This is a genomic window from Tenacibaculum discolor, from assembly GCF_003664185.1.
GTDB lineage: Bacteria > Bacteroidota > Bacteroidia > Flavobacteriales > Flavobacteriaceae > Polaribacter > Polaribacter discolor.
The window spans coordinates 1-57,671 of record NZ_RCCS01000011.1 but is presented as its reverse complement, the minus strand read 5'-3'; the positions used below and the strand labels follow the sequence as shown (position 1 = coordinate 57,671).

Genomic DNA, 57,671 nt, shown 5'->3' with positions numbered 1-57,671 from the left:
AAAACTTCTCCAACTTGGTTCTATCGCATCAGGATTTTTTTGATATTGTTCATACAAATCACCTATAAAACCTGCATGTACTGCGTTTAAGAACGAAAACTTGTCCATATATTTTGTTATACTTTTCTATCTATAAGAATAATGGTGACAAAAGTACAACTTTTACGAAAAATACCATTCCTTTTTAGTCTAATTTTAAACTCTTTAACGAGTATTCGCTTTTTGTTAAATTTCAGTTAAAAGCATCTTTCCTGTAAAAAATAAATAACTGAAATTCAGAAACAAAAAAAAATACATATACTTTTTATTAAAAATAATTTGCAGATATAAAAAAAGCACTTAAATTTGCACTCGCATTTTAAGACAAGTATGTTTTAAATTCCTCCTTAGCTCAGTTGGTTAGAGCATCTGACTGTTAATCAGAGGGTCCTTGGTTCGAGCCCAAGAGGGGGAGCAAAGGCAACGTAGAAGCCGATAATTTCTACAACACATATATATTGTTCTATATGAACATTCCTCCTTAGCTCAGTTGGTTAGAGCATCTGACTGTTAATCAGAGGGTCCTTGGTTCGAGCCCAAGAGGGGGAGCAGAAAAGCAAAAGCCAATCTATAAATAGATTGGCTTTTTGTTTTAACTAAACTTAAAGTTCACGCAGCTGCCTTATCTACTTAAAAAATAAACTTGTCCGCTGTGTTCTCATATATTCAAAAATTAAAGAAACAATAGTTTTTAATGTTATTGAGCACTCCAACCCCCATCTAAAGCAAATGAGGTTCCTGTTATGGTTGAAGAACTGTCTTTTGCCAACAACAAAGCCATATCTGTAATTGTTTCCAACGAAACAAATTCTTTTACAGCTTGTTTTTTTAGCATTACTTTCTCTACAACTTCCTCTGCAGACATATTATGTGCTTTAGCTTGGTCTTTTATTTGACCTTCTACTAAAGGTGTTTTTACGTATCCTGGACAAATTGCATTACATGTTATGTTATATGGTGCTCCTTCTAAAGCCAACACTTTAGTCATACCTATTACACCATGTTTTGAAGCCACATACGCTGTTTTAAATTCGGATGCTCTTAAACCATGAACAGATGAGACATTAATTATTCTTCCAAAATTCTGATTTTTCATAAAGCTCCATGCTTTTTTGGAAGCATAGAAAGCAGCATTCATATTAATGGCGATGATATTTTCATACTTATTATTTGGAAAATCTTCTATTGGAGCAACATACTGTATTCCTGCATTGTTAACAAGTATATGCAACATTCCGAACTTCTTTATTGTTTGCTCAATTAATTTCTCAACCTCATCTGCAACGAGTAAATTTGCATTTGAAAAAGAAACTTCTACATTATACTTATCACCTACTTGTTTAGCTATGTTAGCTCCATTAGCCTCTAAACCATGAAACATAATACTATAACCTGCTTTGGCAAAACCTTCTGCAATACCTAAACCGATACCACTAGTACTACCTGTTATTAACGCTACTTTATTCATAGTTTAAAAAATTTTCGAGTACTTTATTAAATTCCTTTGGCTGATCTATAACTGTTCCGTGTCTTGAGTTTTTAATGACACTCAATTCTGCGTTAGGCATTCTTTTAACGTATTCTTCTTTAAACGAAACAGGAGTATAGTCCATATCGGAAGCTACAATTAGTGTTCTAGTTTTAATTTCTTTTAATTTATCTCCCAAGCCCCAATTCATTAGTGTAACAAATGAATTATAATACGCATCATAATCATTCTTCTTACATCGTTCTTCAAATTGATTTCTCATATCAACCTGAGCATCTTCAGGAAACATATTATATGCTATTTCTTTTGCTAAAGCGCTTAATCCTTTTGTTTTTAAAAACTCTGTTCTGTTATTCAATAGATCTTCTCCTATCTTTCCCATATTATTGAAATCTGGACCACTATTTACAATTACCAAGTTCTTTATTTTTTCAGGGCTATCGTACGCTAGTTGAAAGGCTACAGCTCCTCCCATAGAGAATCCTACAACGCTAGTTTTTTCTATTTTTAAAACATCTAACAACTGCTTAATATCCTCAGTCATAAATCTTACTCCATAATCCTTAGAAGGAATGGATGTTTTTCCATGCCCTCTAAGATCTACTACCACAACACGATATTTTTTTGAAAAGAAAGGAACTTGTGCATCCCAATCTGCCTGGGTAGAACCTAACCCATGAAGAAACAAAAGAACTTCGCCTTTCCCATATTCTTCATAATTAAGCTCTATTTTATTTACTTTTATTTTTGGCATACTCTATAGGCTTAATTGATTGGCTTTATTTTTTCTTAAACGCATTGAAATTATATTTCAACTCGAATGAAATTAACCTTCCTATTTCTGGTGAAGCAACAAACTCTCTTATACTCGCATCAAAAATATTACTAACATTAACCCCAACTGAAACGTTATCGTTTAGATTATATCCTAGGTTTGCATCTACAGTAAAGCCACCTAACGGACCATAGTTCCAAGTTCTTCCTACGCGAGCATTTTCAACAATTTCGTTTACACCATCTCCATCCAAATCTTGTGTTTTTGAGGCTACATTAATCCCTGAAAAGAAGTCATAATCTTGCACCCAACGACCAAAAAGAGCTCCGTATAGCTTCTTCCCTCCATAATGCAAGCCTAAGCTAAGTTTATTTTCTGGTGTATTAATAGGTAGTTCACTTTCTAAGACAACTCCATCCAAATTACCATCATTCCCTAGGTCATCTTTATCTAAACTTCTTCCGAAGTATGAGTAATTTAACGACGTTCTAATCGCATCAGTGAAATAATAATTCAAACCTAGATCAACCCCATAAGTATCTACATTTCCAAAATTACTATACGTTAATAAAAACGGTGAAGCACTAGCCCCTGCTGAAACCTCATCAATAGGTTGTTCCCCCATATGAGTTACGTAATTTCCATTAGCCGCATCAACTATATTACGTAACGGACTAATGAAATTTTCTGACATATTGTAGTAGGCACTAGCATCGATAAAAAACTTATCCGACAGCTTTCCATTAAATCCAAATTCAAAAGAATTAATAGTTTCTACTTCTAACTTATCTATTTTAGTACCGTCCGTTAATGTAAATCCTTCACCGTTTCCTAACACTAACCCCCCAAATAAATTCCCCTTTAAGTTTAATATTGAAGGTACAGCCATACCTCTACCATAGGTTAACCTAAACGTACCCGCATCAATAGTTTTTGTTATTGCTGCTTTTGGTAAAAAGTTGGTTCCGTATAAATCATGGTTATCCAATCTTACCCCTGCTAGAAATTTCCAACCTGAATCTAATTTATATTCAAATTGACCGTACACTCCTTTTTGGGCTATATCTATAGATCCCTCTTGATCCAACAAATAAGTCCCTTTAGAGTCAGCCATATCCAATTGATACTGCACTCCAGTTGTTAAGTAAAAATCACCCCAATTATTATTATACTGCGCCTCTGCATTAAACCTCTCTGAAGCATCTTTAAACAACGCTCCTCTTGGTATAGCTACCCCATATACAGGCACCCATTGTTCATACAATGCTCTACTCCAAGATTCTTCTTCAGAAAACCCATTTTCAATAAACGATACATAGTTTTGTGTACGTTGATTAATAGCGTAAGTATCATCCGTTTTACTCCACGTATAGTATGCATTAGCAAAGAAATTCTTAGACACATACTTCAGTTGAGCAATATCTAATGTCCAGTCTTTAATTTGGTTACGTCCTGCGTTGGTTACAGCTAAATTGGTGTTATTACTATGCCCATAATATGCTGTTATTTCAGAGCTTGTGTTAGGTCTAAAATATAGAGAAGCTCCATACTTTAAAGCATTAAAATCACGATCTAGGTTTTTCTCTCCATATGCTTTAGTTCCCACATAAACACTATCTACATACTCAAACTCTGTTCCTTGTGTACTTTCTAAATGAATTTTATATGCAAACTTATCACTTAACACCTGTGCGTGACGTAATCTTCCTGTAATTACATTTTGACTTCCTGCTCCAAATGCAATTGTTGTTCCTTCAGAAGTTCTTGGGTTTTTAGTTATTGTGCTTACTAAACCATTATGCGCATTTGGACCATATAATGTACCATTAGGACCTAATAAGATCTCAACACGCTCAACATCATCTTTGGTTACTGTTGAAAAAGAACCATAAGGCAACCCTGTAGCAATTAACATAGAAACCCTATCATCAGTCATTTGTAAGTTTTTTGAGTTAAAAGCCGAGTTAAATCCACGAATATTTATCCCTGTTCCTAAAACTCCGCTACGTACAAAGTCAACCCCTTTTTGTCTTGCTGCTAATTCTCCAATATTAAAACTTGGAAAGTCTTGAATATCTTTAGCATTAATAACACTAACTGTAGCTGGAACTTCTGTTCTTTTTTGCGGTTTTTTATTTGCAGTTAAGATGACTTCATCTAAAACACTACTTGCTTCTTTTAAAGAAACATTTAATTGTACTTTCTTCCCTTTTTCAACAGCAACTGTTTTTACTACACTTTCAAAGCCTACAAATGAAATAGACACATTATAAGTTCCTGTTTTTATATTTTCAATCGCAAATTTCCCATCAAAATCTGTATCAATTCCTTTATCTATACTTTTAATATATACTGTGGCGCCGCCTAAAGGAACTCCGTTAACATCTGTAATTACCCCTTCAATACTACCTGTACTTTGAGCTTTAACAGCCAAGGAAGTTATTAAGACTAAAAAGAAAAATAGTTTTTTCATAAGTTTAGATTGTTATTAAGTTTGTTTCTATCGCAATCTATTGGTAAATAAAGAATAAACTATTTTAAAAACAAAAACTACAAAGTGTGACTTTTTACTTTACTAAAGTTTTTTGTTTCGAAAACAAATAAAACCTCCTTTTTTAAAAGAGATTTATTCAATATGTGACTTTAGTTTAAAAAATGCTTCAGGTAAATTATCTGAGAGCTTATTTATCACCTTAAACATTAGTTGTTTTTGGTTGATTGTAGGTTGAATATTTTCTAAAGGCTTTTTTATTTCCTCTAGCAAACGACTCGAGTTTATCTTTCCTTCCATATATCTTGATAGTGAAATACTCCATGATATATTAGGAACGTAATTATTTTTCTTTTGACGTTCTTTCTCTTTTTCTATCAAGTTAAATTTTGAAGCTAATTTTAATACTTCTTCGTATTTTTCTTCTGTGACTAATACATTTATATAAGACGTAAAAAAGTGATGCCAACGATGTTTTAATACTTCATTTTTATGTTTTCTTAAAAATGTTCTTGCAGTAGCTTCTGCTTGTTTATACTTATGAAGTTCCGAAAGTACACGTACTTTATAAGAACAGTACCCTATTTTTTGATGATAGTTATGTATTTCTTTATACAAACTCTCATACTTATGAAGTAAATCGAAAGCTTCTTCTAGATTATTATTTCTTAGTAAGATAGCAACCAAGTTATTCAAATACATAAGTGTATCATTATTATTCTGTCGAATTGATAGGTATCCATAAAACTCTGCTTCTTTAAACTCATTTTGTTTAGAATGTAACAAAACCCTGCTAGCGTAATAATTAGAAAGTAAACGTCTGGAATACATTTTACCCTGACTGAAGTACCCATCAATTTGATCAAAGAGCAACTTTAACTTATCATTCTCGTTGTAATTTGTATACATAAAAGCTAGTAAAACAAAGGCTTGATAACGATTTTTACCATCAATAGACTCATCTTTAAACACCTGTAAAAGCCATTTTTCTAAATGCTTTGTTTCAATATTATTTAGTGTATACTGATTGGTAATATCTGTAGTTGCTTCATACAGTTTTTCATGTATTTCTTTTGAGGTTTTATAATTTGTTTCGTATTCTTTTAAGAAGTTTGCCACAATTTTATGGTCTTTATAACGCATTCGAACTAAGAGGTAAGATTTATACTCCTTAGCTAATGTGTATAAGCTTTGAAAATTATACTCTATTGTTTTATATGTTACTATATATTGAAGGAATTCTTTTTCTTCTTGAGATGTAATTGCATCGGTTAAAATTTTCTTTTTTAAAGACATTAACCAATCTATTGTCACATCAACATCTATGCTTGCTAACTTTTTCTGTGTCCAATTTTTTATATATGAATACTTACGTTTATCAATAGAAGTATCAAAGGCTATAGTCTTATTTTTAGATAGTGCATTTTTAACTATCAGATTACTTATTTCTTGTTTTTCTTTGCCTTTAAATTGATAAGCTGTTTGAAGATATTTCGCCTCATTCGGCAAAATTGTTTTACTAAATTCAGTAAATTTCTTAAGTTTTGTTTTCATTAATCACTTTCTACAAATTCCTGTATGAGCAAGTTAACTTTTTCAGGCTTTTCAAACTGAGCAAAGTGCCCACAATTTTCTACATACTTAACGGTAACGTTTTTAATTTTATCAACAGCTATATTTCCTACATCTTGAATAGTTAATTTCGGATGTAAATATCTATTTGGAATTAACATATCTTTATTTCCAAAAACAACTAAAGTTTTTTGAGATATTTTCTCCAAATCTTTATGTACAGGATCATCTAACATTCCGTACACGCTTTTTACAATTACTTCACAATGTGCATTAAAGTCTGACGCTTGTTTAATTCGAATACGATCTTCAATCATTTTTGAAACCTCTTTTGGTTGCTCATAAAAGTTTAGTGCATAATTTTTCGTTATCTGATCATCTGTCGTGTTTTTAATCACTTCAGCTGTATAAACACTTTTAAGAATATTTCCTTGTGCTTCTGAAAACTGCTCTAATCCTGCTGGAGCTATTAACACCAGCTTTTCAATAACCTCTGAATGCTTCAATACTAACTTCATACTTGCTTGTCCTCCCATAGAATGCCCAACTAAAATTATATTTTTAAGCCTTTTCTTTTTTATAAACTTATATATTATATCTGCAAAAAACGTAGGAGTGTAAATACCTTGAGGTTTTGAAGATTTTCCATGCCCAGGTAAATCGACTGCAATACAGGTGTACGTTTCTTTAAGAGCTTCTATATTTTTAAACCAAGCATCAGCATTACTACTTAAACCATGTAAAAAAAGTAAGGTTTTGTCTCCCTTACCTTCTTTAAGATAAGTCATTTCTATATCATCAACTTTTACGCATCGAGTTTTAAATTCATATGCTGAAAGAAGCTTTTTCATTGATTTTTTTGGGTTTTGTGCAAGCACTATAGTACTTGTTAATATGAAAATTAGTACTAAACCTAACTGTTTCATTTTTTATATTTTTATTGAATTATAATAGCGTAACAAGTCTTTTCTTGAAACTTTCCCCACACTGGTTAAAGGTATCTCATCTAAAAAGAAAATATACTTTGGGTGCTTATAAGATGCTAATGTTTTTTTTAGTTGAAATCTCACTTTTTCTACTGTAATATTTTTATTTATAACAGTAACAAAAGTAATTCCTGTTTCGCCCCATTTTTTATCTTTAACACTTAGAACTACTGCTTTTTTTACCTCATTTAAAGACTCTAAGTGCGTTTCTATTTCTTGCGGGTAAATATTTTCTCCACCCGATATATACATATCATTTTTTCTGCCCTTTACATACAAATATCCGTCTTCATCCTTATAAACATAATCTCCTGTAAACAACCATCCTTTTTTAATATTATTACTTGTTTTCACTGAGTTATTCCAATAACCTGGGGTTACAATATCACCTCGAATACACAATTCTCCAACTTCGTTTACCCCTACTTCTTTTCCTTTCTCATCAACAATTTTTGTATCTAGGTAAAAATTAGGTTTTCCGATAGAATTAGGTTTTAATGCAGCCATTTTATGATGCAATGAGGTAATACTAGGACCAGCTTCAGTTAAACCATATCCTGGTCGAATGTAAATATTCTTTTTTTGCTTCCAATATGACACTAATTCAGGTGGTACTTTTTCTCCTCCTGAAATAATATATCTTAGTTCTTGAAGTCCAACTTTTTTAAAAACAGCTGTTTTTTGCATCATTAACAACATAGTGGGAAGCGCTAAAAATAGACTCATTTTATTCAACTCTAACAAACACAACACCTTTTCTGCATCAAACTTTTCTAACATTCCTATATGTCCTCCTTTGTGCAACAGCGGTGTTACAAAAACATTCCACCCTGAAGTATGGTAAGGTGGTAATGTGTTTAGTGTAGAATCTCTAAAAGTAATTCCTAATTGCATGGAGGTATTCAAGCTATTCCAAAACAACATTTTATTAGTATACACAACACCTTTAGGATCTCCTGTTGTTCCTGACGTGTAAAATATAAAGAGTGGGCTATCTTCTTTAATTTTATATTCTCTTTTTAAAATTTTTATTGCTTCACTCTGATAAAAATATTTTACATCATTCATTAAAAGAGTAGAAGTTTTACCTAACTCCACCCCTTCAAACTTATCTGTAAAACTCTTACTATATATAAATAGACTTGGAGTACAGTCAGACACTAATCTTTGAAGTTCGTTTATGGAAAGGCGGTAATTTAAAGGCACTAAGACAACTCCCATTCGTTGACAAGCAACAAAAAGCACAATAAATGCTAAACCATGCTCTGCTAAAACAGCAACTCTATCTCCTTCTTCTAACCCCATTTTTGTAAACTTGACAACTAACTTATCTGCATATGTATCTAAGCTACTATATGTATAACTTTCATTAGTGTCATACGATGTCAGCGCTATCTTGTTAGGTGTATAATCTGCCCATTTAGCTATCCAGTTTAACATATTTAAGAGTTTTTTTCAAATCCAATTTATAAAAAATAAAACCAACAATAAGTGATGCTACTATGCCAAAAGCTGCAGATACCCCTGGATTATTCACTGGTTCTTGCATGTAAGGAGTGATTCTTCCATAGTAAATACCAAAATGTACCACAATAGCAGTTATACTTGCTATAAAGACAGATCTTGTTGACACGTCTTTCAAAAAAGTCCCAAACAAAACAGGTACAAAGGCTGCTGCAAAATAAGCGTACACTCCATTTTGGGCAAAAATAGCTACACTTACATCTGGACTTTTAATTTGCTGCCAACTCAATAAAAAACTTACAACTCCTAAGAGAATAATTACAATCTTGTTTATTGTTATTGTATTGTTGCTAATTTGATCTTTAAATATTGGTTTTAGTATATCTGATGTAATTGTTATTGACAACGATTGTATTAGACTCTCCAAAGTAGAAAGTCCTGCAGAAATAAGTCCCACAACTATAATTAAACCTACTCCAACAGAAAACTTACTCACAACATACGTTGGTATAATTTCATCCATTTTTATTGGCCTCCCATCAACAGTTAAATCAGGGAAACTAATTCTCGCATATAGACCTACAATTACTACTAAAAAAAATACAACCATAAAAACAATTCCACTAAATAAGTATTTATTAACTTTTGAAGCATCTTTAAGTAAAAGTGATTTAGTTATGATATGAGGCTGACAAACAATTGCTACTCCAATAATTATTTGTGCTACTATAATTTCAAAATAATCACGAAATAGGAAACTCTTTGGGTTGGCTGTTTTGGTTAGGTTTGGATCTATACTAGATAATTTATCCATAAACCCTCCTATTCCTTCATCAAAAAAATGATATCCCGAACCTATTAAAATCAGAGCTACTATAAACATAATAATAGCCTGAATTGTATTCGTATATACCATAGAGTTGGCTCCTCCAAACATCATATACCCAAAAACAAATATTGTGATTGCCATTAACACATAAAAAGGATCAGTATTTAAAGCTTTTGAAATAACTTGTGTAAGCCCTACATTAATCAACACAATAAACGTAATTAACAACAGCGCTATAATTCCGAAGAAAAAAGCATAACTTTTACTATCATACCGCTTTCCTATCCATTGAGCCATGGTAGTTGCTTTTACCGTACTACCATACTTTGCAAATCCTTTTGTAAAAACAATTAACGAAATAAATGCTGCTATTGGCAGAACGATTGCAAAAGAAATTACTCCTGAAATACCATATAATGCAATAAACCCAGGATTGATAATAAAGGTGGCAGCACTCGTCATAGAAGCCGCTAATGACAACCCTACAACCCAAGATGGAAATCCTAAATTACCAACAGCATAATCTTTTATGTTCGTGTTTTTTCGTGCTCCTCTTATTACAAAATATAAAATTACAGCAGCATACACCGCCAACAAAACATACATGTAAGTCACTAACCTTTCTGATGCTATCATAAATTATAAGATCTGTTTAAAAACAAATAAAAAAACTTTAAACTAGTAATGTTGATAAATTTAACTTTATTCAAGTGAGACTTTTAGTTAAAAAATAACTTTAACATTTAATTTTTATTTAAAAACAAGTAAATAAGATAGTGAGACTATTAAAAGTAAACATTTTAAACACAAAACTTTTCTAGCTAAATAAATACAATATTAAAAAAGGCTTCTTTATTTTTACACTATGCAATTTCCTGAGAAACTACAACAAAAAATTTCACAACGAGTAGCACAAAACTCTCTAAGAAAACTTGGTAAAGAAAACTCGTTTATCGATTTTTCTTCAAACGATTACTTAGGGTTTGCTAAATCTGAAGTTATTTTTAATAAAACACATCAATTTTTAGTTGATAATAATAGTAAAGTTAATGGCGCAACGGGTTCTCGCCTACTTTCAGGAAATCATAAACTCTATACTGAAGTTGAAAAACAACTAGCAAAACTTCATAATTCTGAAAAAGCTTTAGTTTTTAATTCTGGTTACGACGCCAACATCGGTTTTTTTGCTTCAGTACCTCAACGCGGTGACATTATTTTATATGATGAGTTTATTCACGCATCCATACGAGACGGCATACAACTATCCAATGCGAAATCGTTTAAGTTCAAACATAATGATCTAATTCATCTTGATGAGATGCTGAAACGAGTTCAACATAACGACTCAGATATATACGTAGTAACCGAATCTGTTTTTTCTATGGACGGAGATTCTCCCGATTTAGTAACGATGTCACAGATAGTTAATACACATGTTAATGTACATTTAATTGTTGATGAAGCTCATGCCTTAGGCGTTTTTGGCTTTGGATTAATTCAAAAACTACAATTAGAGAATGTCGTTTTCGCTCGAATTATCACTTTCGGAAAAGGTTTAGGATGTCATGGAGCAGCTATTTTAGGAAGTGAACAATTACAACAATATCTTGTAAATTTTGCCCGTAGCTTTATTTATACTACTGGCTTGTCTCCTCATGCTTTAGCTACCATAAAGATTGCTTACGAAGAATTAGCTTTTAGTAACTCCCTAGAGAAACTACAAGAAAACATTCAACATTTCATTTCTGAATCAAACAGATTACAGTTAAACTTTATTGAGAGTACTTCAGCAATTCATTGTTGCGTTATTTCAGGAAATGAACGTGTTAAAAACATTGCCTTACAATTACAAAAAAGTGGTTTTGAAGTAAAACCCATTTTATCGCCTACCGTTCCTTTAAATCAAGAACGTTTACGTTTTTGTTTACACGCATATAATTCTAAAGAAGAAATTACCGATGTTTTAGAGAAGCTTGCTACTTTTGTTTAAAAAATTAAAATGCAAGATAATTACACCATTTTGGCAGTTTTCGAATACTCAACCGAAGCACAAGTAGCAAAGGCTAAATTAGATTCGGAAGATATTAGAACTATGTTAATGGATGAAAAAACAATAGATTCTGACCCATTGATTAGTCAAGCTATTGGTGGAGTAAAATTACTGGTACACAACAATGATTTAGAAAAAGCTGCTACTATTTATAATGAAATAAGAGAGTACACAAAGGATGAAAACGGAAATAACATTCATTGTCCTAAATGTAATTCAACAAAAATATTAGTTGCCGATTTACAACGTAAAAATATCTTTTTTATGCTCTTTCCTTTTTTTGAAAGCAAAAAATTAATCTGCAACGATTGTAAAACAATTTTCAAATGAAAAAAAAATATTTTATCACAGGAATTTCAACAGAAGTAGGCAAAACAGTAGCTTCTGCCATCATAACCGAAGCTCTAGAAGCTGATTATTGGAAACCTATTCAGTCGGGAGATTTAGAATATTCTGACACTCATAAAGTTGAAAAACTCATTTCAAATTCAAAAACTGTTTTTCACCCAAACTCATATGCTTTAAAAACACCAATGAGTCCACATGCTTCTGCAGAAATTGACGGAATTACCATTGAAATTGATAACATAAAAGAACCTTCAACAAAAAATCATTTAGTTATTGAAGGTGCGGGTGGACTATTAGTTCCTTTGAATGATAAAAACACCTTGTTAGATGTTATAAAACCAGACTATAAAGTTATCGTGGTTTCTCGTCATTATTTAGGAAGTATTAATCACACCTTACTAACTGTTAACTTACTTAAAGAAAAAGGCTTTGAAGTTGCTTTGGTTTTTTCTGGAAGCGAACACAAAACCACCGAAGATATTATCAAAAAAATGACTAAGGTCCCTGTAATTGGACGTATTGAAGAAGAACCTTATTTTGATAAAAATGTGATTAAAGAATACGCTGAACTATTTAAAGATAAGCTATAAATGAAACCTGCTACTGCAAAACATCTTTGGTCTTTCCCTCTAATCTTTGGTTTTTTGGGAGCTATCATAGGATTGATTTTGCGGTATGCATTTACAGGTAGTATTACCAACTTTCCGTTTAAGTTTGTGCTACACTCCCATTCTCATATTATGTTATTGGGTTTTATTTTCAATGCTTTAATTGTACTGCTTTTTACACGATTTACTAATGGAATTGATAAAATTTCTTACCGACTCTATCTTGCATTACAAATTTGTGTAGCTACCTTGTTAGTTGGTTTTATCATTCAAGGATATGCTTTGGTTACCATTATTTTTTCTACCCTACACTTATGGATTAGCTATTGGTTGCTACTACGATTATGGAAACGTTTGCAGGGTAAAGAATCAGATTTAACATTAATTAAAACAGGAGTTGTTTTTCATTTTATTTCATCAATTGGTCCTTATGCTTTAGGTCCGCTAATGGCTATGAAAATGCAAACTTCTCCTTGGTATCAACAAGCTATCTTTTTTTATTTACACTTCCAGTATTTTGGTTCATTCTTTCTTTGGATGCTTGTAGTACTCTTTCAAACAACAACAATTAAGCTTTCAAAAAATCAAATCACCTTAATTATTACCTCTCTAGTATTATTATATACTCATTCATTAAAATACAACTTCAACTATTTAGCTATTCAAATAGCAGGAGGCATTGGTGCAGGAATTTTAATCATAACAATTTTCAAACTTAAAAGTTCATTTTTACAGCAAAAACTACAATACCGATTGTTTTTTGGCATTTTATTATTGGTTGGTATTTTAAACTGTTTCGGTAGCATTCCTTATTTTTCAAATTTGGTAATATCTAACAGGTTTATGCTTATAGCTTGGTTACATCTCCTTTTTTTAGGAATGTACCTACCTTTTATTTGGATAGAATTAGGTCAGAGTATTCATAAAACCGTCTGGATTTTTTATACCTTTTTTATACTCACTTCAGAACTTTTTTTAGTTTTTCCAGCATTTTTATCTGAGTTATTTTCAACCTCAATTATGTGGCTATTGTTTATTGCCTATTTCGGAGTAGTTTTATGTATTTCTATTGTACATTTGACAGCTCTTTTTCAAAAGAACAAAACGTATGAACTTACAAGAACGCGATAAAAAACATTTGTGGCACCCGCTAAAACAACACCAAACACACCCTGATAGTTTAGGAATTATAAAAGCAAAAGGATGTATACTAACCGACGAGCATGGTAATGAATATATCGATGCTATTTCCTCTTGGTACACCTGCATGTTTGGGCACTGTAACGATTTCATCACCAGTCGTGTTTACCAACAAATGCAAACCTTAGATCAGATTATGTTTAGCGATTTTACCCATGAACCTGCGGTAAAATTATCAGAAGAATTGATCAAAATTCTTCCTGAGAATCAAAATAGAATCTTTTTTAATGATAATGGGTCTACTGCTGTAGAGGCGGGAATTAAAATGGCTTTGCAATACTATTTTAATAAGGGAGAAAAACGCAACACTTTTATTGCTTTTGAAGATGGATTTCATGGCGATACATTTGGAGCCATGTCTGTTTCTGGGTTATCTGTGTATAATGGTCCTTTTGAAGATTTCTTAATGGATATTCAGCGTATTCCTGTTCCGAATGGAGAAAACAATGAGGCTATTGCACAAAAATTACAACAGATTATTTCAGAACACAATGTTGCTGGATTCATTTACGAACCTTTAGTTCAAGGAGCTGCTGGAATGAAAATTCATAAGGCCGAAGATCTAAACAAAATCTTGGAGGTTTGCAAAAGCAATAATATTCTTACCATCGCAGATGAAGTAATGACTGGCTTTGGAAAAACAGGTAACAATTTTGCTTCTGATGAAATTGCTACAAAACCAGATATTATATGTTTAAGTAAAGCACTGACAGCTGGTTTAGTTCCTATGTCAATTACTTCTTGTACTGAAGAAATTTACACTGCTTTTTTAGACAATGATATTTCCAAAGGTTTTTTTCATTGTCATACTTATTCTGCGAATCCAATAGCTTGTAGTGCTGCACTAGCGAGTATTGAGCTTTTGAAAGCTCAAGAAATCCAGGACAATATTCAGTTTATTGAAAAGTCTAATAAAACTTTTGCAAAAAAAATAGAAAGTCATCCAAAAGTAAATTCAACAAGAGTCAAAGGAGTTATTTTAGCTATTGATTTAAACACCAATTCTGGTCGTTATGGAACGTTGCGTAACCAGCTTTTAAAATCTTTTATGAATGAAGGAGTTTTTTTACGACCATTAGGAAACACCGTTTACATTCAACCTCCCTATGTTATCACAAAGGAACAACTTAACAAAATATATACAACTATAGAAAAGGTTCTAGATAGCCTCTAGAACTTTTTCCTTTTCTAATAAGTTAATTTCTTCTTGAGTTTCTTTAATGTGAACGTATAAATCTTCATAAATCCATTCACCATCCACTTTAATACCTCTAACAATTAAAGTACCTTCTCCTTTATCACCTCTTATCGGAATAGAAAAATCTACATTTCCATCGTCGTTAGTAAGAGAAATATTTCCAGAGGGAATTCCATATTGTTCAATCGGTTCTCCTAAATTCTCAATAACCAATTTATTTTTAGATGCTTGTTCAATAGCATATTCAACAGGGGTTGAATTTGTCATTATTTTTGACACTCCAAAAAATGCCGCTCCTACACCTAAAACAATTAATAAAATAAACCCTAAACATCCTGTTAATGGTATAAACCACAGCCAGTTTCTTCCAAACCAACTTTTTTGTCTTTGTTCGCTCATAACACTTCTTTTTTTATTATTAGATAATTTTTATTTAAACTCATCGCTTTTAAAAAAAATCCACCCCCTATAATGAAAAGTATAACTCCACCGATTCCAAATGCAAACTCATAACTTTCACTAAATAATCCACAGAAATAATTTAAATATTGATTAACGAATCCATCCAGGAAAAAACCTGTACTAGAAACACCTAACACTATTACACTAATTATTAGAGAATTAACAAATTGAATGTTACTTTTCCAGTTTACTACTCCAACTACAAAAATTAAACATAATATAAAACCAAAAGTCCAAAATACTCTATTAGCGAAGAATTGACCAGTTGTTTCTGGGTATGTTAAAACTTCAAACTTATCCCAATTTCCAATAGCTAAAACGTCGTATTTTGCTCCCTGAGTTGCTAAATAAATTCTTTGTAACCCATTTATAACAAAAAATAGGGCTATCAATTCTAGTAATATTAGTTTTATTTTGATTCTTTTAATCATAGTTAAATTTTCATCCAAGATAAATATTTTTATTTTCTTTAGAATACTTGATTTTACCTTTATTTTTGCTGAAATTTTATCGTGTTGAAAGAACTCATCTCAATAACATCATTTGCTTCTGTTTCTGCCTTAGGAAGTACTCCTGAGAAAATTTGGGAGCACTATCTAAATAATCAACATTTTTTAAGTTTTAAAGACTTTGAAGATTCCAAAGCATGGGTAGCACAATTACCTGATGAAGATAAACGTACTATTGAAGATATTAGAAACTCTGACAATAAATACAAAAATTTAGATCCGTCTGTTTTGTACACCCTTTTTGTTGCTAGAAAAGCAATGGAACAAACAAACTGGAAAGCTTCTGATAACTTTGGAATTAATATAGGTTCTTCTCGAGGAGCAACTTCTTTGTTTGAAAAATACCACAAGGAGTTTTTATCAACAAGAAAATCATCTACCCTGAGTTCTCCAACCACTACTTTAGGAAACATTTCTTCTTGGATAGCCCATGATTTACAAACCAACGGACCAGAAATTTCACATTCTATAACTTGCTCAACTGGGCTACATTCTTTATTAAATGGAGTTGCTTGGTTACAATCAGGAATGTCAGAAAAATTCATGATTGGTGCTAGCGAAGCTTCACTAACTGATTTTACTATTGCCCAAATGCAGGCATTAAAAGTGTACTCTAAAGAAATTAATGAATACCCTTGTAAAGCTTTCGACCTTAACAAAACTAAAAACACCATGGTGTTGGGAGAAGGTGCTTCGGTATTTTGTTTAGAGAAAGGAACTAAAAAAAACGCTTTGGCTTTTATTGAAGGAGTAGGATATGCTACTGAAGTTTTGAAACATAATACTTCTGTAACAACAGATGCAGAATGTTTTCAAAAATCAATGAAAATGGCTTTAGGAACAATTTCTCCTAATGAAATAGATGCTATTGTAATGCATGCTCCAGGAACCATTAAAGGAGATCAATCAGAAATTAATGCGATTCAAAAAGTATTTTGTAACAAAACTCCTTTTTTAACTACTAATAAATGGAAACTTGGTCACACTTTTGGTGCTTCTGGCTTGTTAAGTTTAGAGTTAGCAATGTTAATGATACAACATCAACAAGTAATTGAAGTTCCTTTTGCTGAACCTCAACAAACTCCAAAGAAACTCAATAAAATACTAGTAAATGCTGTTGGTTTTGGTGGAAATGCAGTTTCTGTTTTAATAACAAAATAAAAATTGTCGATTTCAGGCAATTTATATACTTTTAGCACTCATTTAAATAATTGCTTTATGATGGAATGGTTTTCTGAATTAACCTCTTTTCAACAAGTTTATTGGGGAATAGCAGGTATTTTTACACTAATCTTTGTTTTTGTACTTATTGGTAGTTTTATAGGTGCCGATGCCGGTGATATTGGTGACATTGATACTGAAATAGAAGCCGATACTGGCGCTGGGTTTCAATTTTTCACGTTTAAAAATATGGTGGCCTTTTTCACCATCTTTGGATGGAGTGGTATTGCTAGTATGGATGCTGGTTATTCAAATATAGCTACACTTTCCATTTCTATTATATGTGGATTGTTAATGATGACTATAATGGCTACCCTATTCTACTACATTAGTAAACTAACAGATAGTGGTACCCTAAAAATGAAAAATGCACTGAATCAAATAGGTGAAGTATATTTAACCATAGGAGCTAATCGCTCTAAAATGGGTAAAGTACATATTAAAGTACAAAATTCGCTTCGAGAACTAGACGCCTTGACAGATAATGATACTGACTTAACACAAGGAATGGTTGTTAAAGTAATCGAAGTAACTTCAAATGGAATATTAATCGTTGAATCTCAAAAATAAAAATTGACTATGTTAAAATTTACATTATTACAAATTGATGGCTTTGGGTTTGCAGGCCCTATTGGACTTGTTATTGCCATTCTATTTATTTTTATCTTACTAATAACTTTAATAAAACGCTATAAAAGATGTCCTTCTGACAGAATCTTAGTTGTATATGGTAAAGTTGGTGGCGGACAATCTGCTAAATGTATTCATGGTGGTGCTGCATTTATCTTTCCTGTAATTCAAGACTATGAGTTTTTAGACTTAACACCAATTTCTATCGAAGTAAACTTGGTAAATGCACTTTCTAAACAAAACATTCGTGTAAACGTGCCTTCACGTTTTACCATTGGGGTTTCTACAGAACCAGGAGTAATGCAAAATGCTGCCGAACGTTTACTTGGTTTAGCAATGAACGACGTTCAAGAATTAGCCAAAGAAATTATTTTTGGCCAGTTACGTTTAGTGGTTGCTTCAATGGATATTGAAGAAATTAACTCTGATAGAGATAAATTTTTAACCAACATATCACAAAGTGTAGAATCAGAATTAAAAAAAGTTGGTTTAAAATTAATCAACGTAAACATTACTGATATTGTTGACGAATCAGGATATATTGAAGCATTAGGTAAAGAAGCTGCTGCTCATGCAATCAACGCCGCTCGTAAATCGGTTGCTGAAAAAAACAGAGATGGTTCTATTGGTGAAGCAAATGCTGTACAAGATGAAAGAACTCAAGTAGCTGCCGCTAATGCACAAGCTGTAGATGGAGAAAACACTGCAAAAATTGCTGTTGCAAACTCTGACTCATTACGTCGTCAAAGAGAGGCTGAGGCAGAAAGAGTAGCTATTGCTTCTGAAAAAGTGCAATCAGCAAAAGCTTTAGAAGAATCGTATGCTGCCGAGAAAGAAGCTGAAATTGCCAGAGCTGAAAGAGAGCGTTCTTCACAAATGGCAGATGTAATCGTTCCTGCTGAGATTGATAAACGAAAAGTAGAAATTGATGCAGAGGCAGAAGCTGAAAGAATTCGTAGAAAAGCAAAAGGTGAGGCAGATGCTATCTTATTCAAAGCACAAGCAGAAGCTCAAGGTTTATACGAAGTATTAACCAAACAAGCAGCTGGTTTAGATCAAATAGTTCAAGCCGCTGGTAATGACTCTCAAAACGCTGCTTTATTATTAATTGCTGATAAATTACCTGAATTGGTAAAGTTACAATCTGAAGCAATTAAAAATATTAAGATTGATAAAGTTACAGTTTGGGAAAATGGTGGAGGTAAAGACGGAAAAACATCTACTTCAAACTTTATTTCTGGAATGTACAATGCAGTACCCCCATTACAAGAAATGTTCAATATGGCAGGTATGCAATTACCCGATTATTTAAAGGGGAAAGAGCTTCCTAATGATGACTCAAAAATAATTGAAGAAGACAATTCTTCTTCCGAATAAAAATAAGACTCATAAAATTCCGCTTTCGAAGCGGAATTTTTTATTTTTACCACCACAAACAACTCGAATTTATGACTGAAATTAGACACGATTGGACGAAAGAGGAAATTCTAGAAGTATACAACAAGCCTTTAATGGAGCTTTTGTACGAAGCTTCAACTATGCATAGAAAATACCACGACCCAAACACCGTACAGGTAAGTACCTTAATTTCTATTAAAACTGGTGGATGCTCTGAAGACTGTGGATATTGTCCGCAAGCAGCACGTTATCATACCAATGTTGAAGGAAATGATTTGATGACTGTAAACCAAGTTAAGGCACAAGCTTTGCGTGCAAAAGAAGGTGGTTCATCAAGAGTTTGTATGGGAGCAGCTTGGAGAAATGTAAAAGACGGACCAGAATTTGACCAAGTGTTAGAAATGGTACGCACTATTAACAAGCTAGACATGGAAGTTTGTTGTACGTTAGGAATGGTAACTGAAAACCAAGCAAAGCGTTTAGCTGAAGCTGGTTTATATGCTTACAACCATAATATTGATACTTCTGAAGAATATTACGATGATGTAATTTCTACACGTGCATTTAAAGATAGAGTAGACACTATTGAAAACGTACGTAAAACAAATGTAACTGTTTGTTCTGGAGGTATTATTGGTATGGGAGAATCGTTAGAAGATAGAGCTGGAATGCTTGAAACTTTAACTCGTTTTTCTCCACACCCTGAGTCTGTGCCTATTAACGCATTAGTAGCAGTAGAAGGTACTCCATTAGAGGAGCAGCCTCCTGTAAACATTTTTGAAATGGTTCGTATGGTAGCTACTGCTCGTATTGTATTGCCAGACTCACAAGTACGTTTATCAGCAGGTAGAACACAAATGAGTAGAGAAGGTCAAGCAATGTGTTTCTTTGCAGGTGCTAACTCAATTTTTGCAGGAGATAAATTATTAACTACTCCAAACCCTGACATTAACGAAGACATGAAGATGTTTGAAGATTTAGGTTTAAATACACAGAAGCCTTTCTTTAAACATGAGCAAAGAGAGTCTGTTGAAGCTAAAGATTCTCAATACGAAGCCTTAGGTGAAAAACCTAAATGGACGAGACCTGATCATAAGATTGAGCGTAACGAACAAAAAAAGCAAGAGGCTAAAGAAGTAGGAGCTTAATTAAATAAAAAGTAACCATCAAATTAATTTGATGGTTACTTTTTTATCATTTTAATAAATAGTTCCATTCCTTGTCTGCTTTCTGACGAGTTATAACAAGGCTCCATACTTCCTTTAAAATACGGTGTAAAATATTCTTCATACTCTCTTTTACTCCCTCCAAAAGGTGGATGGTCTTCATTTAGTACTGCATCAAATAATAAACCTACTAGTTTTCCACTACCGGTTAATAATTCACTTACTTTTTGCACATACTTTGGTCGTAGTTTAGGGTTAATAGCGCAGAAAAAAGTTTGTTCTATAATTAAATCAAAAACATTTTCTAATTCAAAAAAATCAGCGTGAATTAAATTTTCCTTCGGGAAGCTAGGAACCCTATTTCGTATTCTCTTTAAAGGTTCTTCAGCAATATCAACTACAAAAACATTATTGAATCCTTTATTAAATAAATATTCCGCTTCGTATGAGTTTCCTCCTCCTGGTATTAAAATCCGAATACTTTTATCTTCTAATTGGTTAAAATATTCTTTTAACGGATTTGCAATCTCTCCTAAATCCCATCCTGTTTTATTATGTAGGTATTTATTGTTCCAAAACGTCTCGGATAGTTCTATCATCTATTTTAACTTTTATCTCGCAAATTTAGGAATAAAGTGTCGTAACCTTTTCTTAACTTTGCTTCTCGTAAAAAATTGAATGTATGGGATTACAGTTGCAACAAATAGACAGGGTAGAAACCATTACTAAAGAAGATTTTATAAAAAATTACTTCAAACCTCAAAAACCTGTGGTTATTGAGCGTTTTATTGAAGATTGGCCAGCATATTCTAAATGGTCTTTAGAATATATGAAGGAAGTAGCAGGTGATAAAACTGTTCCATTATACGACGATAGACCTGTGGATTACAAAGATGGTTTTAATGAACCTCATGCAACCATGAAAATGAGTGAATATGTAGATTTACTAAAACGTGAGCCTACTAAGTTCAGAATTTTCTTGTGGAATATTTTAAAAGAAGTTCCACAATTACAGAAAGATTTTACTTTTCCTGACTTTGGTTTGCGCTTAATGAAAGGGTTACCAATGTTGTTTTTTGGTGGACGTGACTCATATACATTTATGCACTATGATATTGATTTAGCCAATATCTTCCACTTTCATTTTGAAGGAAAAAAGAAATGTATTTTGTTTGACCAAAAACAAAATAAGTTCTTGTATAAAATTCCTCATTCGTTAATTACTCGTGAAGACATTGATTTTAACGAACCAGATTTTGAAAAGTGGCCTGCACTAAAAAATGCAAAAGGGCATATTGCTGAACTTGAACATGGTAATGTATTGTATATGCCTGAAGGATATTGGCACTATATGCGTTATGTTACTCCTGGTTTCTCAATGAGTTTACGTGCTATTGCTCGTAATCCTAAAAACTTAGGAAAGGCTGTTTATAATGTTTTTATTATGCGTACGATAGATAATGTTATGCGCCGTATTAAAGGTCAAAAATGGATTGATTGGAAAAACGAACAAGCTGTTGTTAGAACTAATAAAGCTAATAATATTGCATCATAAAAAAAGCGCCGATTGGCGCTTTTCTTTTATCTTTATTTTCCAAAGAGTCTTTGAAAAAAACTTTTAGTTTTGGTTTTAGTCTCTTGAAATTCTTCGTTAGCATCTTCTGCAAAATCGGCTATATGTTCACTAGCTTCTCCCGCAACTTCTGAAGCCTTTTCAGTTATATTTTCTAATACCTCTTTAGCTTCGTTTGTTAATTCGTTCGCTTTTTCCTTAGTTTTTTGAATTGATTCATCGGAAATAATTTCTTCAACTTTTTCTTTTACATCTTCAACTATATCTACCAAATGCTCACCTGTTTCTCCAGCTAACTCACTAGCCTTCTCTGTTATGTTATCCATAACTTCTTTAGCTTTATCTAAGTTATCCTTTGAGTTTTTATCGTTAGACATAGTGTAAGTATTAAAAAAGAATGTTTAGAACCAACCTTTTTGGTTTACTTGATAAGTTTCAATAAACTCTTCATCAGATTTTGTTAAATAGATGATTCCTTCAATAAAAGGAATAATTCCTGCTAATCCACAAGTTATAAAAGTAGCTACAATTTGTATGATTCCTTCTTTAGTATAACCTAAAATAAACTTATGTATTCCTATCGAACCTATTAAAATTGCTAAAATACCTGCTAACACACGTTTACTTTCTTGATTAGGAACAGTATTCCCATTTTCATCAATTACATTCATTTTTTTTATTTATTATTTATTAGACGGTGCTAAATTTATAAAAAAGCTTCGTCTTTTGGCTCCCATAACTCAATTTTATTTCCGTCTAAATCTACAACCCATCCAAACTTTCCATAATCGTACTCTTCTACTTTGTCCATAACTGTAACTCCATTTTCTTTCAACTCTTCCAACAACTCTACTAAATTTTCTACTCGATAGTTAAACATAAAGTCTTTTTTAGATGGTTCAAAATAGTTAGTGTCTTCTGCAAACGGACTCCATTGGGTAGACGCTTTTTTTCCTTCATTATCTTTCCACCAAAAGGTACAACCCCAATCATCTGTATTAAAACCTAGGTTATTTTTATACCATTCTTTTGTTGCTTTTGGATCTTTTGTTTTAAAAAAAACTCCTCCTATTCCTATTACTTTACCTTTTTTCTTCATTTTATTTCATTTTTAAGACTGATTCATAAATAGAAATCCATTCATCTACAGTCATTTTTGCACATAAATCTGTAATTAATCCATATGGAATATCATCTAACTTTTTAAAACGAATACAGCTCTTTCCCATATCTAGTTTTCTTTTTGAATATTTAGGATATTCTGCTACAAACCAATCATATAATTCTTTTTTAGCATAAATCCCGCTATGATATAAGTTGATTGAGTTTTTTGTGAAGCCAAATTCATAAAAGGAAGTGGTAATTTAGGATCACAATGATAGCCATCAGGATATTTTGAATGTGGAACATAATACCCAATCATGTTATAATTAATTCCTTCTTCAAATCCTTCTGGCAAGTTTTCCTTGATAAGATTACTAAGCTTTTGTAAAATTTCTTGGCGTTCTTCTGGAACTTGAGAAATATACTCTTCTACTGTTGATGCTTCATATTTCATGCTACATGAATTTGAAGCATCAAGTTAGCAAAATTTTTCTTTAATTTTATCTACAATAGTTTGCGCTAGCTTTTCTTTACTTTCTATGGTCCAACCTGCAACATGAGGAGAAAGCAACACGTTTTCTGCATTAATTAAATATCGTAATGCTGTTGGCATTCCTTCAACTTCTGGATTTTCTTGATTTGTAAATAGGTTTTCAAACGATTTTTTCTCGTATTCTAATACATCTAACCCTGCTCCTAAAACTTTTCCTGACTCTAAAGCTATTACTAAATCTTTTGTCACTACTGATTTTCCTCGAGCTGTATTTAACAACCAAAATGGTTTTGAAAAACCATTAATAAAGTCTGAGTTCACCATTTTCATGGTAAGTTCTGTTTGTGGGGTGTGTAAACTTAAAACATCAGCTTTTTCTTGTAATTCTTTTAAAGAAACTTGTTGAGCATTTTCATCACCTACATCTGGTTTAATATCGTAGCAAATCACTTCAACATCGAAACCTCTAAGTTTTTTGGCAAAAGCTTTCCCCATATTACCATAACCGATGATTCCAACAGTTTTTCCATCTAATTCTATCCCTCTATTTTCTTCTCGTAACCATTTACCTTCTCGTACTTCTTTATCTGCTTTATTAAGCTTATTAAATAAAGAAAGTAGCATTCCTAATGTATGTTCTCCTACTGCATTTCGATTTCCTTCTGGTGCTGATATTAAGTGTACTCCTTTCTTTTCTGCATAATCACAATCAATATTTTCTAAACCAGCTCCTACTCGCCCTATAAACTTAAGGTTTGTTGCTTTATCTAAAAATTGTTTATCTATGGTAAATCGACTACGAATAACAATTCCATCGTACAAATGAATTTTATCCTCTATTTCTGTTTTTGAAGAAGTGTAATCTTCAAAATTTTCAAAACCTAAATTCTTTAGTTGATTTATTAAAAGAGAATGATTTGTATCTAAATGAAGTATTTTCATTTTTAAAAATATATTCTAAAATAAAAAAGCCTTCCAAAGGAAGACTTTTACATTAATATTGTTCTTCTTCGTTTGGAAAATCTTGACTTTTTACGTCAGTAATATACTGCTCAAAAGCATTAGTCATTTCTGTATGTAAATCTAAATATCTACGTAAAAAACGAGGATTAAACTCATGTGTCATTCCTAACATATCATGCATCACTAAGACTTGTCCATCAACACCTCCTCCTGCTCCAATTCCTATTACTGGAATCGTTAAAGCTTCCGCTACTTTTTGTGCTAAACTTGCTGGAACTTTTTCTAATACAATAGCAAAGCACCCTAACCTTTCTAGCATTAAAGCATCTTTCATCAACTTTTCTGCTTCTTCTTCCTCTTTTGCTCTTACTGTATAAGTTCCGAATTTATAAATAGACTGTGGAGTTAATCCTAGATGCCCCATTACAGGTATACCAGCGTTTAAAATTCTTTTAATAGAATCTTTTATTTCTTTTCCTCCTTCTAATTTTATAGAGTGTGCTCCACTTTCTTTCATAATTCGAATAGCAGAACGTAATGCTTCTTTAGGGTCTGATTGATAGCTACCAAAAGGTAAATCAACCACTACTAAGCAACGATCAATTCCTCTTACTACAGAGCTTGCATGATAAATCATTTGATCTAATGTAATAGGTAATGTAGTTTCATGACCCGCCATTACATTTGACGCTGAATCTCCCACTAAAATTACATCTATTCCTGCACCATCAACAATTTTTGCCATGGTATAGTCATAAGCTGTAAGCATTGAGATTTTCTCTCCATTTGCTTTCATTTCAACAAGAGATTTAGTGGTAATTCTTTTATATTGTTTTTTTGCTACTGACATTTCTTTTGTTTTATGGATTGTAAAAATACATAATTATTCAGTGGTTTTATTTATTATGAACCTTTAAGCCTTTCGTTTTTTACTTTTTTAACCTCGTTAATCTTCTGTTAATTAAACTTTATCCGTTTATTTTTTTAATAGTTTTACCTAGCTAAACTAAACTAACATGCAAAAGATTTTCACTTTACTAATCGTTTTTGTTCTTACAACTGTGGTAAGTGCACAAGAAAACTCAGAAAAAAAAGCCATTAAAAACACTATTGAAACCTTTTTTGAAGGATTACATAAAGGTGACAGTACATTAGTAAGTTCTACTCTTAATTCTACAATTAACATTCAAACTACTTTTACAAATAAAGAAGGTAAAAAAGTTTTAGTTACCGAAAGTAAAGCCAAACTACTTACTAATATTGCTAATAAAAAACCTGAACATACTTATTTAGAGAAATTATTATCATGGGATATTAAAGTGGATGGTAATTTAGCTTCTGTTTGGACACCTTATGAGTTTTATTTTAACAATGAGTTTAGTCATTGTGGAGCAAATTCTTTTCAGCTTTTTAATAATAATGGAAAATGGGAAATCATATACTTAGTTGATATGAGACGTAGAGATAATTGTAAAGCTCTTAAGCAGTAATCTTTATGAAAAAAATTGGATTTCTTTTTTTATTTATTTCCTGTTTTGGTTTTGCTCAGAAGCCTCAATTATTCCTTCCTGAATTATTTAATGGACTGCCTAATATCAGGGATTTTTCGATGAATAAAAACCAAAATGAATTTTATTTTACTGTTGAAAGTTATTTAAAAGAATACTCTTTTATTGCCTATTCAAAAAAAGTAAACAATACATGGCAAAAGCCTAAAGTTATAAGTTTTTCTGGTCAATATAAAGACTTAGAGCCTTTTCTATCTCCTAACGGCTTAAAACTTTTTTTTGCTTCTAATAGAAAGAATAATGATTCAGGAGAGGTAAAAAAAGATATGGATATTTGGTATGTAACACGAAAATCTTTATCTGATAATTGGTCTAAACCTATAAGTGTTGGCTCAACAATCAATACTTCTGCTAATGAATTTTACCCTTCAGTAACAGAAAAAGGTGATTTATTCTTCACAGCAGAGTATGAAAATTCTAAAGGCAAAGAAGATATTTATGTAAGTAGGCTTGTGGATGGAAAATATACTACACCTGTTTCTCTTGGCTCTGGTGTAAACTCTGATAAATACGAGTTTAATGCCTTCGTCGCTCCAGATGAAAGCTTTATAATTTTTACTTCATACGGAAGAAAAGACGATTTAGGTAGAGGTGATTTATACTTAAGTAAAAAAGGAAATAATAACGAATGGTTGCCTGCTAAACACTTAACTAACCTCAATTCAAAAAAACTGGATTATTGTCCTTTTGTAGATCTTACAAATAATAAAATTTACTATACAACTAGCAGAAGTGCTATCACAAATAAATTAAATGAAAAGAAAAGCTTTGAAGAAATAATTAATTTTATTAAAAACGCCCCCAATGGACTAAGTAGAGTTTACGTTACTTATTTCCCCAAAAAATAACTTATCTTTGATTTAATGAATCTAACAAATCCATCAAATACTTTATCTCCTGATAAATGGGTAGACAATTACGCTGATTACCTGTTTAATTATGCTGTTGTGCGCGTAAACAACTCTAATGTTGCTAAAGATTTAGTACAAGAAACTTTTTTTGCAGGGTTAAAGTCTGCAAAGAATTTTGAAGGAAAATCTACAGAACGAACATGGTTAGTTTCAATTTTAAAAAGAAAAATAATAGATTACTATCGAAAAATAAACTCAAAAAAAGGACAAGCTGAAGTTAGAATGAGTTTTTATGATAGTGGTGAAAACGAGGGAAGTTGGATTGAAGAACGAGTGCCACAAACTTGGGGTAATGATGCTGATAAGGATATTGAAAATGAAGAATTAAAAGATCAATTAGATAGATGTATTGATAACCTTCCTGAAAAATATGCTATGGTTTTTAAAATGAAAACCATACAACAGTTTGAAACTGAAGATATTTGTAAGGAGCTAAATATTTCTCCGTCAAACCTATGGGTTATCATTCATAGAGCTAGAACACAATTAAGAGGCTGTATGGAAAAAAATTGGTTTAATAAGTAAAATACAATGTTTAAATTTTTTAAAATTACATGTGATGAAGCCACAACCATTTGCGATAAAAGTCAATATGGAGAAGCTTCGGTATATGAAAAATTACAACTTAATTGGCATTTGTTTGTGTGTAAAGTATGTGCTTTATACTCTAAACAAAACAAGAAGATGTCACAAATTTTGAAAGTAAAAACTAATAACTGTAATAAAGATAAAGCTTGCTTGTCAAGCAAAGACAAAGAAGAATTAAAAGAACAATTAAGTAAACTTAATTAAACAATTTTGGTTTTTAAAAAAAACCATTTTTTGATTTTTTGTTAGATTGAAACGGAATTTATTATAGCAATAAATTCCGTTTTTTTAATTTTGTACACTAAAAACAACTTACATGCACTTTTTACCTGAAGAATTAGATAATTATGTTGTTAAACATTCTCAAGCTGAACCAAAAATACTACAAGAACTAGGTAGAGAGACTTGGCAAAAGGTTTTAAACCCTCGTATGTTAAGTGGGGCTTTTCAAGGAAGGGTTTTATCTATGATTTCAAAATTAATTCAGCCCAAATCAATTTTAGAAATTGGTACTTACACTGGGTATTCTGCTTTATGTTTAGCTGAAGGATTACCTAAAGAAGGAAAACTTTATACAATTGATAAAAATGAAGAATTGGAAGAACTTCAATATAAGTACTTTCAAAAATCTGATTACAAAGACCAAATAACACAATATGTTGGTAATGCTATAGATATTATTCCCACTATCGATTCTAAATTTGATCTAGTATTTATAGATGCTGACAAGTCTAATTATGTAAATTATTTTCATCTGATCATTGAAAAAATGAATAAAGGAGGGGTAATTTTATCTGACAATGTCTTATGGAGTGGAAAAGTTGTTGAAGAACTAGATCCTAAAGATACCGATACTAAAGTTCTTTTAGAGTATAATAGACTTTTAAATGAAGATAGTCGCTTAGAAACGGTATTACTACCTATACGAGACGGATTAACTATTAGTAGAGTTATTTAAAAAGAAAGAGCAAACCTTTGGTTTGCTCTTTCTTTTTAAATATAGTTTTAATTGTAAATTAATCTTTCTACTACAAATAATTCTTTTTCATAGTCTTTAATAAAAGCATCTATTTGTTCTTTTTTTGTTCCAGGAACACAAATAATGTGTGCCATTTCGTTTTCTGATGCTAATTGATACTTTTTACATAAAGCTTCAGAAGGTTTCTCTAAAACTACTGTAAGCGCCTCATTATTTCTCCATGTTTTAACTCCTATCTCTTTTAACCTTTGCTCTGTATACGCTGCTAATTCTTGAGACTTTCTAGCTCTTGTAATTAGACCTTCTTTCCCGTATTTTTCAATAAAAGACCATAATAATAATGGCGTTAATCCATTTCTTGATCCTGTTATCGTTGTATCTAAAGTTCCAACGTAAGAAACTGAGTTTACAATTCTATCTCTGTGTTTTCTTTTTGCTAAAACAATTCCACAGGGTATTGGTCCACCAATAAATTTATGTCCAGATATAGAAATACTATCAATTCCCTCAGCAAAATCAAACTTTGGTTTTGGATCAACAAAAGGGGCAATACAGCCTAAAAATGCTGCATCACAATGGATATAATAATCTTTAATAGCATATTTTTTGATAATGCCTTTAATTTTATCTAAATCATCTACAGCTTCAGTCATTGTTGTTCCTATATTTAAAAAGAAAACTGCTGGTTTATCTCTATGAAGAGTTATAAGACTTTCTAAATCATCATAATCAATCTCACCATTATCTTGACTTCTCACTACTATATTCTTTAAATTTAGTAGGTGTAAATTCTTTTTAACACTATAATGTGTAGACTCGCTATAATATACTACAGGATTATTAAAACTTTCTCTAGCCAAATACAGGCCATAAAGATTTCCTTCTGTTCCTCCATTCGTAACATACCCCCATACTTCATTAGTTGAAGATGATAATATATCAGCAAAAAAACTGATAACTTCTCTTTCTATATCTTTCGTATCTATTGATAATGTTGAAGGAGATTCTGGATCCCCGACATTATTGATACATAAATTTAAAAAAGGTGCAAATTCACTGTAGTTAAAATCTTTTGCTAAAGGGTATCCTAAAAAATTAGATGAAGCCTCACTAATTCTGTCATAAATTTCTTTTATTCTACTCATGATTACCTGTTTTTAAATAGTATTAAATTACTTAACAAATATATTATTAAAGTATAAAAAACTACATTAACACCATCATTAAAGAAAAAATACCTATTTTTAAATTTTAAAAAGATTAAATTTCTATTTAATTTCTAAAAATCACTTTAAAACAGAAAAACATACCATGCATCAACTAGATAGTGTAGATAAAAAACTTTTAGAAGAACTACAAAAAGACTGTAAGCAATCTATAAAACAACTAGCCTACAAAGTAAATCTATCTATAACGCCTACTCATGAGCGTGTAAAGAAGATGGAAGCTAACGGAATAATAGATAAATATGTTGCTTTAGTAAACTTAGAAACAATTGACAAAAGTTTAATTGTTTATTGTCAAGTCACCTTAGTAAAACATCAAGAAAGTGCTTTTAAAGAGTTTGAAGATTATATGTCTAAAATAGATGAAATCGTAGAAGTCTCTTACATAGCTGGTGTTTATGACTTCTTATTAAAAGTTGTTTTAAAAGACATGAACGAATATCAAGATTTTGTATTGAAAAAGTTATCGCAATTAGAAGTAATTTCGAACATTCAAAGCTCGTTCGTAATGAAGCAAGTAAAAAATACTACAAAAATAAAATTGACATAGTATGTAAGAACTATGTCAATTTTATTTGATTTAACGGCTTCTTTTTATAGGGCCTGTAAAATCATCAATATTATCTTTTACTTCGTTAATTTCGTTGTTTATATCTTTAACAAAATCTGTATCTATACCTTGATTTTTTGCACTGTCATTAATCTCTCGTTTAATGTCATTTGTTGCATCTTTAATTTGGCGCATACCTTTTCCTAGTCCTCTTGCTATTTCAGGAATTTTATCCGCTCCAAACAACATGACTACGATTAACAAGATTACAAAAATCTCTGGTCCTCCAATAAATAAAAATATTCCATTCATCACTGCAAAGATAGTTAAATTCAATGTCCTATACTTTATTGAATAAAAAAAAGCAACCAAATTTGGTTGCTTTTTATTTTATAATGATAAAATGTATTAGTCTGCAAGAATAATTACTTTATTATCTTTCATTTCTATAGTTCCTGATTTTATTTTTAAAGTCAAAACTTTATCATCTTCAGGTAACCTTTCGATGCTTCCATGTAAATCATCAAAAACTAAATGCTCTTGAGTATGTACATGTACTTTTACTCTTCCTTCATTTAAAATAGACACCACCGGTGCGTGATTATTTAACATTTGGAATTCTCCATTTACACCTGGCACTACTACTGAATCAACTTCAGATGAAAATAAGATAGCTTCTGGTGTTACAATTTCTAAATACATACTTTAATGCTTTAGGCTTTAAGCTTTTGCTTAAGGCAATTAATTACGCTTCTGCTAACATTTTCTCTCCAGCATCAATTGCTTCTTGAATTGATCCTTTTAAGTTGAATGCTGCTTCAGGATACTTATCTAATTCTCCATCCATGATCATGTTGAATCCTTTGATAGTATCTTTAATATCTACTAATACACCTGGTATTCCTGTAAACTGTTCTGCTACGTGGAATGGTTGAGATAAGAAACGTTGTACACGACGAGCTCTGTGAACTACTAATTTATCTTCTTCAGATAATTCTTCCATACCTAAAATTGCGATAATATCTTGTAATTCTTTATAACGTTGTAAAATTTCTTTTACTCTTTGCGCACAGTCATAGTGCTCATCTCCTAAAATATCAGCAGTTAAAATTCTTGAAGTAGAATCTAATGGATCTACCGCTGGGTAAATACCTAATTCAGCAATCTTACGAGATAATACTGTAGTAGCATCTAAGTGAGCAAATGTTGTTGCTGGTGCTGGATCTGTTAAGTCATCTGCAGGTACGTAAACCGCTTGTACAGATGTAATAGATCCTTTTTTAGTAGAGGTAATACGCTCTTGCATTGCTCCCATCTCTGTTGCTAATGTTGGTTGGTAACCTACCGCCGATGGCATACGACCTAATAAAGCCGATACCTCAGAACCTGCTTGAGTAAAACGGAAGATATTATCAACGAAGAATAATACGTCTTTTCCTTGAGCTTCACCAGCTCCATCACGGAAATACTCAGCAATTGTTAATCCAGATAAAGCTACACGAGCACGTGCTCCAGGTGGCTCATTCATCTGACCGAATACGAAAGTTGCCTTTGAATCTCTCATTCCAGGCTTATCAACTTTTGATAAATCCCATCCTCCGTCTTCCATAGAGTGCATGAAATCATCACCATACTTGATAATTCCAGACTCTAACATCTCACGTAATAAATCGTTTCCTTCACGAGTTCTTTCTCCAACTCCTGCAAATACAGATAAACCTCCGTGTCCTTTTGCAATATTGTTAATTAACTCCTGAATTAATACTGTTTTTCCTACTCCTGCTCCACCAAATAATCCAATTTTACCTCCTTTTGCATAAGGCTCAATTAAATCAATTACTTTAATCCCAGTAAATAACACTTCGGTAGAAGTTGATAATTCTTCAAATTTTGGAGCTTGACGGTGAATTGGTAAACCAGCTTCACCTTCTTTAGGTAAATCTCCTAATCCATCAATAGCATCACCTGTTACATTAAATAAACGACCGTAGATATCATTACCTATTGGCATTTGAATTGGGTTACCAGTAGCAATTACTTCTTGCCCTCTTTGTAAACCATCAGTTGCATCCATAGAAATGGTACGAACTGTATCTTCACCAATGTGTTGTTGAACTTCTAAAACTAAAGTTGAACCGTCTGCTTTTTTAATTTCTAACGAATCATAAATCTTTGGTAATTCAGCATTTTCTGTATTAAACTCAACATCGATTACTGGACCAATAATTTGAGAAACTTTACCTGTTATTGTAGACATTACTATATGTAATTAAAGTTATTTTATTTACTATATGAGTTTTAACTCATTTTTTCAAGGTGCAAAGGTAATTTTTTTAGTGGAATTTAAAAAACCTTTCGAAGTATTTTTCCATAAAAAAAAGCCTCACGAATGTGAGGCCTTTATTGATATAATAATTGTAATTAAATTACTTTACTAATTTAATCTCAACACGTCTGTTTTCAGCTCTACCAGCTCTTGTTTTGTTATCAGCAATTGGGTAGTCTTCACCAAATCCAGCAGAAGTTAATCTTTTTGAATCGATTCCTCCTTTAGTGATTAAGTAATCTAAAACAGCTTTAGCTCTTTTTTCAGATAATCTTTGGTTTAAAGTGTTAGATCCTGAACTATCAGTGTGACCTTGAATGCTAAAGTTAGCTTTAGGGTACTCCTTCATAATTCCAGCGATTAAATCTAATTTACCAGTAACTCCTGTTCTGAATGAAGTCTTACCTGAGTTAAAGTAGATAGCTCTTGCAAACTCGTTTAATTTCTTAACAGCTTCTTCTTTGATTACTACTTCAGGACATCCATTGTTAGATGCTACACCTGCTTCGTTTGGACATTTATCATCTTTGTCTAATACTCCGTCTCCGTCAGTATCTGGCCAAGGACATCCGTTGTTAGCAGCTGGACCAGCTTCGTTTGGACACTTATCTTTTCCGTCTACAACACCGTCTCCATCAGCATCAGGACAACCGTTATTAGCTTTAGTTCCTTTTTCAGTTGGACAAGCATCATCTTTATCAGCGATACCATCACCATCAGCATCAGGACAACCGTTTAATGCAGCTAAACCAGCAACTTCTGGACAAGCATCATCAGAATCTTTGATTCCGTCTCCGTCAGTATCAGGACATCCGTTGAATTCTTTTAATCCAGCAACTTCTGGACAAGCATCATCTTTGTCATATACTCCGTCTCCGTCAGTATCTTTTCCTCCGAACTTAAATACTAAACCAATTGAGTGTTGGAAGTGATCTCTTACTTTACCAGCAAATTCTTTCTTTCCTCCTGTTTGGAAATTTAGACCTAAGTTATCATTAAACCAAACATTGAATCCAGCACCAGCATTTAACATACCTTCACCTTCATCAGCTAAAGAAGTATAACCTCCACCAACGTATACATAAGGATCCCACCAACCAGTGTTACCTACTAAGTTGTTTAAGTCATACTTTACGTTAGCATCGATAGCCCAGTAAAGCTCATCCATATCATCTTCTGTACGGAAAGTTTCAATCTTGTTTAAAGATCCTGCTAATTGTAATGTAAATCCATCATTTAAGTATCTATCAACAGTTACTCTTGAAATTGATGGTAAGATATTCCAGTCACTAGTACCGATATAATCTTTAGCATAATCTCCAAAATCTGAAGGGATCCTAACGTCTACTGCGTTAACCCCGAAACCAACCGCCCAAGGGTTGTCTGAATCCTGTGCGCTAACGTTTACTGCAGCAAACGCAAATAAAGCCATCACAGCTAATTTTAATTGTTTCATTATTAAAAATTTAAATTAAAAGTTCGTTTATATATTACGCAAATGTAAGTTGTTCAAACTTATTTACAAAAACAAATCTACAAAAACTTACAATAAATGCAAGTTTTTGACCGACTATTTTATATCACTTTCAACTCTTTTCCAACCTTGATAAATGCGTTTATAGCCTTATCTAAATGTTCTTTTTCATGAGCTGCTGATAATTGAACTCGAATCCTTGCTTGCTCTTTTGGAACTACAGGATAAAAGAAACCTATTACATAAATCCCTTCTTCTAATAACTTATTTGCCATAGTTTGCGACAATTTTGCATCATACAACATCACTGGCACAATTGCAGCATCAGCTCCTACTAAATCAAAACCTGCTTTTTCCATTTCTTCACGGAAATAGTTTGTATTCCATTCTAATTTATCACGTAATGTAGTATCATTAGATAATAAATCAAATACTTTTAATGAAGCTCCTACAATTGCTGGCGCTAATGAGTTTGAAAATAAATACGGACGTGAACGTTGACGTAAAATTTCAATAATTTCTTTTTTACCTGTAGTATATCCTCCCATGGCTCCTCCAAGCGCTTTACCTAAGGTTCCTGTAACAATATCTACACGATCCATTACATTTTTCAATTCTACAGTTCCACGTCCTGTTTTTCCAATAAACCCAGCTGCATGACATTCATCCACCATCACCATAGCGTCATATTTATCTGCTAAATCACAAATTTCATCGAGCTTTGCTACAATTCCGTCCATAGAAAAAACACCATCAGTTACAATAATTTTAAAACGATGTCCTTGTTTGTTCGCTTCAATTAGCTGTTCCTCTAAAGAAGCCATGTCGTTGTTATTATAACGATAACGTGCTGCTTTACATAAACGAACTCCATCAATGATAGATGCATGATTTAAACTATCTGAAATAATAGCATCTTCTTTAGTTAACAAAGGCTCAAAAACTCCTCCGTTTGCATCAAAAGCTGCGGCATATAAAATGGTATCTTCTGTGGTATAAAAATCTGCAATCTTTTGCTCTAATTGCTTATGAATATCTTGTGTTCCACAGATAAAACGTACAGACGACATTCCAAAACCATGTGTATCCATGGTATCTTTTGCAGCTTGAATTACTTCTGGATGATTTGACAATCCTAAATAGTTGTTAGCACAAAAATTAACTACTTCTTCTCCTGTAGATATTTTAATCACTGCATCTTGTGATGAAGTAATTATACGTTCTGATTTATATAATCCAGCATCTTTTATATCCTGAATTTCTTGTTGTAATTGTTCTTTTATTTTCCCGTACATAATTTATGTTTGAAAGTTGTTTGCTATAAAAAGTTCAAAGTTAGTTGTTATACTTCTTCAACCAAAATTTCTTCGTCAATATATATAAGTAGTTTTTTTAACAACTTAAAATTCATCGTTTGTAATACTCTCCCATATCGCAATAATTGCTGATGATATACTTTAGACGGTTTTCCTGTTTTATAATCAATAATTATCACTTCGTTATCTTGATTAAAAATCAACCTGTCTGGGATTACTATTTGTCCATCAACATCTACAATTTCTCTCTCGTTAAACACTACAACTTCTTCAGAAAAATATTCTTTTAGCTCGGGATGATTTACTATTTGCTGTATGCTTTTTATTACTTCAGATGATTTTTCTTGAGGCAAAATTCCTTGTTGTTCATAACGATAAACAACCTTTTCAATATTGTCTTTTGTAATAATTTCTGCCATCATTTCATGAATCAAATTACCAAATTCAATAGCTTTACCTTGCTCAGTATCCCACAATTTTGATGCACTTGCTAACATGTGAATATTATGTTCTTTCCACGGTGTGGATATAAAACCTTCTTGTATTTGAACTCCTGATGTTTTCTCCTTTAAAACACTTACCCTTTCTTTATTCCCAAAGGAATATTCTAAAACCTCATCATTCCATTCACCTACCTTTTTTAGATAGTTAATAAATACTCCTGAGTAAAAATTCGTATTTTCTTCCCCTTTGGATGAAATTTTCTTTTCTGTTACAATAAATAATTGCTCCACAGCTCTTGTGAGTGCCACATATAATAAATTGAAATTATCTAGCTCTAACTCTTCTCTTTGTTGCTGGTAAATCTCAGAACCTCTATCATTCACATAATTCAAATCTTTATTAAAGGGAACGAGTAATTCTTTAAATCCGTCGTAATTCTCTGGCAATTCATTTAACCAAACTTTAGGATTTATTTGTCGATACACATCTAAATCATACGGAAAAATAACTACTGGGAATTCTAACCCTTTTGATTTATGAATTGTCATTACTTGTACCGCATTTCCACTTTCTGGAGCTACAATACTTAGTTTATCTTTTTTCTCTGACCAGTAATCTAAAAATTCTTGAATACTTGTTCCTTTTCGTTGTTGTTCCAGAACTACATCTAAAAAAAATTGTACATAAGCATCTGAAGAAGTGACTAATTGAAAACCTCTAATAATTTCCTCTATTTTTTCATAAAAAGGTAACTGATGAAACATTGACAATTCAAAGGATGTTTCATAATTTTTTAATTCTTGAAAAACAGCTTCATTAGGCTGATGTATTAACTTAGCTATAAACGAATGTTTATCTTCTAAGACCTTTAAATGCTCATGCAAAAAGTAAAGCATTTCTAAACAAGTTTCTTTATCATTTGGATGCTGAATTACCTGTAGCGCATTTACTATAAAGTTAACTTTTGAACTATTTTCTAATAGTAATGTTTCCGAAGAAACTATATCAATTCCATTTTCAGATAAATAATTCGCTACTGCAATTCCATCTTTCTTTTTTCGAACTAGTATACAAATTTCATCCAACGAAAATTCAGCCTCTAAATTTTTAACAAGTTCTAGAATCTTCTTCGGATATTTATTTTTCTCTTGCTCTTTATCTTCTTCTTTTTCTAAAAAAGAAAGCGAGACAAAACCTCCCTTTTTAGCTGTTGTTAACTGTTTATTCCCTTCAACAAACAATTGTTTATAAGAGTCATTCTGTAAGAAATTTGCAGTATGTTGAAAAAACTGATTATTAAAGTTAATCACCTGAGCATAACTTCTAAAATTAGTTTCTAAAGTCTTTACTTCTTTAGAAATTTGAAATGGATTGTCTTTTTCTGAACCTAACCCTATAAATTGTTCTGATTTCCCTCCACGCCAACGATAAATTGCTTGTTTTCCATCACCTACCAATAACAAATTACTATTTTCTTGTGCTAACGCATTGTCTATTAGCGGAATTAAATTTTGCCATTGCAAGGTTGATGTGTCTTGCATTTCATCAATAAAATAATGCATAAACCGCTGCCCAATTCGCTCATAAATAAAAGGTGTCGGTTGGTCTTTGATGTTTTCCGAAATTAGCTGATTAAATTCAGCATTCAATCTTAAATTATTTTCTTCTTTTAAATGGGTTAATTCCTGATTGATATTGTTTAAAACTGCTAACGGAATAATACTTTTCAATGCTAGCTTATTCATTGAAAACTGTTGATATAATTGTTCCGATTCTGTATATAACTTCAGTAGTTCTGATAAAACTCCTTCAATAGCAGATTTTACATCTTCTGGCTTTGATTTGGAATAAAAATTACTCTCCTCAATTCGCTCTCTTAATTTACTTTGATCAAAAAACTTTGCTTTTTCAGGATTATTGGCTAGTGCTACAAAATGATTTGGTAACATCGATCGATAAAAATCTTTATGATCTAACTGTACAGATTCAATCACTCTCAATGCTTCTTCTCCAACCTCTTTCCATCTGCTTTTTATATGTGTTTGATGTTTTGAAAGCTTGGTTTTTAAATCGGTAAAATCAGTAAGTTGTTTATTAGCTAGTTTTTTAAAGTGCTTAGTATCATCTTCATTCAACAAAATTTTGGAAAACTCATTTAATTCACGAGAAATATCCCAAGATTTATCATCATCTGCCTTATCTAGAGAAAAGTCTATCAATAATTTAGTCAATATTTCATCACTTCCTATTTTTGAAATTAGCACATCTACCGCTTCATTCAACAAAGAAACAGCATCCATTTCCACTTCAAAATTTAAAGGCAATCCTAAATCGTAGGCAAAACTTTTAATTATTTTATGAGTAAAACTATCAATTGTAGTGATTGAAAAAGCAGAATAGTTTCGAAGAATTTCATCTAATATTTTTTTGCTTCGACTTTTTACTATGGTTCTATCAAGTGAAGTTTCTTCTAAAATAATTTCTAGTAAGTCATTGCTTTCTCCATCAGCAAAATCTTGCAGGTTATCCAACACACGTTCTTTCATTTCTCCTGCTGCTTTGTTGGTAAACGTAATTGCTAATATTTTTTGAAAACGAAAAATATCTTCGGATTGTAGTAATACCTTCAGGTATTCTTTTACTAACGTAAAAGTTTTACCACTACCTGCCGAGGCATTGTATACTTGAAAAATTGATGGTTGCTGCACTAATTAAATTTTATGCAAAATACAAAAAGCTAAACAGGATTTGTTTAGCTTTTTAAGTTTATTCTTATTTAATCTCTACCCTAAACCAACGTCTAAAGACATCATTACTATAAATCCACCTATGAAACCTAGAGTTGCAATGTCGGTATATTTATCTCGTTGTGTTTCTGGAATTACTTCTTCAACTACTACAAAAATCATTGCTCCTGCCGCAAACGCCAAAGCATATGGTAAAATAGGTGTAAAAAACGATACTGCTACCGCTCCTAAAACTGCTGCTACTGGCTCTACAATAGCTGACAATTGCCCGAACCAAAAACTTTTAAAACGACTTATTCCTTGTCTTCTCAAAGGCATAGCTACTGCAAATCCTTCTGGAAAATTTTGAATTCCTATACCAATAGCTAATGAAATGGCAGCAATAATCATTTCTGTTTGCTCAACTCCTACCAATGTTGAAGCAGCCCCAAACAAAACACCTACAGCCAATCCTTCTGGAATGTTATGTAAGGTTATTGCCAAAACTAGCAAAGTGGTTTTATGCCAATCTGTTTTCACACCTTCCACTTCATGCTCTTTAAAGTTTATATGCAAGTGAGGCAACAATTTATCCATTCCAAATAAAGCCAATGCTCCCAGGGCAAAACCTACTGCTGAAGGTAGTACTTTTACAAACCCTTCTCCTGGACTGTTATCAATTGCTGGTGCTAATAAACTCCAAAAACTTGCAGCAACCATCACTCCTCCTGTAAAACCAAGCATCCCGTCTAAAACGGCTCGGTTCATTCTTTTAAAAAAGAAAACTAATGCTGCTCCTAAAGCAGTCAACCCCCAAGTAAATAATGAAGCATATAACGCTGCTTGAATAGGGTGTTCTTTCCCAAAGCTAACTAATTGATTAAATAAATTCATTTATAAAAATATTGTTTCTTTAACGTGATTTTTGAATATATAAGTTACTTGCTATTTTGTTAGATACGGAAAGTGTTTTACCATCCATCTCTATAACTAAAGAACCATCAAAAGGTTCTTTTTCCACTACTTTTATTTGTTTTCCTAAGGCGATTTCTTGTTTATCTAAAAAACGTAGAAATTCTGAAGAGCTATCATCAACACCAACACAAACTCCTATTTCATTTTTCTTTAAAGTAGACAACAAGCTTTTTTCTATTATTTGCAGGTTTCCTTCTTTATCTGGAATAGGATCTCCATGTGGATCTCTTTTTGGATAATCTAAAAAAGCATCCAGCTCATTAATTAATTTTGGAGATTTTATATGCTCTAATTGTTCCGCTACTTCATGCACTTCATCCCAAGAAAAGTTTAATTTATCTACTAAAAAAACTTCCCATAATCTATGCTTACGAACAATATTTGCTGCTATTTTTTTTCCAAAATCAGTTAATGTTACTCCTTGGTACTTTTTATAACTCACTACGTTTTTTTCTGATAGCTTTTTAACCATATCAGTAACTGAAGAAGCTTTAGTATCTAATTTTTTTGCTATTGCATTTGTACTGATACCTTTTTTATAATCAGCTGCTAAATGATACATTGTTTTTATGTAGTTTTCTTCAGATTGACTAAACATTATGATTTTTTTAGATATACAAATATATAGTTTTTGATTTAATTAAACATATTTTTAGTCTTGGCTAAAAATTAATTTATATTTGCATAAATTTTTAATTCAAAAACTGTTCAGCAGGAAACTATTTTCAACATGAGAAATCATATTGCCTTAGCTATTATATTATTATCAAGTATTGTAAATGGACAAGTAATTAAGGGAAAAGTTACTTCTTCTTCAGGAGAAACAATTCCCTTTGTTAATGTATTTATAAAAGGAACAGATATTGGGACCACCACAGATGAGTCTGGGAACTATATATTAGAAACAACGAAAAATAAATTCATTTTAGTTGCTTCAATGATTGGTTTTATATCAGAAAGAAAAACTGTTATCCTACACTCTTCTCAAGAAAAAATAGTCAATTTCACATTAACTGAAACTGCAGAAATTTTAGATCAAGTTACTGTTACCGGGACTCGTACCGATAAACGCAGAACTAATAGCCCAGTTATAGTTAATGTAATCAACAGTCAAACTCTGGCAGATGTACAAGCATGTAATTTATCAGAAGGTTTAAAGTTTCAAACTGGTTTACGTGTAGAAACCGACTGTCAGACTTGTAACTATACGCAACTTCGTATGAATGGTTTAGCTGGTGGATATTCTCAAATTTTAATTAACGGTCGTCCTATCTTCAGTCCACTAACTGGATTATATGGTTTAGAACAAGTTCCTACTAATATGATTGAACGAATAGAAGTTGTTCGTGGTGGTGGGTCTGCCTTATATGGCTCGAGCGCTATTGGTGGTACAGTAAATGTTATTACGAAAATTCCGAAAAAAAATAATTACAGCATAGGTTACACCTATCAAAACATTAAAGGAGCCTCAGATCACATAATTGCTGGAAATGCTACCATAGTAAATGAAGACAGGAATGCTGGTGCTTCATTTTTTATTAATAATAGAAAAAGAGAATTGTACGATGCTAACGGTGATAACTTTTCCGAATTACCTGAATTAAAGAATAATTCATTTGGAACTAACTTATTTTTCCTTCCGACAGATAATCAAAAAATAGAAGTGAATTTTAGTAAAATGAATGAGTACCGTTATGGTGGAGAAATGGTTGATAAAGCTCCTCATTTTGCAATGCAATCGGAAGAACGTGTACACGATGTATATGTAGGAAACGTTGATTACCAAATCAATTTTAATGATGATAAAAGTTCAATCATTACTTATTTTGCTACACAATATACCGATAGAGAACACTATACTGGAATTCGACCAGACGTTGGTACTGATGAAGATACTAAGCACCTGGCTAAACCTCCTTACGGTAACTCAGTAACAACTACTTTTCAAGGAGGCTTACAATTCAATCATCAATTAGAGAAGTTTTTAGGAGGAAACAACGTGCTAACTTTAGGTGGTGAATTTGTACAAGATGATGTTTTTGATATTATTGAAGCATACGAATATAAAGTGGATCAATTAACTCAGAACTTTGGGTTCTTTTTTCAAAGTGATTGGGAAGTAAATAAACAATTAAATTTACTAACAGGTATTCGTTACGACAATCATAAATTAAATGCTTTAAAGCAAGACGGAACTAAAAAGACTATTGTAAATAATGTTGCCAGCCCAAGAGTATCTTTGTTATTCAAACCCTTTGAAAACACTCAAGTTAGAGGAACATGGGGAACCGGATTTAGAGCTCCACAAGCTTTTGACACTGATTTACATATTGCTTTTGCTGGAGGTGGAGTTTCACGGGTACTATTATCTGACGACTTAAAAAGAGAACGTTCTAATAGTTATACTTTATCCTTTAATTACGATAAACCTACTGAACATTATATTTACGGATTCACTTTTGAAAGTTTTTATACTAACTTAAAAAATGCTTTTTATTTAGAATCTATTGGAGAAGATGAATTTGGTGAAGTTTTTGAAAAAAGAAATGGTGATGGTGCAGTAGTTAAAGGAATTACTTTAGAAACACGCTTAAACTATGATGGAATTTTACAATTAGATGCAGGTTTCACCTATCAGTCTAGTAAGTACAATTCAGCCGTTAACAATTCTGACGAACTTCCTTTAAAAAAAGAGTTTTTACGCACTCCTAACACCTATGGATATGCTACAGCAACCTATACACCAAACCAAAAATTTAAGACAGCTTTAAATTTGGTGTATACAGGCAGTATGGAAGTACTACACTTAGCTTCTCCTCAAAACCTAACCGCAGACGAGTACTTTAACTCTCCTTCTTTTTTTAATTTAGGCATTAACAGCAGCTATACGCTTAATATAGAAAAACTGAAAACTGACTTAGAATTTACTGCCGGAATTAAAAATATTTTTGATGAATATCAATCAAAATTTGATATAGGTAAAGAGCGTGATAGTAATTTCATTTATGGTCCTGCTACACCAAGAACCTTTGTTTTTGGCATAAAAATATCTAGTAATTAATATTAAGATAACATAATGCGTTCTCGTTAACATTTAAGATACATTCTAATAATACAATAGTAATTTCTAACTAACATTAGGTTTACAATACCACATCACTTTTGCAGGGTATTTAAGAACACAAGTTAGTTAGAATGAAAAAAATAATTATTATTACTCTTTTAAGCCTTTGCAACTTTGCTTTTTCGCAAAGTAAAGGTACTGTAACAGGTACTGTAACAGATAAAGAGATGAATGGTGAGGCATTACCTTTTGCTAATGTCTTTATTAAAGGAACTTCAATCGGGGGGACAACCGATATGGACGGTAAGTACACGCTTAGTGTGCCTACAGGAAATCAAACTATTGTTTTTAGTTTTGTTGGTTATCAAACAGTTGAAAAATCAATATTAGTAAAAGCAAACGAAACAACAACAGTTAATCAAGAGTTAGGCGCAAATGAAGGGGTTGCGTTAGATGAAGTTGAAATTAAAGCTTCTACCAGTAAGGATAAAGCAAGCGCTTTATTATTAGAACAAAAGAAGGCAACAGTTATCAAAGAAAGTATAGGAGCAGAAGAGCTTTCTTCAAAAGGTATCTCTGATGCTGCAGGTGCTGTTTCAAAAATATCTGGTGTTTCTAAACAAGAAGGTTCTAGTAATGTATATGTACGTGGTTTAGGAGATAGGTATTTAAACACAACAATGAACGGTCTTTCATTACCTTCTAATGATATTGCCAAGAAAAACATAGACCTAAACTTATTTCCATCTGACATTATTCAAAACGTATCAATAAGCAAAGCATACTCATCAAACTTTTACGGAGATTTTGCTGCTGGTAATATTGACATCTCATCTAAAGAATATAGAGGAAATGGTTTTGTAGAAGTAAATATAGGTTCTGGTGTTAATTCTAGAGCTATGGGAGAAGACTTCAGAAAAAGTGAAGGAACTGGTAATTTCGGTTATTACAATCGTTTCAAGCACAATCCTTTTGCAGTAGTTCTTTCTCACGGAGTTGACCCTGTAAATGCAGGAAGCCCAATTAACAACTCTATTGGTTTAAACGCTGGTAAGTCATTCGATTTTAAAAACGGTAGCAGATTAAGTCTTTTTGGAACAGCCTCATTCAGTAGAGATTTTGAATACAGAGAAGGGCCTATCGTAGACTTTTCTAATGTATTTAAAAAAGAATACCCTAACGCTAAAGAATACGAGTATTCTACTTCAACAACGGCAATGTTAAGTGCTCTATATAGAATTGATGACAACAATAAAATTAAGTTTACATCTTTATTTTTAAATAACTCAGGTGACGAAGTAGGTTACTATGGTTTTAAAGGGTTAGGTAAAAACAGAGATGCCCTAAATAATACTGATGAAGGTTTTTATCAAATGAATGTTCAGTACAATCAAGATCTAGTATTTGTTAACCAATTAACTGGAGAACATAAATTTGAAGATAACAAACTTAAAGTAAGCTGGGGTATTGGCTACAACAATGTATTTGCCCATGAACCAGACAGAAAGAGAATTAGCTTAGAAAACTTCCATAACACTTTAGATAACGACCCAAATACAAATGCTGTATTTTACACAAACAACTCATTTGACAACCAACGTTACTTCCAAAAAATTATTGATGAAGAGTTAAACAGTCGAATCAACTTAGCTTACCAAGCCACTGACAACTTAACTTTTAATTTTGGTTATAATGGAAGAATCAAAAAAAGAGATTTTAACAACATCAGATATGGTTATGATATCCTAGATTCAAAATTTGAAGTTTCTGATGTAAATAATTTCAACAGTATTTTTAACATCAACAATGCTCAAATATTTAAAAACCAAACAGGAAAAATATTTAAACTAGATGTTTTCAGAAAGTTACCAGGTTTTGAAAATAGCAACATTGCTAGTTTACCAGGCTTATACGAAAACACGTACAATGGTGTATTAAAAATACACGCAGGATATGTTTCAGGAGAAATTAAAGCTGGTGAAAAGTGGGTATTCGTTCCTGGTATTAGAGTGGAATCATTCAATCAAGAAGTTACTTATGATGTAATTAATATTAACCCTAATGATCCTGGTTTTAGAAATGCATCAGAAACATTTTTCTTACCTAGTTTAAACGTAAAGTATGCTGTAAATGAAGATCAAAACTTACGTTTTAACTTTAGCCAAACTGTATCTGTACCAGAATTTAAAGAAGTTGCTCCATTTATTTATGAAGGAATCGGGCAAAGAATTGGAGGTAACCCAGATTTATTAGACAATCCTTCTTTCTCTAAAATCTTCAACTTAGATTTAAAATACGAATGGTTTATTTCAAGAGATGAATTATTATCCATCGGAGCTTTCGGTAAACAAATCAATGACCCAGTAAATTTAGTAATTGCAAATAGTGCTGCAGGTAACCAGCGTTATTTCAGAACAGGAGATAAAGCAACAGTAGCGGGTATTGAAATTGAAATGCGTAAAAACTTAGTTAAAGACGAAGATGATGATACGGTAATGTCTGCAGGTGTTAACTTTACTTATATGCATACTGATCAGGACTTAAAAAAAGAAATCAAAGGAGTATCAGGATACGCTACAACATTTAACAGAGATAGTGATGAATTACAAGGAGCCTCTCCTTTCCTAGTTAATGCTAACTTAAACTACACTCCAACTCAATTTAAAAACTACAAACCTATTACATCATTAGTGTTTTCTTACTTCTCAGATAGAATTCATGCTTTAGGTGCTGGGGAATTAGGAAATATTATTGAAAAAGGGGTACCAACTGTGGATTTTGTTTGGAAAAACAAATTCGGTGAAAACTGGGAAGTTGACTTAAAGGCTAAAAACTTACTAGATCCATCTATAAAAAGAGTTAGAGAAAATACTTCAATTGGAGATGTAACTCTATCTGAATACAAAAGAGGAACAAATATAAGCTTAGGACTTAAATACAAATTTTAACAAAAATAAACTCAATAAAAGAATACAATTAAACTTTAAAACAATGAAAAATAATTTTTTATTAGGATTAGCTTTAGCAGCTACGTTATTTGCTTCATGTGGGGATGATGATACAGCAGATATTATTATTAATGACAATAGTGTTACAAATAACACAAATAATAGTGGAGGTGATTCAGACAATGACAATGTTGTTGAATTGAAAGGAAACTATACTACTGATTTAACATTAGATGCTTCTAAATCATACACAATAACAGGACCAACTATATTTGAAGATGGTACTACTTTAACAATTCCTGCTGGAACAGTTATTAAAGCTGCAGCTACTGGTGCAGATGTTTATTTAGCTATTTCTCAAGGAGCAAAAATTATAGCAGAAGGAACTTCTAGCCAACCAATTATCTTTACTTCTAGCGCTACGACTCCTAATGCAGGTGACTGGGGAGGATTAATCTTATTAGGTAAAGCTCCTATTAACTCTGTAGCTGGTGGTACTGCTACTTCAACTTCTGAAATCGCAAGTTTACCTTACGGTGGTGATGCAGCTGATGACAACTCTGGAACTTTACGTTATGTAAGAGTTGAGTACTCTGGAGGTAAAGCAGATGGTCAATCTGAAAACAACGGGTTTTCTTTCTACGGAGTTGGTAATGGTACAACTGTAGAGTACATCCAAATGTTTGAAGGAAAGGATGATGGTGTAGAATTCTTTGGAGGAACTGTAAACGTAAATAATGTATCTATTGTTAATGCTGAAGACGATTCTATTGACTGGACTGAAGGATACTCTGGTACTATTACAGATGCCTATGTAAAGCATGGTACTGACCATGATAAAGGAATTGAAGCTGATGGTTATAATACTGATATAGGAAACTTATCTAGCCCTAAGTTTTTCTCTAAGCCAACAGTAACTAACTTAACTATTGAAGGGTTAGGTTCTGGAACTGCAAATGAAGCTATCCGTTTAAGAGCTGGTACTCAAGGTATTTTCAACAATGTTTTATTAATCGGTTTTGCTGAAGGATTTGATTTAGATGGTGATGCTACTGATAACCCAACTGGTAATGGTGTTACTTCTGGTGACTTAAAAGCTACTGATGTAAAGTTTGAAGATGTTACTGTAAAAGTAAAAAATGATACAGGTGTTGCTTTTACTGATGCTGATTTCGTTACTGAAAATGATGCTGCAACTGGTACAGATTATGCTACTTGGGGAGCAGGATGGACTAGACAATAAAACTTATATTTCCTAACAAAAACCGAGCAATTTGCTCGGTTTTTTGTTTTATAGTTTATTTACTTTTTAGTAATCTGTAGTTAACTCATAAACAAAGAAAAATCTTGATTTTTATAGTGATTAATTTATAAAATATAAAAACTATGAAAAAAAAATTATTCCTTTTAGCATACTTATTGTCACTACAAGTTTTTTCTCAATCTTATAATTCTCACGTTTTCTATTCAAGCTCTAAAGCTTTAGGAGATTTCAATAAAGAAATGGTTGAAAACATTCCTTGTGAAGAGACATTTGATTTTCAAGATTTAATTGGTAGGTTATATGTGAACATTCAAAACTCAATACCTTTAGAACCTAACAAGTTCTACTTTTTAGATTTTGGTCAGGGCTTCAACTACTATTATTTAACATCTTCAAGAGTTGGTGAGCATTCAGATGAAGATTACAGATTAAGCCTTCCTCATTCAATAGCTCAAGTATCGTGTAGAAGCACTCCTTTACCAAAACAAATAAAAAGTTTTAAAGTAAATCAAGCACACTATAAAAATTTCTCAAGAAATACTACTTTTGAATACGAATATGAAATTCAAGGTGATTATAGAGGTAAAAATAATAATGGTAATAATGATATTACTATCTCTATATACTACAACAGTATCAATCAAAGTAATCTGATAACAAAAACTGTATGGGAAATGGATGAAGAATTCTTCCCCGTTTTAACCAAAAGAGAACCATGGGGAACTAGCTTTATTGATTATGACACTGACCCTGAAAGAAAATTTTATTTGAAATTTGAATATGCTGGTAATTCAGAAGTACTTACCTATACAGTCCCTAAAGATACTAGAGATTTTGATGGTGATGGGGTACAAAACTGGCAAGACAACTGCCCTAACGAAGCAGGTCCTTCTTCTAACAATGGATGTCCTATTGGTAATCCTGATTTTGTAATTGTAAGCATATCTATTGATGCAGGTGGTTTAACCACAAATACCGACGATGATAGTTCATTAACTCTTAGAGAAAATCAAGACCATAAATTCTGTGTGAATATTAAAAACACAGGTTCTGTAACTGGCACAATCAACAATACAGCTTTAATTTTAACAAATAATTCCGACTTAAGTAAAGCTAGTATTGTATCAAACCTTCCATATCCTAATTCATCTTTAACTATCTCTCCTAACCAAACAAGAGAAATGTGTTCAGAAACATATATAACAGATACTTATTTAGGAAATAATCTCACCAATTTTTATTATTTACATGCTATAGCTGACTATGATAACAACACCTCTGAATCTAATGAAGACAACAACCAAGTCTATGCTAGTGTTAACTCCTCTTCTTCTAAAACCCCTACCCAGTTAACTATTTATGATGTAAACGGAAATAAGGTTAAAGAAACTACTATCAACAATAAAACAGAAGAAACTGATGTTATTAAAAGCCTACCTGAAGGTTTCTATTTTATTGATAAAGACGGTAAAAAAAGTAAAATTTACAAAAAGAATTAATATTCTTTCTTTTAACAAAAAACCGAGCGATTTGCTCGGTTTTTTATTATTCTTTTAAATCAGAAAGACTGTATAATAAATCTTCTAGTTTTTTTAATTCTTTTGGCGGATTACCAGCATCGAATGTGCTTGATTTATATTCCTTATCAGCTATTTTAATAGTGAATTCAGCATGCAAAGCCCCATCTGTTATTCTTTTTTCACTTGGCGCCTTTAAATCGCTTATTTTATCTAAATTCAACTCATTAACTATCCTTTTTAGCTCTTCTAACTGTTCTTTAGTTACTTCTTTAGTTCCTTCCTTTTGATACGTTTTGTATGATAACTTATTTCCTTCAATAGTTAACTGCACCAAACTTCCCCTTGTTTGAGCTTCATAAGCTATTTTATCAAACTCTTTTGTTTTATTCTGTGCTGCACAATTCATCATTAATAAAAACACTACAGGTACTATTATTTTTAAGTATTTCATCTATTCTTACTTTTTAGTTTATGATAATAAAAAGACGCTCTTTTAAATAAAGAACGTCTTAATATATGAATTTCGTATTAAAACAGACTAGTCTGCCATAGTAGCTCTAAACCCTCCTGGAGCAAATACTGCATCCATTCTAGCTTTTTGACCTTCTGTAAACATATACATACAGCTATCGTCAGAATAATCCATAAAGTTCATCGTCATGTTAGCACTACCACACTCAATTACTGGGTAAGTAGGGCATCCTCTACTATTTCCGTCAGCGTCTGGAGTATCAGCAACAAAATCGCTAGCACCACATCCACCATCACCCCAAATGTGACGTAAGTTTAAATAGTGACCAACTTCATGCGTTGCAGTTCTTTGGTTGCGACCAACAAAACTATGTGCTAAAACTACACCGTCTGTAGACCAACTACCTCCTGGAAACTGTGCGTACCCTAAAATTTGCCCTCCTCTATATGGCATAACGTTTACAATCCAGATATTTAAAAATTCTTGTGGATTAACAACATCACTACCTCCTGAAGAAGTAAATTTCATTGAATCATCTGGTCTCCAGCTTCTCTTTTTTGTATTTTGAACTCTAATTACATCCTCAATAACAAAATCGATATTTACATTTGCTTCAACTCCTGCAAACTCAGCAGGCATTGCTCCTCTGTTAGGATTCTGCATATTAAAGTCTTCGTTCAATGCATCAATTTGGTCTTGCAATACCGATAATGATAAGTTCTCACTTGCTTGACGATAAATTACATGATAAACTACTGGTATTTGTATTTTTCCATTTACTAACCTAGCTTGAACATCTCCAGATTTAACTTTTTGTAAGTAAGATGCAGTAAAATTTTCGATGTTCTCCATTTTGCTTTTTAAGCTAGGGTCGTTAGCCATATTTGCTTCTAAAACATCATTAGCAAAACATTGTTTTTCTGCCTTTTGTAAAGTTGATACTTCAGCTTCTGGCTCTAAATTTGGATTTTGTTCATTTGTTTGACAACCTACTAAAATTCCAGCAGCAATTGCCATGGTAAGAAAAATTCTTTTCATGTTGTGAATGTTTAATAATTAATATTATAAACACTAAAAGTGTTGTTTGTTTTGTTAAAAATTACAAACAAAATACCTTTAAAAAAGATAAACTGTTAATATTTTATTATATAAATAATAATTTGAAGGTTTTTTTTAACGATACGCAATATATAATTTTCAACACACAATCAAAATTTTTTTTTCTTCCTCATTTACAACATCTTACTCCCTTTAAATATCACTTGTGAGTAATAATGGATAAAGATGTCTTTTTTAAAACACTTAGTAATGAAGAGAGTAAAAAAAGTCATTTTTAGTCATCAAGCACAAAAAAAGGTGCCTAATTAGGCACCTTTTATATTGTATATTAAATAAATAATTACTTAAGCTTTTTCTTAACTGCAACTTCAGTATAAGCTTCTAATGTATCACCTTCTTTAATATCATTATATCCTTTAATTTGAAGACCACAATCATATCCTTTAGTTACCTCTTTAACATCGTCTTTAAAACGTTTTAATGAAGTTAATACACCATCGTGAACTACAATTCCATCTCTAATAACGCGAACTTTAGAGTCTCTTGTAATTTTTCCTGAGATTACCATACATCCTGCAATGTTACCAATCTTAGAAATTTTATAAACTTCTCTAATTTCTACATTACCAAGAACTTCTTCTTTCATTTCTGGAGATAACATACCTTCCATTGCATCTTTCAAGTCATTGATAGCATCATAGATAATTGAATATGTTCTGATATCAACTTCCTCTCTATCTGCAACTGAACGAGCGTTTCCTTGCGGACGTACATTAAATCCAACGATAATTGCATCTGAGGCAGTAGCTAATAACACATCAGACTCTGTAATCGCTCCAACTCCTTTATGAATTATATTTACTTGAATTTCTTCTGTAGATAATTTTTGGAATGAATCTGTTAAAGCTTCTACTGAACCATCAACATCTCCTTTTAAGATAATGTTTAATTCTTTGAAGTCTCCTAACGCAATACGACGACCAATTTCTGCAAGTGTTAGTGTTTTTTGTGTTCTAACTGATTGTTCACGTTGTAATTGAGAACGTTTAGCTGCTATTTGCTTCGCTTCACGCTCATCTTCAAATACATTGAACTTATCACCTGCTTGTGGCGCTCCATCTAAACCTAAAATTGACACCGGTGTAGAAGGTCCTGCTTCTAATACTTTTCTTCCTTTATCATCAAACATAGCTCTTACTTTTCCACTATGTTTTCCTGCTAAGATGTAATCTCCAATTTTTAATGTACCTGCTTGTACTAATATTGTAGATACATATCCTCTACCTTTATCTAATAAAGCTTCAACAACAGCTCCATTTGCATTCTTATTAGGGTTTGCTTTTAACTCTAATACTTCAGCTTCTAATAATACTTTTTCTAGTAGTTCATCAACCCCCTGTCCTGTTTTAGCAGAAATTTCTTGTGATTGAATGTTACCTCCCCAATCTTCTACTAATAAGTTCATAGAAGAAAGTTGTGTTTTAATATTATCTGGATTAGCGTTAGGCTTATCTATCTTGTTTATTGCGAAAATAATTGGAACTCCTGCTGCTTGTGCGTGAGAAATTGCCTCTTTAGTTTGTGGCATTACATCATCATCAGCAGCTACTACGATAATTACTAAATCTGTTACTTGAGCTCCACGAGCACGCATCGCTGTAAAGGCTTCGTGACCTGGTGTATCTAAGAAGGCTATTTTTTGATCTCCAACATTTACAGCATAAGCTCCAATGTGCTGGGTAATACCTCCTGATTCTCCTTCTATTACATTCGCATTACGGATGTAATCTAATAACGATGTTTTACCGTGATCTACGTGACCCATTACTGTAATAATTGGAGCACGAGTAACTAAATCTTCTGGTTTATCTTCAGTTTCTTCAATAGATTCCTCTACTTCAGCCCCAACAAACTCTACAGTGTAGTTAAACTCTTCGGCAACAATTTGTAATGTTTCAGCATCTAAACGTTGGTTCATTGTTACCATCATTCCTAGCATCATACAACTAGAAATAATTTGAGTAACAGGAACATCCATCATCGTAGCTACTTCACTTACTGTAACAAATTCTGTTACTTTTAATACCTTACTTTCAGCTTGTGCTGCTTGTAATTCAGCTTCACTTTGCTGACGGTGAGCATCTCTTTTATCTCTACGATATTTTGCACCCTTACCTTTTTTAGATTTACCTTGAAGTTTTTCTAAGGTTTCTCTAACTTGTTTTTGGATTTGTGCTTCTGTTAATTCTTCTTTTGGAGCTGTAGCTGGTCTTCTACCTCTTTGACCTCCTCGGTTTCCACCTCTTTGGCCTCCTCGGTTTTGACCTCCTCTATTATTTCCTTGAGGTTTTGCTCCTGAACCTGGCGCTCCTGGTTTGCTAATTCTCTTACGTTTCTTCTTATCTCCGTCTGTCTTAGCTTCTGGCTTTTTCTTTTTAGGTCTTTCAAATTGTTTTAAATCAATTTTTTGACCTGTAAAACTAGGACCATCTAATTTCTTATACTGAGTTTTTATTTTCTCAGCATTTTCTGGAGTAACCTCAGTTTCTTTTTCTGATTGCTTCACCTCTTTAACCTTTTTTTCAACAGTCTTTTTTACTTCTTTAGGCTGTTCTTTTTTCACTTCCTTCTTAGGAGTATTAACTGTTGTTATTTCTTTCGGCTTTTCTGTTTTTGGAGGCTCTGGCTTTTTCTCTTCTGTCTTTACTTTTACTGGTTCTTCAACTTTTTTAGTTTCTTGAACTGGTTTAACAGGCTCTTCTTTCTTAGGTTCCTCTACCTTCTCCTCTTTTTTTGTAGGCTCAACTGGTTTAGCTGCTTCTGTTTTTTCTTCAACAGCTTTACCGGTTTCAACATCTATTTTACCTACAGTTTTAAGTTCTAACTTATCTGCTTTGGCTTTTAAAACTTCTTGTTTTTTAGCTTCTTCTTCTAATCGCTTTTTTTCTTGCTCTTGCTCTAATTGCTGACGTATTGCCTCTTTCTCTTTTTTCTTTTCTTCGCTAACTTCTTTAGAGGCCACCTTTTTAGATTTATCAGTTTGAAAACCATCAAATAAAATTTGATACTCTTTGTCTGATATTTTGGTAGTAGGGCGAGCTTCTATCTCATAGCCATTTTTAGCTAGGTGTTCTACAGCTCTATCTAAAGAAATGTTTAGTTCTCTTAAAACTTTATTTAGTCTTAATTTTTTGCCTTCAGCCATATATTGTTTTATACTTTTTATTGAAAAAACACACTTTACACGCAACACGCATAGTTATGCTTTTTTTCTACTTTTTGCCAGATTTTACATGGATTACCCACAAAGGAAACTAGCTTCCTTACTATATATTAGTCTTCGAATTCTTCTCTTAAAATTCGTTGAACATCTAAAATTGTTTCTTCTTCTAAATCGGTTCTCTGTACTAACATTGATACGTCTTTTTCTAAAACGCTCTTTGCTGTATCTAAACCAATCTTCTTGAATTCTTCAATTACCCAAGCTTCGATTTCATCTGAGAATTCTGTTAATTCAACATCTTCTTCTTCTATTCCTTCTCTTTGAACGTCTATTTCGTAACCTGTTAATTCACTTGCTAAACGAATATTAACACCAGCTCTACCAATTGCTTTTGATACTTCTTCTGGCTTTAATAAAACATTTACACGTCCTTTTTTACCATTCTTCTCTTCGTCGTACATCTGAATATCTACTGAAGTTACTTTAGCAGGACTTAATGCTCTTGCTACGAACAACTGCTCGTTTTTAGTGTAATTGATTACATCAATATTCTCATTACCTAACTCACGAACGATACCGTGAATACGAGAACCTTTTACACCAACACAAGCTCCAACAGGATCAATTCTATCATCATAAGAATCTACTGCTATTTTTGCTTTGTCTCCAGGAATTCTTGCAACACCTTCAATAGTAATTAAACCGTCGAAAACTTCAGGAATTTCTTGTTCAAATAATTTCACTAAGAACGCTGGCGAAGTTCTTGATAAAATAATAGCTGGTTTGTTACCTCTTAACTCTACTGATTTTATCACTCCTCTAACTGCATCTCCTTTTCTAAAGAAGTCAGAACGAATTTGTTCACTCTTCGGTAAAACAATCTCATTTCCTTCGTCATCCAACAAAATTACAGCATTATGACGAATATGATGCACTTCTGCACTATAAATTTCTCCTTCTAAATCTTTAAATTGCTTGAAAACGTTTGTACTATCGTGTTCGTGAATTTTAGATATTAAGTTTTGACGCAATGCTAAAATAGCACGTCTTCCTAAATCTACTAGCTTTACTTCTTCAGAAACATCTTCACCAATTTCAAAATCTGGTTCAATTTTTCTTGCTTCTGAAAGTTCAATTTCCTCATTATCGTCTTCAGACATTCCGTCTGCTACCACCACTCTATTTCTCCAAATCTCTAAATCTCCTTTATCTGGGTTGATAATGATATCAAAGTTTTCGTCAGACCCAAACCTACGTTTTAAGGCTGCACGAAACACTTCTTCTAAGATAGACATTAATGTTACTCTGTCTATGCTTTTATTATCTTTAAACTCCGAAAATGATTCAATTAACGCAATATTTTCCATTTCATTCTCTAATTAAAATATGATCTTCACTTTTGCTTCTTTAATATCTTGATACGCTAGTGTTTTTGTTTTCTCTACCGTATGCTTCCCTTTACCTATTGGCTTAGGCTCTCTTGCTTTCCAAAACAAGGTAATAGCATTTTCTGTTACCTCGGTTAATGTTCCTTCAAATTCTTCAGTTGCTGTTTTAACTTTTAGAATTCTGTTTATGTTCTTTTTATACTGACGCTTAACTGTTAATGGTTGAGCTATATCTGGTGTAGTGACTTCTAACGAGAAATCTTCTTCTTCTCTGTCTAAATTGTGTTCTATATTTCTACTAATACGAATACATTCACTTAGAGGTACACCTGAATCACCATCTACTATTACCTTTATTTTATTGTCTGCCAAAAACTGTAAATCTATTAAATATAATGATTCGTTTTCCTCTAAGGCTTCTTGTAATAATTCTTTAACTCGTTCTTGATTCATCTTAGGTATAAAAAGAGGGGACTCTCGTCCCCTTCATCTATCTGATTAATAAATTTGCTGCAAATATAGTAAGTTATTCATTAACACACAAATATCTTTTATTTGTTAATTGTTTTTTCGTATATTTAAAAGACTATCTCTCTTTAAATCTTCTTATTATGAAAAAAATACTAGTACCAATCGATTTTTCAAAACCTTCGGAATATGCTTCGAAGCTAGCCTCGACGATAGCTAAAAAAGCTAATAGCGAAGTTCATCTACTTCATATGGTTGAGCTTCCTACTGGATTTGTAGACATGGGCTCAGGAACTAACTTTAGTATTCCTGAAAGCATGTTGTATATTAGAAAAGTTCGTGACAGAATGCTTGATTACAAAAAACAGTTTTTTCCAAAAAACGACAATGTCAAACATGCTATCAGATTTCAGAGTCCTTTTGATGGAATTCAAGATTATTCTAAAAAAATTGGAACAGATCTTATTATTATGGGAGCCAAAGGTCACACAAACTTAGAAGAGATTCTTATAGGTTCTAACACTGAGAAAGTTGTAAGAAATTCTGAAATTCCTGTTATTGTTACTAAAAAAAATGGGGATCATTTCATTCCTAAAAATCTTGTTTTTGCTTCAAGCTTTAAACCTGATAAAACTAAAGCTTTTGAACGGTTTTTAGACTTTGCTCAAAATTTTGACAGTAAAATTAACTTATTGAAAGTAAACACTCCTCAAAAATTTGAAAACACTCAAGAAACCAACAAACGAATTAAAAAATTTATCGCAAAATATGATTTAAAAAACTACACTATTAACGTTTATAATGATTCTTCAATCGAAAAAGGAATTTTAAACTTTTCAAATAAAATAAATGCAGATATTATTGCTTTAGCTACTCATCGAAGAAGTGGTTTATCTCATATTTTTAATGGAAGTATCACCAAACACTTATCTAAAAAATCAATAAAACCAATGCTTACTTTTAAAGTTTAGACAAACTTTAATAAAGGAGAAACGCTAAGATAAATATCTTAGCGTTTCTTTTGTTTGGTTAGTTTCAGTTTTAAGGGTTTGTTTAGAGAAGCTTTTTATCAAACTCCTCTAAACGATCCCTATTCATAATTCAGGTTACTTTCTCTTCTTAGATCGCATTGCTATTATTTTCTTATTAACAACACCTCTACTTGTAATCACTCTTACAATTAAAGCTTGATTTTGAACATTTGACATATCAATTATCACTTGCTCTTTAGTTCCTTTGATATAAGAGTTATTTTCAACTCTTTTAATTAAAATACCATTCATAGTGTAAATCTCGATAGTTACATTGGTATCAAACTTATAATTATACTCCACTGTCAACTCATTTTCAAATGGAACAGGATAAGCACTAAAGTTTAATGGTTCTTGAACTTGTTCCTGAGCAGGTTCTTCACATGGTACTACAGAACCACTAGGAGTAAAAGTTCCATTATTATCTATCGACTCATTACATCTACAAACTTCTTCACAAACTTCTGCATGAGCTATTACATATATTGGTCCACTTGCTTCAATAGGTCCTACTGTATAATTAGATGCATAATCTAATTTTTTAGTATTGAAGTTGTACTGTCCAGGAGCTACAGTCTCTTTATTACCCTTTATAGGGTACTTTTCACACCCTATATACACATGTGCTACACTCATTACATACCCTTCAAACAGGTTATATTCCACTGAAACATACCCTCCATTATATGTAATGGTTACCTCACCTGATTGTACTCCTTTGGAAACATCACATTGTGCTGCTCCAGAATATAATGGTAAAGTATAAACTCCTTCTGTTTCAAAATAATTTGTCCAACCCCAACGATTAAACCCATCACTCAAGAAACAAGTGTTATTATTACCTCTTGCAAAAGCTGTTTCACAGTTTTCAAATAAATCTGTTTTATTTGACATTGTAACAGTTTCAGTAACACTATTACCACAATCATCTGTAGCCGTGAAAACATAATCTGCATACTGAATACAACTTTCTTCTCTTATATTTGTAGGATACGCTGTCAGATCTCCTCCAGCCGAACAATTGTCTGTCCATCTAGCATTCAACATTTCTGGTAATCCTTCATCACATAACTCAAGACTTTCAGGTAAATCAACTATTACAGGATTAGTCTCATCGTACATTCTGGTTACGCGGATTACCACTTCTGATGCTGGGTTTCCACAGTCATCCGTTGCATTGAACGTATAGTCTCTGTATTGTGTACAACCATCTTCGCCTGCCATTACTTCTCCGGCTACTCCGTTTAGGCTTCCTGATTTCTCACCTCCGATTCCACAGTTGTCTGTCCAAGTAGTGCTTACCACTTCTGGCCATGCTTGGTTACATTCTTCTAGCATGATGTCGTCTTGGTCTGCAATGACTGGGGCAGTTTTATCGTACATTCTGGTTACACGGATTACCACTTCTGATGCTGGGTTTCCACAGTCATCCGTTGCATTGAACGTGTAGTCTCTGTATTGTGTACAACCATCTTCGCCTGCCATTACTTCTCCGGCTACTCCGTTTAGGCTTCCTGATTTCTCACCTCCGATTCCACAGTTGTCTGTCCAAGTAGTGCTTACCACTTCTGGCCATGCTTGGT

General features: G+C 32.3%; 52 protein-coding genes, 2 tRNA genes and 1 pseudogene (1 of these 55 running past the window's edge). 23 read left to right on the top strand and 32 right to left on the bottom strand.

Translation table 11 applies throughout. The features are described 5' to 3' along the window. Nucleotides 1-108: the 5' portion of a 2-oxoglutarate dehydrogenase E1 component gene (locus tag C8N27_RS15095; protein ID WP_121148574.1), read on the bottom strand. 2,619 nt of this gene lie to the left of the window's left edge; 108 of the gene's 2,727 nt are visible here — the first part of the coding sequence; its start codon is at nt 106-108; its stop codon lies beyond the left edge, outside the window. Nucleotides 109-380: 272 nt separating this feature from the next. Here C8N27_RS15095 and C8N27_RS15090 point away from each other — a divergent pair. Beyond that, nucleotides 381-454: transfer RNA gene (locus tag C8N27_RS15090), tRNA-Asn, on the top strand. A gap of 60 nt (nt 455-514) precedes the next feature. After that, a tRNA-Asn gene (locus C8N27_RS15085) sits at nt 515-588 on the top strand. A gap of 148 nt (nt 589-736) precedes the next feature. Here the strand turns inward: C8N27_RS15085 and C8N27_RS15080 are convergent. From C8N27_RS15080 to C8N27_RS15050, 7 genes are all read right to left on the bottom strand, one after another. Further along, nucleotides 737-1,507: a 3-hydroxybutyrate dehydrogenase gene (locus C8N27_RS15080; RefSeq protein WP_121148572.1), complete on the bottom strand. Its 771-nt coding sequence runs from the start codon at nt 1,505-1,507 to the stop codon at nt 737-739. Continuing rightward, a complete protein-coding gene (locus C8N27_RS15075) occupies nt 1,500-2,282 on the bottom strand; it encodes an alpha/beta fold hydrolase (protein WP_121148570.1) in 783 nt (260 codons plus the stop codon). The genes C8N27_RS15080 and C8N27_RS15075 overlap by 8 nt, the downstream gene beginning before the upstream one ends. 25 nt (nt 2,283-2,307) lie before the next feature. Then, complete coding sequence (locus C8N27_RS15070) at nt 2,308-4,776, bottom strand: TonB-dependent receptor (RefSeq protein ID WP_121148568.1); 2,469 nt, start codon at nt 4,774-4,776, stop codon at nt 2,308-2,310. A 153-nt stretch (nt 4,777-4,929) separates the two neighbouring features. Further along, nucleotides 4,930-6,348, bottom strand: a complete 1,419-nt coding sequence (locus tag C8N27_RS15065; RefSeq protein ID WP_121148566.1) for a hypothetical protein — start codon at nt 6,346-6,348, stop codon at nt 4,930-4,932. Further along, the gene (locus C8N27_RS15060) at nt 6,348-7,292 is read right to left on the bottom strand and encodes an alpha/beta fold hydrolase (protein WP_121148564.1); all 945 of its coding nucleotides are present in this window, start codon (nt 7,290-7,292) and stop codon (nt 6,348-6,350) included. Before C8N27_RS15060 ends, C8N27_RS15065 begins: the two co-directional genes overlap by 1 nt. Before the next feature lie 3 nt (nt 7,293-7,295). Then, entirely contained in the window at nt 7,296-8,792 is a 1,497-nt protein-coding gene (locus tag C8N27_RS15055) for a class I adenylate-forming enzyme family protein (protein ID WP_121148562.1), read from the bottom strand. Further along, a complete protein-coding gene (locus C8N27_RS15050) occupies nt 8,773-10,281 on the bottom strand; it encodes a sodium/pantothenate symporter (RefSeq protein WP_121148560.1) in 1,509 nt (502 codons plus the stop codon). Before C8N27_RS15050 ends, C8N27_RS15055 begins: the two co-directional genes overlap by 20 nt. A 229-nt stretch (nt 10,282-10,510) precedes the next feature. On the opposite strand from C8N27_RS15050, the gene C8N27_RS15045 reads away from it, so the two are divergent. Genes C8N27_RS15045 through bioA form a run of 5 tightly spaced genes read left to right on the top strand, consistent with a single transcriptional unit; the run spans nt 10,511 to nt 15,025 of the window. Next, entirely contained in the window at nt 10,511-11,635 is a 1,125-nt protein-coding gene (locus tag C8N27_RS15045) for an aminotransferase class I/II-fold pyridoxal phosphate-dependent enzyme (protein WP_121148558.1), read from the top strand. A 9-nt stretch (nt 11,636-11,644) separates the two neighbouring features. After that, a complete protein-coding gene (locus C8N27_RS15040; RefSeq protein ID WP_121148556.1) occupies nt 11,645-12,025 on the top strand; it encodes a putative signal transducing protein in 381 nt (126 codons plus the stop codon). Further along, nucleotides 12,022-12,633 (top strand): dethiobiotin synthase, encoded by a 612-nt coding sequence (gene bioD, locus C8N27_RS15035; RefSeq protein WP_121148554.1) that lies wholly within the window; start codon nt 12,022-12,024, stop codon nt 12,631-12,633. Before C8N27_RS15040 ends, bioD begins: the two co-directional genes overlap by 4 nt. Then, a complete protein-coding gene (locus tag C8N27_RS15030; RefSeq protein WP_121148552.1) occupies nt 12,634-13,782 on the top strand; it encodes a hypothetical protein in 1,149 nt (382 codons plus the stop codon). Then, nucleotides 13,760-15,025 carry an adenosylmethionine--8-amino-7-oxononanoate transaminase gene (gene bioA / locus C8N27_RS15025; protein ID WP_121148550.1) on the top strand — a complete coding sequence of 422 codons (1,266 nt, stop codon included), beginning with the start codon at nt 13,760-13,762 and terminating at the stop codon, nt 15,023-15,025. Before C8N27_RS15030 ends, bioA begins: the two co-directional genes overlap by 23 nt. Here the strand turns inward: bioA and C8N27_RS15020 are convergent. Both C8N27_RS15020 and C8N27_RS15015 read right to left on the bottom strand, forming a co-directional pair. Next, a complete protein-coding gene (locus tag C8N27_RS15020; RefSeq protein WP_121148548.1) occupies nt 15,011-15,448 on the bottom strand; it encodes a cytochrome c oxidase assembly factor Coa1 family protein in 438 nt (145 codons plus the stop codon). The genes bioA and C8N27_RS15020 overlap by 15 nt on opposite strands. After that, complete coding sequence (locus C8N27_RS15015) at nt 15,445-15,960, bottom strand: hypothetical protein (RefSeq protein ID WP_147431751.1); 516 nt, start codon at nt 15,958-15,960, stop codon at nt 15,445-15,447. Before C8N27_RS15015 ends, C8N27_RS15020 begins: the two co-directional genes overlap by 4 nt. A 66-nt stretch (nt 15,961-16,026) precedes the next feature. Here C8N27_RS15015 and C8N27_RS15010 point away from each other — a divergent pair, with 66 nt between their 5' ends. The 4 genes from C8N27_RS15010 to bioB all read left to right on the top strand — a co-directional run bounded on the left by C8N27_RS15010 (nt 16,027) and on the right by bioB (nt 20,417). After that, nucleotides 16,027-17,181, top strand: coding sequence for a beta-ketoacyl synthase N-terminal-like domain-containing protein (locus C8N27_RS15010; protein WP_121148544.1), 1,155 nt, complete (start codon nt 16,027-16,029; stop codon nt 17,179-17,181). Between the two features lie 57 nt (nt 17,182-17,238). Then, the gene (locus C8N27_RS15005) at nt 17,239-17,811 is read left to right on the top strand and encodes a hypothetical protein (protein WP_121148542.1); all 573 of its coding nucleotides are present in this window, start codon (nt 17,239-17,241) and stop codon (nt 17,809-17,811) included. Nucleotides 17,812-17,820: 9 nt separating this feature from the next. Next, nucleotides 17,821-19,248 (top strand): flotillin family protein, encoded by a 1,428-nt coding sequence (locus C8N27_RS15000; RefSeq protein WP_121148540.1) that lies wholly within the window; start codon nt 17,821-17,823, stop codon nt 19,246-19,248. 71 nt (nt 19,249-19,319) lie between these two features. Then, a complete protein-coding gene (bioB, locus tag C8N27_RS14995) occupies nt 19,320-20,417 on the top strand; it encodes a biotin synthase BioB (RefSeq protein WP_121148538.1) in 1,098 nt (365 codons plus the stop codon). Between the two features lie 35 nt (nt 20,418-20,452). On the opposite strand, the gene C8N27_RS14990 is transcribed toward bioB, so the two are convergent. Next, complete coding sequence (locus C8N27_RS14990; RefSeq protein ID WP_121148536.1) at nt 20,453-21,034, bottom strand: methyltransferase domain-containing protein; 582 nt, start codon at nt 21,032-21,034, stop codon at nt 20,453-20,455. 83 nt (nt 21,035-21,117) lie between these two features. On the opposite strand from C8N27_RS14990, the gene C8N27_RS14985 reads away from it, so the two are divergent. Then, nucleotides 21,118-21,990, top strand: coding sequence for a cupin-like domain-containing protein (locus C8N27_RS14985; protein ID WP_121148534.1), 873 nt, complete (start codon nt 21,118-21,120; stop codon nt 21,988-21,990). A gap of 32 nt (nt 21,991-22,022) precedes the next feature. Here the strand turns inward: C8N27_RS14985 and C8N27_RS14980 are convergent, their stop codons facing one another. From C8N27_RS14980 to panB, 6 genes and pseudogenes are all read right to left on the bottom strand, one after another. Beyond that, nucleotides 22,023-22,385 (bottom strand): hypothetical protein, encoded by a 363-nt coding sequence (locus tag C8N27_RS14980; RefSeq protein WP_121148532.1) that lies wholly within the window; start codon nt 22,383-22,385, stop codon nt 22,023-22,025. A 24-nt stretch (nt 22,386-22,409) separates the two neighbouring features. After that, the gene (locus tag C8N27_RS14975) at nt 22,410-22,679 is read right to left on the bottom strand and encodes a TM2 domain-containing protein (RefSeq protein ID WP_121148530.1); all 270 of its coding nucleotides are present in this window, start codon (nt 22,677-22,679) and stop codon (nt 22,410-22,412) included. Between the two features lie 35 nt (nt 22,680-22,714). Beyond that, entirely contained in the window at nt 22,715-23,107 is a 393-nt protein-coding gene (locus C8N27_RS14970; RefSeq protein WP_121148528.1) for a VOC family protein, read from the bottom strand. A gap of 1 nt (nt 23,108) precedes the next feature. Beyond that, a pseudogene (locus C8N27_RS14965) lies at nt 23,109-23,566 on the bottom strand (DUF1801 domain-containing protein). Between the two features lie 24 nt (nt 23,567-23,590). Further along, nucleotides 23,591-24,547: a 2-hydroxyacid dehydrogenase gene (locus tag C8N27_RS14960; RefSeq protein WP_121148526.1), complete on the bottom strand. Its 957-nt coding sequence runs from the start codon at nt 24,545-24,547 to the stop codon at nt 23,591-23,593. 52 nt (nt 24,548-24,599) lie between these two features. Beyond that, nucleotides 24,600-25,418: a 3-methyl-2-oxobutanoate hydroxymethyltransferase gene (panB, locus tag C8N27_RS14955; RefSeq protein WP_099214705.1), complete on the bottom strand. Its 819-nt coding sequence runs from the start codon at nt 25,416-25,418 to the stop codon at nt 24,600-24,602. Between the two features lie 166 nt (nt 25,419-25,584). Here panB and C8N27_RS14950 point away from each other — a divergent pair, with 166 nt between their 5' ends. The 5 genes from C8N27_RS14950 (at nt 25,585) to C8N27_RS14930 (ending at nt 28,593) form a co-directional block, all read left to right on the top strand. Further along, the gene (locus tag C8N27_RS14950) at nt 25,585-26,058 is read left to right on the top strand and encodes a nuclear transport factor 2 family protein (RefSeq protein ID WP_121148525.1); all 474 of its coding nucleotides are present in this window, start codon (nt 25,585-25,587) and stop codon (nt 26,056-26,058) included. Between the two features lie 5 nt (nt 26,059-26,063). Beyond that, nucleotides 26,064-26,984 (top strand): TolB family protein, encoded by a 921-nt coding sequence (locus tag C8N27_RS14945; RefSeq protein ID WP_121148523.1) that lies wholly within the window; start codon nt 26,064-26,066, stop codon nt 26,982-26,984. A gap of 15 nt (nt 26,985-26,999) precedes the next feature. Then, nucleotides 27,000-27,572, top strand: a complete 573-nt coding sequence (locus C8N27_RS14940) for a sigma-70 family RNA polymerase sigma factor (RefSeq protein ID WP_099214708.1) — start codon at nt 27,000-27,002, stop codon at nt 27,570-27,572. Nucleotides 27,573-27,578: 6 nt separating this feature from the next. Then, a complete protein-coding gene (locus C8N27_RS14935) occupies nt 27,579-27,839 on the top strand; it encodes a hypothetical protein (RefSeq protein WP_099214709.1) in 261 nt (86 codons plus the stop codon). 112 nt (nt 27,840-27,951) lie between these two features. Then, nucleotides 27,952-28,593, top strand: a complete 642-nt coding sequence (locus C8N27_RS14930; RefSeq protein WP_121148521.1) for an O-methyltransferase — start codon at nt 27,952-27,954, stop codon at nt 28,591-28,593. Between the two features lie 47 nt (nt 28,594-28,640). Here the strand turns inward: C8N27_RS14930 and C8N27_RS14925 are convergent, their stop codons facing one another. Beyond that, the gene (locus C8N27_RS14925) at nt 28,641-29,759 is read right to left on the bottom strand and encodes a histidine decarboxylase (RefSeq protein WP_121148519.1); all 1,119 of its coding nucleotides are present in this window, start codon (nt 29,757-29,759) and stop codon (nt 28,641-28,643) included. A gap of 166 nt (nt 29,760-29,925) precedes the next feature. Between C8N27_RS14925 and C8N27_RS14920 the strand changes: the two genes are divergently transcribed. Next, nucleotides 29,926-30,390, top strand: a complete 465-nt coding sequence (locus C8N27_RS14920; RefSeq protein WP_121148517.1) for an Lrp/AsnC family transcriptional regulator — start codon at nt 29,926-29,928, stop codon at nt 30,388-30,390. Nucleotides 30,391-30,420: 30 nt separating this feature from the next. Here C8N27_RS14920 and C8N27_RS14915 read toward each other — a convergent pair whose 3' ends face one another. The 8 genes from C8N27_RS14915 to C8N27_RS14880 all read right to left on the bottom strand — a co-directional run bounded on the left by C8N27_RS14915 (nt 30,421) and on the right by C8N27_RS14880 (nt 40,249). Continuing rightward, the gene (locus C8N27_RS14915; protein WP_028892145.1) at nt 30,421-30,702 is read right to left on the bottom strand and encodes a Sec-independent protein translocase subunit TatA/TatB; all 282 of its coding nucleotides are present in this window, start codon (nt 30,700-30,702) and stop codon (nt 30,421-30,423) included. A gap of 96 nt (nt 30,703-30,798) precedes the next feature. Then, nucleotides 30,799-31,092 carry a FoF1 ATP synthase subunit delta/epsilon gene (locus C8N27_RS14910; RefSeq protein WP_028892144.1) on the bottom strand — a complete coding sequence of 98 codons (294 nt, stop codon included), beginning with the start codon at nt 31,090-31,092 and terminating at the stop codon, nt 30,799-30,801. Between the two features lie 43 nt (nt 31,093-31,135). Beyond that, the gene (gene atpD / locus C8N27_RS14905) at nt 31,136-32,647 is read right to left on the bottom strand and encodes a F0F1 ATP synthase subunit beta (protein WP_121148516.1); all 1,512 of its coding nucleotides are present in this window, start codon (nt 32,645-32,647) and stop codon (nt 31,136-31,138) included. A gap of 169 nt (nt 32,648-32,816) precedes the next feature. Continuing rightward, on the bottom strand, nt 32,817-34,172 hold the full coding sequence (locus C8N27_RS14900) for an OmpA family protein (RefSeq protein WP_121148514.1): 1,356 nt from the start codon (nt 34,170-34,172) through the stop codon (nt 32,817-32,819). Nucleotides 34,173-34,291: 119 nt separating this feature from the next. Continuing rightward, nucleotides 34,292-35,485, bottom strand: coding sequence for a glycine C-acetyltransferase (kbl, locus tag C8N27_RS14895; RefSeq protein WP_099214715.1), 1,194 nt, complete (start codon nt 35,483-35,485; stop codon nt 34,292-34,294). A gap of 47 nt (nt 35,486-35,532) precedes the next feature. Then, the gene (locus tag C8N27_RS14890; protein ID WP_121148512.1) at nt 35,533-38,658 is read right to left on the bottom strand and encodes a UvrD-helicase domain-containing protein; all 3,126 of its coding nucleotides are present in this window, start codon (nt 38,656-38,658) and stop codon (nt 35,533-35,535) included. A 75-nt stretch (nt 38,659-38,733) separates the two neighbouring features. Next, on the bottom strand, nt 38,734-39,570 hold the full coding sequence (locus tag C8N27_RS14885) for a ZIP family metal transporter (protein ID WP_121148510.1): 837 nt from the start codon (nt 39,568-39,570) through the stop codon (nt 38,734-38,736). A gap of 19 nt (nt 39,571-39,589) precedes the next feature. Next, nucleotides 39,590-40,249 (bottom strand): metal-dependent transcriptional regulator, encoded by a 660-nt coding sequence (locus tag C8N27_RS14880; protein ID WP_099214718.1) that lies wholly within the window; start codon nt 40,247-40,249, stop codon nt 39,590-39,592. A gap of 132 nt (nt 40,250-40,381) precedes the next feature. Here C8N27_RS14880 and C8N27_RS14875 point away from each other — a divergent pair, with 132 nt between their 5' ends. The 4 genes from C8N27_RS14875 (at nt 40,382) to C8N27_RS14860 (ending at nt 48,426) form a co-directional block, all read left to right on the top strand. Continuing rightward, the gene (locus C8N27_RS14875; RefSeq protein ID WP_121148507.1) at nt 40,382-42,712 is read left to right on the top strand and encodes a TonB-dependent receptor; all 2,331 of its coding nucleotides are present in this window, start codon (nt 40,382-40,384) and stop codon (nt 42,710-42,712) included. Nucleotides 42,713-42,846: 134 nt separating this feature from the next. Continuing rightward, nucleotides 42,847-45,663: a TonB-dependent receptor gene (locus C8N27_RS14870; RefSeq protein ID WP_121148505.1), complete on the top strand. Its 2,817-nt coding sequence runs from the start codon at nt 42,847-42,849 to the stop codon at nt 45,661-45,663. A 43-nt stretch (nt 45,664-45,706) separates the two neighbouring features. Continuing rightward, nucleotides 45,707-46,906, top strand: coding sequence for a beta-helix domain-containing protein (locus C8N27_RS14865; protein ID WP_121148503.1), 1,200 nt, complete (start codon nt 45,707-45,709; stop codon nt 46,904-46,906). A 143-nt stretch (nt 46,907-47,049) separates the two neighbouring features. After that, complete coding sequence (locus tag C8N27_RS14860; protein ID WP_121148501.1) at nt 47,050-48,426, top strand: thrombospondin type 3 repeat-containing protein; 1,377 nt, start codon at nt 47,050-47,052, stop codon at nt 48,424-48,426. 46 nt (nt 48,427-48,472) lie between these two features. Here C8N27_RS14860 and C8N27_RS14855 read toward each other — a convergent pair whose 3' ends face one another. The 5 genes from C8N27_RS14855 to rimP all read right to left on the bottom strand — a co-directional run bounded on the left by C8N27_RS14855 (nt 48,473) and on the right by rimP (nt 55,042). After that, nucleotides 48,473-48,898, bottom strand: a complete 426-nt coding sequence (locus tag C8N27_RS14855) for a hypothetical protein (protein WP_099214723.1) — start codon at nt 48,896-48,898, stop codon at nt 48,473-48,475. A gap of 87 nt (nt 48,899-48,985) precedes the next feature. After that, nucleotides 48,986-49,957, bottom strand: a complete 972-nt coding sequence (locus C8N27_RS14850) for a zinc metalloprotease (RefSeq protein ID WP_121148499.1) — start codon at nt 49,955-49,957, stop codon at nt 48,986-48,988. Between the two features lie 361 nt (nt 49,958-50,318). Beyond that, nucleotides 50,319-53,183 (bottom strand): translation initiation factor IF-2, encoded by a 2,865-nt coding sequence (infB, locus tag C8N27_RS14845; protein ID WP_121148497.1) that lies wholly within the window; start codon nt 53,181-53,183, stop codon nt 50,319-50,321. 128 nt (nt 53,184-53,311) lie between these two features. Further along, nucleotides 53,312-54,568: a transcription termination factor NusA gene (nusA, locus tag C8N27_RS14840; protein ID WP_099214726.1), complete on the bottom strand. Its 1,257-nt coding sequence runs from the start codon at nt 54,566-54,568 to the stop codon at nt 53,312-53,314. 12 nt (nt 54,569-54,580) lie between these two features. After that, nucleotides 54,581-55,042 carry a ribosome assembly cofactor RimP gene (gene rimP / locus C8N27_RS14835; RefSeq protein ID WP_121148495.1) on the bottom strand — a complete coding sequence of 154 codons (462 nt, stop codon included), beginning with the start codon at nt 55,040-55,042 and terminating at the stop codon, nt 54,581-54,583. A gap of 158 nt (nt 55,043-55,200) precedes the next feature. Here rimP and C8N27_RS14830 point away from each other — a divergent pair, with 158 nt between their 5' ends. Further along, nucleotides 55,201-56,028, top strand: coding sequence for a universal stress protein (locus tag C8N27_RS14830; RefSeq protein ID WP_099214728.1), 828 nt, complete (start codon nt 55,201-55,203; stop codon nt 56,026-56,028). A 135-nt stretch (nt 56,029-56,163) separates the two neighbouring features. On the opposite strand, the gene C8N27_RS16020 is transcribed toward C8N27_RS14830, so the two are convergent. Beyond that, a partial coding sequence (locus C8N27_RS16020) for a T9SS type A sorting domain-containing protein (protein WP_167444770.1) occupies nt 56,164-57,671 on the bottom strand: 1,508 nt, incomplete at its 5' end.

Coding starts and splice junctions, on each gene's coding strand:
- C8N27_RS15080 (WP_121148572.1), bottom strand. CDS start 1,507: ATGAATAAAGTAGCGTTAATAACAGGTAGTACTAGTGGTATCGGTTTA.
- C8N27_RS15075 (WP_121148570.1), bottom strand. CDS start 2,282: ATGCCAAAAATAAAAGTAAATAAAATAGAGCTTAATTATGAAGAATAT.
- C8N27_RS15070 (WP_121148568.1), bottom strand. CDS start 4,776: ATGAAAAAACTATTTTTCTTTTTAGTCTTAATAACTTCCTTGGCTGTT.
- C8N27_RS15065 (WP_121148566.1), bottom strand. CDS start 6,348: ATGAAAACAAAACTTAAGAAATTTACTGAATTTAGTAAAACAATTTTG.
- C8N27_RS15060 (WP_121148564.1), bottom strand. CDS start 7,292: ATGAAACAGTTAGGTTTAGTACTAATTTTCATATTAACAAGTACTATA.
- C8N27_RS15055 (WP_121148562.1), bottom strand. CDS start 8,792: ATGTTAAACTGGATAGCTAAATGGGCAGATTATACACCTAACAAGATA.
- C8N27_RS15050 (WP_121148560.1), bottom strand. CDS start 10,281: ATGATAGCATCAGAAAGGTTAGTGACTTACATGTATGTTTTGTTGGCG.
- C8N27_RS15045 (WP_121148558.1), top strand. CDS start 10,511: ATGCAATTTCCTGAGAAACTACAACAAAAAATTTCACAACGAGTAGCA.
- C8N27_RS15040 (WP_121148556.1), top strand. CDS start 11,645: ATGCAAGATAATTACACCATTTTGGCAGTTTTCGAATACTCAACCGAA.
- bioD (WP_121148554.1), top strand. CDS start 12,022: ATGAAAAAAAAATATTTTATCACAGGAATTTCAACAGAAGTAGGCAAA.
- C8N27_RS15030 (WP_121148552.1), top strand. CDS start 12,634: ATGAAACCTGCTACTGCAAAACATCTTTGGTCTTTCCCTCTAATCTTT.
- bioA (WP_121148550.1), top strand. CDS start 13,760: ATGAACTTACAAGAACGCGATAAAAAACATTTGTGGCACCCGCTAAAA.
- C8N27_RS15020 (WP_121148548.1), bottom strand. CDS start 15,448: ATGAGCGAACAAAGACAAAAAAGTTGGTTTGGAAGAAACTGGCTGTGG.
- C8N27_RS15005 (WP_121148542.1), top strand. CDS start 17,239: ATGATGGAATGGTTTTCTGAATTAACCTCTTTTCAACAAGTTTATTGG.
- C8N27_RS15000 (WP_121148540.1), top strand. CDS start 17,821: ATGTTAAAATTTACATTATTACAAATTGATGGCTTTGGGTTTGCAGGC.
- bioB (WP_121148538.1), top strand. CDS start 19,320: ATGACTGAAATTAGACACGATTGGACGAAAGAGGAAATTCTAGAAGTA.
- C8N27_RS14990 (WP_121148536.1), bottom strand. CDS start 21,034: ATGATAGAACTATCCGAGACGTTTTGGAACAATAAATACCTACATAAT.
- C8N27_RS14985 (WP_121148534.1), top strand. CDS start 21,118: ATGGGATTACAGTTGCAACAAATAGACAGGGTAGAAACCATTACTAAA.
- C8N27_RS14980 (WP_121148532.1), bottom strand. CDS start 22,385: ATGTCTAACGATAAAAACTCAAAGGATAACTTAGATAAAGCTAAAGAA.
- C8N27_RS14975 (WP_121148530.1), bottom strand. CDS start 22,679: ATGAATGTAATTGATGAAAATGGGAATACTGTTCCTAATCAAGAAAGT.
- C8N27_RS14970 (WP_121148528.1), bottom strand. CDS start 23,107: ATGAAGAAAAAAGGTAAAGTAATAGGAATAGGAGGAGTTTTTTTTAAA.
- C8N27_RS14960 (WP_121148526.1), bottom strand. CDS start 24,547: ATGAAAATACTTCATTTAGATACAAATCATTCTCTTTTAATAAATCAA.
- panB (WP_099214705.1), bottom strand. CDS start 25,418: ATGTCAGTAGCAAAAAAACAATATAAAAGAATTACCACTAAATCTCTT.
- C8N27_RS14950 (WP_121148525.1), top strand. CDS start 25,585: ATGCAAAAGATTTTCACTTTACTAATCGTTTTTGTTCTTACAACTGTG.
- C8N27_RS14945 (WP_121148523.1), top strand. CDS start 26,064: ATGAAAAAAATTGGATTTCTTTTTTTATTTATTTCCTGTTTTGGTTTT.
- C8N27_RS14940 (WP_099214708.1), top strand. CDS start 27,000: ATGAATCTAACAAATCCATCAAATACTTTATCTCCTGATAAATGGGTA.
- C8N27_RS14935 (WP_099214709.1), top strand. CDS start 27,579: ATGTTTAAATTTTTTAAAATTACATGTGATGAAGCCACAACCATTTGC.
- C8N27_RS14930 (WP_121148521.1), top strand. CDS start 27,952: ATGCACTTTTTACCTGAAGAATTAGATAATTATGTTGTTAAACATTCT.
- C8N27_RS14925 (WP_121148519.1), bottom strand. CDS start 29,759: ATGAGTAGAATAAAAGAAATTTATGACAGAATTAGTGAGGCTTCATCT.
- C8N27_RS14920 (WP_121148517.1), top strand. CDS start 29,926: ATGCATCAACTAGATAGTGTAGATAAAAAACTTTTAGAAGAACTACAA.
- C8N27_RS14915 (WP_028892145.1), bottom strand. CDS start 30,702: ATGAATGGAATATTTTTATTTATTGGAGGACCAGAGATTTTTGTAATC.
- C8N27_RS14910 (WP_028892144.1), bottom strand. CDS start 31,092: ATGTATTTAGAAATTGTAACACCAGAAGCTATCTTATTTTCATCTGAA.
- atpD (WP_121148516.1), bottom strand. CDS start 32,647: ATGTCTACAATAACAGGTAAAGTTTCTCAAATTATTGGTCCAGTAATC.
- C8N27_RS14900 (WP_121148514.1), bottom strand. CDS start 34,172: ATGAAACAATTAAAATTAGCTGTGATGGCTTTATTTGCGTTTGCTGCA.
- kbl (WP_099214715.1), bottom strand. CDS start 35,485: ATGTACGGGAAAATAAAAGAACAATTACAACAAGAAATTCAGGATATA.
- C8N27_RS14885 (WP_121148510.1), bottom strand. CDS start 39,570: ATGAATTTATTTAATCAATTAGTTAGCTTTGGGAAAGAACACCCTATT.
- C8N27_RS14880 (WP_099214718.1), bottom strand. CDS start 40,249: ATGTTTAGTCAATCTGAAGAAAACTACATAAAAACAATGTATCATTTA.
- C8N27_RS14875 (WP_121148507.1), top strand. CDS start 40,382: ATGAGAAATCATATTGCCTTAGCTATTATATTATTATCAAGTATTGTA.
- C8N27_RS14870 (WP_121148505.1), top strand. CDS start 42,847: ATGAAAAAAATAATTATTATTACTCTTTTAAGCCTTTGCAACTTTGCT.
- C8N27_RS14865 (WP_121148503.1), top strand. CDS start 45,707: ATGAAAAATAATTTTTTATTAGGATTAGCTTTAGCAGCTACGTTATTT.
- C8N27_RS14860 (WP_121148501.1), top strand. CDS start 47,050: ATGAAAAAAAAATTATTCCTTTTAGCATACTTATTGTCACTACAAGTT.
- C8N27_RS14855 (WP_099214723.1), bottom strand. CDS start 48,898: ATGAAATACTTAAAAATAATAGTACCTGTAGTGTTTTTATTAATGATG.
- C8N27_RS14850 (WP_121148499.1), bottom strand. CDS start 49,957: ATGAAAAGAATTTTTCTTACCATGGCAATTGCTGCTGGAATTTTAGTA.
- infB (WP_121148497.1), bottom strand. CDS start 53,183: ATGGCTGAAGGCAAAAAATTAAGACTAAATAAAGTTTTAAGAGAACTA.
- nusA (WP_099214726.1), bottom strand. CDS start 54,568: ATGGAAAATATTGCGTTAATTGAATCATTTTCGGAGTTTAAAGATAAT.
- rimP (WP_121148495.1), bottom strand. CDS start 55,042: ATGAATCAAGAACGAGTTAAAGAATTATTACAAGAAGCCTTAGAGGAA.
- C8N27_RS14830 (WP_099214728.1), top strand. CDS start 55,201: ATGAAAAAAATACTAGTACCAATCGATTTTTCAAAACCTTCGGAATAT.